48 protein-coding genes (1 of these 48 running past the window's edge) are annotated in these 57671 nt (G+C 41.7%); 24 read left to right on the plus strand and 24 right to left on the minus strand.

The genetic code is table 11. The features are described from left to right. The first annotated feature begins 145 nt into the window (after window positions 1-145). Entirely contained in the window at window positions 146-2035 is a 1890-nt protein-coding gene (locus HWQ44_RS02965; RefSeq protein WP_292714561.1) for a tetratricopeptide repeat protein, read from the plus strand. 189 nt (window positions 2036-2224) lie between these two features. On the opposite strand, the gene HWQ44_RS02970 is transcribed toward HWQ44_RS02965, so the two are convergent. Next, complete coding sequence (locus HWQ44_RS02970; RefSeq protein ID WP_292714564.1) at window positions 2225-2722, minus strand: pentapeptide repeat-containing protein; 498 nt, start codon at window positions 2720-2722, stop codon at window positions 2225-2227. A 166-nt stretch (window positions 2723-2888) separates the two neighbouring features. Between HWQ44_RS02970 and gcvT the strand changes: the two genes are divergently transcribed. From gcvT to gcvP, 3 genes are all read left to right on the plus strand, one after another. Continuing rightward, complete coding sequence (gene gcvT, locus HWQ44_RS02975; RefSeq protein ID WP_292714567.1) at window positions 2889-4025, plus strand: glycine cleavage system aminomethyltransferase GcvT; 1137 nt, start codon at window positions 2889-2891, stop codon at window positions 4023-4025. A gap of 125 nt (window positions 4026-4150) precedes the next feature. Then, window positions 4151-4540, plus strand: coding sequence for a glycine cleavage system protein GcvH (gene gcvH, locus HWQ44_RS02980; RefSeq protein ID WP_069072677.1), 390 nt, complete (start codon window positions 4151-4153; stop codon window positions 4538-4540). 175 nt (window positions 4541-4715) lie between these two features. Beyond that, the gene (gene gcvP, locus HWQ44_RS02985; protein WP_292714570.1) at window positions 4716-7628 is read left to right on the plus strand and encodes an aminomethyl-transferring glycine dehydrogenase; all 2913 of its coding nucleotides are present in this window, start codon (window positions 4716-4718) and stop codon (window positions 7626-7628) included. A gap of 120 nt (window positions 7629-7748) precedes the next feature. Here gcvP and HWQ44_RS02990 read toward each other — a convergent pair whose 3' ends face one another. From HWQ44_RS02990 to HWQ44_RS03020, 7 genes are all read right to left on the minus strand, one after another. After that, window positions 7749-9338 (minus strand): alkaline phosphatase, encoded by a 1590-nt coding sequence (locus HWQ44_RS02990; RefSeq protein WP_292714572.1) that lies wholly within the window; start codon window positions 9336-9338, stop codon window positions 7749-7751. A gap of 224 nt (window positions 9339-9562) precedes the next feature. Then, complete coding sequence (locus tag HWQ44_RS02995; protein WP_292714575.1) at window positions 9563-10114, minus strand: PEP-CTERM sorting domain-containing protein; 552 nt, start codon at window positions 10112-10114, stop codon at window positions 9563-9565. A 499-nt stretch (window positions 10115-10613) separates the two neighbouring features. After that, complete coding sequence (locus tag HWQ44_RS03000; RefSeq protein WP_292714578.1) at window positions 10614-11486, minus strand: NAD(P)-dependent oxidoreductase; 873 nt, start codon at window positions 11484-11486, stop codon at window positions 10614-10616. Window positions 11487-11563: 77 nt separating this feature from the next. Then, window positions 11564-12307: a tetratricopeptide repeat protein gene (locus HWQ44_RS03005; protein ID WP_292714580.1), complete on the minus strand. Its 744-nt coding sequence runs from the start codon at window positions 12305-12307 to the stop codon at window positions 11564-11566. 508 nt (window positions 12308-12815) lie between these two features. Continuing rightward, entirely contained in the window at window positions 12816-14510 is a 1695-nt protein-coding gene (gene crtO, locus HWQ44_RS03010; RefSeq protein WP_292714583.1) for a beta-carotene ketolase CrtO, read from the minus strand. 104 nt (window positions 14511-14614) lie between these two features. Next, window positions 14615-15373, minus strand: coding sequence for a DUF2993 domain-containing protein (locus HWQ44_RS03015; protein ID WP_292714586.1), 759 nt, complete (start codon window positions 15371-15373; stop codon window positions 14615-14617). Between the two features lie 376 nt (window positions 15374-15749). After that, window positions 15750-17132 (minus strand): cytochrome P450, encoded by a 1383-nt coding sequence (locus HWQ44_RS03020; RefSeq protein WP_292714589.1) that lies wholly within the window; start codon window positions 17130-17132, stop codon window positions 15750-15752. A gap of 343 nt (window positions 17133-17475) precedes the next feature. On the opposite strand from HWQ44_RS03020, the gene HWQ44_RS03025 reads away from it, so the two are divergent. From HWQ44_RS03025 to HWQ44_RS03080, 12 genes are all read left to right on the plus strand, one after another. After that, a complete protein-coding gene (locus tag HWQ44_RS03025) occupies window positions 17476-19689 on the plus strand; it encodes a phosphoketolase (RefSeq protein WP_292714593.1) in 2214 nt (737 codons plus the stop codon). Window positions 19690-19866: 177 nt separating this feature from the next. Beyond that, window positions 19867-20577, plus strand: a complete 711-nt coding sequence (locus tag HWQ44_RS03030; protein ID WP_292714597.1) for a hypothetical protein — start codon at window positions 19867-19869, stop codon at window positions 20575-20577. A 3-nt stretch (window positions 20578-20580) separates the two neighbouring features. Continuing rightward, window positions 20581-21213, plus strand: coding sequence for a hypothetical protein (locus HWQ44_RS03035; protein ID WP_292714600.1), 633 nt, complete (start codon window positions 20581-20583; stop codon window positions 21211-21213). Beyond that, a complete protein-coding gene (locus HWQ44_RS03040) occupies window positions 21210-21434 on the plus strand; it encodes an ABC-three component system middle component 6 (protein ID WP_174711759.1) in 225 nt (74 codons plus the stop codon). The genes HWQ44_RS03035 and HWQ44_RS03040 overlap by 4 nt, the downstream gene beginning before the upstream one ends. Continuing rightward, on the plus strand, window positions 21434-23191 hold the full coding sequence (locus HWQ44_RS03045; protein WP_292714606.1) for an ABC-three component system protein: 1758 nt from the start codon (window positions 21434-21436) through the stop codon (window positions 23189-23191). Before HWQ44_RS03040 ends, HWQ44_RS03045 begins: the two co-directional genes overlap by 1 nt. Before the next feature lie 117 nt (window positions 23192-23308). Next, the gene (locus HWQ44_RS03050; protein ID WP_292714609.1) at window positions 23309-23902 is read left to right on the plus strand and encodes a Uma2 family endonuclease; all 594 of its coding nucleotides are present in this window, start codon (window positions 23309-23311) and stop codon (window positions 23900-23902) included. Window positions 23903-23929: 27 nt separating this feature from the next. Next, entirely contained in the window at window positions 23930-24181 is a 252-nt protein-coding gene (locus HWQ44_RS03055) for a hypothetical protein (RefSeq protein WP_292714612.1), read from the plus strand. Window positions 24182-24515: 334 nt separating this feature from the next. After that, on the plus strand, window positions 24516-25103 hold the full coding sequence (locus HWQ44_RS03060; protein ID WP_292714615.1) for a LemA family protein: 588 nt from the start codon (window positions 24516-24518) through the stop codon (window positions 25101-25103). Window positions 25104-25109: 6 nt separating this feature from the next. Then, entirely contained in the window at window positions 25110-26129 is a 1020-nt protein-coding gene (locus HWQ44_RS03065) for a M48 family metallopeptidase (RefSeq protein ID WP_292714618.1), read from the plus strand. A gap of 469 nt (window positions 26130-26598) precedes the next feature. Beyond that, a complete protein-coding gene (locus HWQ44_RS03070; RefSeq protein ID WP_292714621.1) occupies window positions 26599-27318 on the plus strand; it encodes a hypothetical protein in 720 nt (239 codons plus the stop codon). 231 nt (window positions 27319-27549) lie between these two features. Further along, window positions 27550-28317: a DUF1350 family protein gene (locus HWQ44_RS03075; protein WP_292714624.1), complete on the plus strand. Its 768-nt coding sequence runs from the start codon at window positions 27550-27552 to the stop codon at window positions 28315-28317. Window positions 28318-28464: 147 nt separating this feature from the next. Then, the gene (locus HWQ44_RS03080) at window positions 28465-29601 is read left to right on the plus strand and encodes a SpoIIE family protein phosphatase (protein ID WP_292714627.1); all 1137 of its coding nucleotides are present in this window, start codon (window positions 28465-28467) and stop codon (window positions 29599-29601) included. Here HWQ44_RS03080 and HWQ44_RS03085 read toward each other — a convergent pair whose 3' ends face one another. The 4 genes from HWQ44_RS03085 to HWQ44_RS03100 all read right to left on the minus strand — a co-directional run bounded on the left by HWQ44_RS03085 (window position 29602) and on the right by HWQ44_RS03100 (window position 32540). Further along, complete coding sequence (locus tag HWQ44_RS03085) at window positions 29602-29928, minus strand: STAS domain-containing protein (protein ID WP_292714630.1); 327 nt, start codon at window positions 29926-29928, stop codon at window positions 29602-29604. Window positions 29929-30903: 975 nt separating this feature from the next. Beyond that, a complete protein-coding gene (gene grpE, locus HWQ44_RS03090) occupies window positions 30904-31557 on the minus strand; it encodes a nucleotide exchange factor GrpE (protein ID WP_292714633.1) in 654 nt (217 codons plus the stop codon). Window positions 31558-31653: 96 nt separating this feature from the next. After that, window positions 31654-32145 (minus strand): Dps family protein, encoded by a 492-nt coding sequence (locus HWQ44_RS03095; protein ID WP_292714635.1) that lies wholly within the window; start codon window positions 32143-32145, stop codon window positions 31654-31656. Between the two features lie 131 nt (window positions 32146-32276). Next, the gene (locus HWQ44_RS03100) at window positions 32277-32540 is read right to left on the minus strand and encodes a sulfiredoxin (RefSeq protein ID WP_292714638.1); all 264 of its coding nucleotides are present in this window, start codon (window positions 32538-32540) and stop codon (window positions 32277-32279) included. Window positions 32541-32810: 270 nt separating this feature from the next. Here HWQ44_RS03100 and HWQ44_RS03105 point away from each other — a divergent pair, with 270 nt between their 5' ends. Next, entirely contained in the window at window positions 32811-34400 is a 1590-nt protein-coding gene (locus HWQ44_RS03105) for a SpoIID/LytB domain-containing protein (protein ID WP_292714749.1), read from the plus strand. Between the two features lie 305 nt (window positions 34401-34705). On the opposite strand, the gene HWQ44_RS03110 is transcribed toward HWQ44_RS03105, so the two are convergent. Beyond that, window positions 34706-35005, minus strand: a complete 300-nt coding sequence (locus HWQ44_RS03110) for a ferredoxin (RefSeq protein WP_069073385.1) — start codon at window positions 35003-35005, stop codon at window positions 34706-34708. A 763-nt stretch (window positions 35006-35768) separates the two neighbouring features. Between HWQ44_RS03110 and HWQ44_RS03115 the strand changes: the two genes are divergently transcribed. The 3 genes from HWQ44_RS03115 (at window position 35769) to HWQ44_RS03125 (ending at window position 38336) form a co-directional block, all read left to right on the plus strand. Then, complete coding sequence (locus tag HWQ44_RS03115; protein WP_292714643.1) at window positions 35769-36779, plus strand: Gfo/Idh/MocA family oxidoreductase; 1011 nt, start codon at window positions 35769-35771, stop codon at window positions 36777-36779. 10 nt (window positions 36780-36789) lie between these two features. Next, window positions 36790-37575 (plus strand): type I methionyl aminopeptidase, encoded by a 786-nt coding sequence (map, locus tag HWQ44_RS03120; RefSeq protein WP_292714646.1) that lies wholly within the window; start codon window positions 36790-36792, stop codon window positions 37573-37575. A gap of 146 nt (window positions 37576-37721) precedes the next feature. Further along, entirely contained in the window at window positions 37722-38336 is a 615-nt protein-coding gene (locus HWQ44_RS03125; protein WP_292714649.1) for a Uma2 family endonuclease, read from the plus strand. A gap of 20 nt (window positions 38337-38356) precedes the next feature. Here HWQ44_RS03125 and HWQ44_RS03130 read toward each other — a convergent pair whose 3' ends face one another. The 3 genes from HWQ44_RS03130 to chlP form a co-directional block, all read right to left on the minus strand. Next, window positions 38357-39709, minus strand: coding sequence for a pentapeptide repeat-containing protein (locus HWQ44_RS03130; protein ID WP_292714652.1), 1353 nt, complete (start codon window positions 39707-39709; stop codon window positions 38357-38359). A 191-nt stretch (window positions 39710-39900) separates the two neighbouring features. Continuing rightward, a complete protein-coding gene (locus HWQ44_RS03135; protein ID WP_292714655.1) occupies window positions 39901-40731 on the minus strand; it encodes a GNAT family N-acetyltransferase in 831 nt (276 codons plus the stop codon). A gap of 154 nt (window positions 40732-40885) precedes the next feature. Then, on the minus strand, window positions 40886-42106 hold the full coding sequence (gene chlP / locus HWQ44_RS03140; RefSeq protein WP_292714657.1) for a geranylgeranyl reductase: 1221 nt from the start codon (window positions 42104-42106) through the stop codon (window positions 40886-40888). 207 nt (window positions 42107-42313) lie between these two features. Here chlP and yidD point away from each other — a divergent pair, with 207 nt between their 5' ends. Next, on the plus strand, window positions 42314-42823 hold the full coding sequence (yidD, locus tag HWQ44_RS03145; RefSeq protein ID WP_292714752.1) for a membrane protein insertion efficiency factor YidD: 510 nt from the start codon (window positions 42314-42316) through the stop codon (window positions 42821-42823). Window positions 42824-42917: 94 nt separating this feature from the next. After that, a complete protein-coding gene (locus HWQ44_RS03150) occupies window positions 42918-43934 on the plus strand; it encodes a sulfate/molybdate ABC transporter ATP-binding protein (protein WP_292714659.1) in 1017 nt (338 codons plus the stop codon). Between the two features lie 116 nt (window positions 43935-44050). Here HWQ44_RS03150 and HWQ44_RS03155 read toward each other — a convergent pair whose 3' ends face one another. Beyond that, window positions 44051-46870 (minus strand): pitrilysin family protein, encoded by a 2820-nt coding sequence (locus HWQ44_RS03155; protein ID WP_292714661.1) that lies wholly within the window; start codon window positions 46868-46870, stop codon window positions 44051-44053. A gap of 395 nt (window positions 46871-47265) precedes the next feature. On the opposite strand from HWQ44_RS03155, the gene HWQ44_RS03160 reads away from it, so the two are divergent. Next, on the plus strand, window positions 47266-47733 hold the full coding sequence (locus HWQ44_RS03160; protein WP_292714664.1) for a hypothetical protein: 468 nt from the start codon (window positions 47266-47268) through the stop codon (window positions 47731-47733). Window positions 47734-48319: 586 nt separating this feature from the next. On the opposite strand, the gene HWQ44_RS03170 is transcribed toward HWQ44_RS03160, so the two are convergent. The 6 genes from HWQ44_RS03170 to HWQ44_RS03195 all read right to left on the minus strand — a co-directional run bounded on the left by HWQ44_RS03170 (window position 48320) and on the right by HWQ44_RS03195 (window position 57106). Beyond that, a complete protein-coding gene (locus HWQ44_RS03170; RefSeq protein ID WP_292714667.1) occupies window positions 48320-48604 on the minus strand; it encodes a hypothetical protein in 285 nt (94 codons plus the stop codon). Between the two features lie 79 nt (window positions 48605-48683). Beyond that, window positions 48684-50777: a prolyl oligopeptidase family serine peptidase gene (locus tag HWQ44_RS03175; RefSeq protein ID WP_292714669.1), complete on the minus strand. Its 2094-nt coding sequence runs from the start codon at window positions 50775-50777 to the stop codon at window positions 48684-48686. A 169-nt stretch (window positions 50778-50946) separates the two neighbouring features. Next, a complete protein-coding gene (locus tag HWQ44_RS03180; RefSeq protein WP_292714671.1) occupies window positions 50947-51831 on the minus strand; it encodes a hypothetical protein in 885 nt (294 codons plus the stop codon). A 14-nt stretch (window positions 51832-51845) separates the two neighbouring features. Next, entirely contained in the window at window positions 51846-56024 is a 4179-nt protein-coding gene (locus tag HWQ44_RS03185; RefSeq protein ID WP_292714674.1) for a DUF4157 domain-containing protein, read from the minus strand. 239 nt (window positions 56025-56263) lie between these two features. Next, window positions 56264-56536: a DUF3143 domain-containing protein gene (locus HWQ44_RS03190; protein WP_292714677.1), complete on the minus strand. Its 273-nt coding sequence runs from the start codon at window positions 56534-56536 to the stop codon at window positions 56264-56266. Between the two features lie 45 nt (window positions 56537-56581). Then, window positions 56582-57106 (minus strand): J domain-containing protein, encoded by a 525-nt coding sequence (locus tag HWQ44_RS03195; protein ID WP_292714758.1) that lies wholly within the window; start codon window positions 57104-57106, stop codon window positions 56582-56584. A 140-nt stretch (window positions 57107-57246) separates the two neighbouring features. Here HWQ44_RS03195 and HWQ44_RS03200 point away from each other — a divergent pair, with 140 nt between their 5' ends. Next, on the plus strand, window positions 57247-57606 hold the full coding sequence (locus HWQ44_RS03200) for a type II toxin-antitoxin system Phd/YefM family antitoxin (protein ID WP_292714680.1): 360 nt from the start codon (window positions 57247-57249) through the stop codon (window positions 57604-57606). A gap of 27 nt (window positions 57607-57633) precedes the next feature. Here the strand turns inward: HWQ44_RS03200 and HWQ44_RS03205 are convergent, their stop codons facing one another. Beyond that, window positions 57634-57671 carry the end of a J domain-containing protein gene (locus HWQ44_RS03205; protein ID WP_292714683.1) on the minus strand. The gene runs 958 nt beyond the window's last position, so only the last 38 of its 996 coding nucleotides appear in the window; its start codon lies off the right edge, out of view; its stop codon occupies window positions 57634-57636.

Raw genomic sequence — 57671 nt, forward strand, 5'->3', positions numbered from 1 at the left:
ATAGTACAAAAATACTATATAGAGCGATCGCACTGTGCCAGTTGCGTAAGTCCTGGTTTCTATGCAAATGGTATTTTTACCCCAAAGAGAGAAGATTTCCAAATGGAGACAAAGTAGAATCGAAAATAAATATCACAAGCTGTTTATGCAATGGGCTAATTTTCTAGCCAAAGAAGCTGCTACTAATGGCTTATATCTAGAGCAAACAGCAGCTTTTATAAAGTATTTTAAGACTGAAAATTTAGGAAAAAGTGAAGCTATACTTGCCAGCGAATTAAACGTTGAGATTGCTGCTTTCAGAAAGTGGATGGGTGAGGTATATGACAAGTTCGCCCAGAATTATCCTGAATTAGCTATTTCCAACAGTCTGGGCAAACTAGACAAGTTACAAGCTTACCTGAGCGCGAAATACAATAGCGAATTGGATGTCCTCAAACCATTGGCGGCGATGAAATTATTAAAATCGCTGGTGGTTCGCGAACGACTGCAACAAGAACCGTGGGTTGCGAGAAGAATTTGTAAATTTTTAGGATATTTACCTTTAGCGTTAGAGTTAGTGGGGCGATATCTGGATAAAATGCCAGATTTATCTCTGGAAAGACTGCTGAAGCGGCTAAAGAAAAAACGAGTTGAACATGAACTAGTGGTCAACAACTCATTGATGCATTATGAATCCGGTGTAGCTGAAGCTTTTGAATTGAATTGGGAACAGTTGGATGAGAATGCACAAAGCTTTGCCTATTTGCTAAGTTTGTGTGCCTTAACTGACATTCCCTTATCTGTTGAGACGATAGAAGATGACAGAAAACAACAACTCCATGAGAAAGCCATAGCCGATTTACTGGAATTGCATTTGCTACAACGGCAAAGTCAAGGAATTTATCGTCTAAATCCACTAATTCGGCAACTTATCCAAATGAAGCTGGATAAGTCAAGTGAGGCGGATGAAGCAAAAACCAAATTTGCAGCGATGATGTTAGAGGTAGCAAAGCTAATTCCCCAACAGCCTAACCCTGAAGATATTCTCAACCTCACTCCACATATCCCGCACATTATAGAGGTTGCAACCCACCTGTTCGAGTATTTGGGCGATGAAAATCTAATTACTCTGTTTACCAAATTAGCCTGGTTTTATCAAGGTCAAGGACTTTATCAGCAAGCAGAACGTTGGTTGCAAAAGTGTGTAGAACTGACTCAAAATCGTCTTGGTTTAGAACATTCCGATGTTGCTGCTAGTTTTAACAATTTAGCAGAACTCTACAAATCTATAGGACGCTACAGCGAAGCCCAAGCCCTATATCAGCAAGCTTTAGAACTGAGAAAACGCCTGCTAGGAGAAGAACATACTGATGTCGCCACTAGCCTAAACAATTTAGCATTACTCTACGAATCTACAGGACGCTACAGCGAAGCCCAACCTTTGCTTGAGCAAGCTTTAGAATTGAGAAAACGTCTGCTGGGAGAAGAGCATACCGATGTTGCCACTAGCCTGAGCTATTTAGCATTAGTCTACGAATCTACAGGACGCTATAGCGAAGCCGAACCTTTGTATCAGCAAGCTTTAGAACTGTGGAAACGCCTAGTGGGAGAAGAACATCCCCATATCGCCACTAGCCTGAACAATTTAGCTGCATTGTACTGTTATACAGGACGGTACAGCAAAGCTGAACCCTTGCTGAAGCAAGCTTTAGAACTGAGAAAACGCCTGCTAGGAGAAGAACATATTGATGTTGCCACTAGCCTGAACAATTTAGCACAACTCTACGAATCTACAGAACGCCACAGCAAAGCCGAACCCTTGTATCAGAAAGCTTTAGAACTGAGTAAACGCCTGCTGGGAGAAAACCATCCCGATGTTGCCATTAGTCTGAACAATCTAGCAGCACTCTACCGTTATACAAGACGCTACAAGAAAGCCAAACCCTTATTTGAGAAAGCTTTGAGAATTTGTGAACGAACTTTAGGTGTAAGTCATCCTACGACTATGACGGTTCGGGCAAATTATGCAAGCTTTTTAAGAGAAGCATATCACTAGCGATCGCACCCTCTATAATTACACCAAATGTGGAAATCTTTGCCCAACTGCAACCATTTGAGTCCCAAACTCGAAACTTGAGGTTCAGAAGCTCAAGTTCACCCTCAAAAGCTGACTCTCTGTGTTCTCTGTGTCCTCAGCGGTTCAAAAAAATATCCCCCTCTCCACCAATGAAGAAGGGGTGAGAGTCTACTTACATCCTAAAGATTTGCGAGTATCCACACCAGTTTTAGAATTCACACCACTTGCCTTAACACAAAGCTTTTTCACTTGTATCCCATCTAATATTGCATTGGTAAAATCGGTACCGGTGACATCCACGCCATCAAAAGTAGAACGTAGCATCATCGCATCAGTCAACACAGCATCACTAAAATCAGCATCCTTAAACCTTGTTAAATAGGCTATGCCTTCACTAAAATCAGCACCATGCAGATTTACTCCCTCCAATACGCTACCGTTAAAGACGCCACCACGTAAGTCAGCATTGCTAAAATTAGCATTCTCTAATTTGAGATTGGTAAACTCAGTACCAATTAAACTTTGACCAGAGTAATCCTTGCCTTTAAGTTCATCATTCCCCACAGAACGGGTAATACTGGAAGAACTTGCAGCTTGCGCTGATAGGGGAAACAAAAAAAGAACCATAGCTAAGACAAAGCTAGCTAACAGTTGCCAATATTTCATAATGTCTTCTTAATAAATCTCAACACTTGCACCATTAACTATTAAACCTTACAGAAGGGGACAAGGGGGACAAGGGGGACAATGCTCCAATTCGATACATAAGACTGTAAAACCGGAAAGCATCTCGTAGGATGATAGATGTTGAGGTGCGATCGCAAAATTACCTGTGGCTAATCAAGAAGACAACGCCCAATCTCTGGCGCGAACCCCCTTATATCAACTGGGTGTAGAACTCAAAGCACGCCTTACCAGCTTTGGCGGCTGGGAAATGCCTGTGCAATTTAGTGGAATTAGCCGCGAACACGAGGCTGTAAGAAATACAGCCGGAATGTTCGATATTTCCCACATGGGCAAATTTACCCTCCAAGGTAAAAATCTGATTTCCCAACTCCAGCCACTAGTGCCTTCCGACTTGAGTCGTTTGCAAGCTGGTCAAGCACAATACACCGTATTGTTAAATCCCCAAGCGGGAATTATTGACGACATCATTGTTTATTATCAAGGTGAAGACACCACTGGGATACAGAGGGCATTCATCATAGTCAATGCGGCAACTTCCAGTAAAGATAAAGCATGGCTATTGCAACACCTTGATTTGGATAAAGTGCAATTCCAAGACATTTCGCCAGAAAAAGCCTTAATCGCGGTGCAAGGGCCAAAAGCGATTAAATATCTCCAGTCATTAGTACAAGAAGACTTACAACCAATCAAAGCCTTCGGACATTTAGAAGCAACGCTACTAGGTAAACCTGCCTTCCTGGCCCGCACAGGTTACACCGGAGAAGATGGCTTTGAGGTGATGGTAGATCCGGATGTGGGAGTAGAATTGTGGCGAAGTCTTCATAAAGCTGGTGTTATTCCCTGTGGACTCGGTGCGAGAGACACTCTGCGGCTAGAAGCGGCTATGGCACTTTACGGACAAGATATCGATGACACCACCACACCCTTAGAAGCAGGATTGGGGTGGCTAGTTCACTTAGATACAAAAGGCGATTTTATTGGTCGGGAAGTTTTAGCACAACAAAAAGCCGCTGGAGTGCAGCGCCGATTGGTCGGTTTGCAAACCCAAGGACGTAACATTGCCCGTCACGGCTATCAAGTGTTATCCGCAGGTAAAGTTGTAGGAGAAGTTACTAGTGGCACCCTGTCACCTACACTTGGTTATCCTGTTGCTTTAGCCTACGTTCCCACCCAGCTAGCAACTGTCGGTCAGCAGCTAGAAGTCGAAATTCGTGGCAAAGCTTATCCAGCAGTTGTGGTGAAACGTCCCTTTTATCGGTCAAAAAATCGTGTTGCCAACTGATAAGCGCCGAGGTTTTTGAGGAATAATGTGTTGTGAGTTATTCAATCTACACTAAGGTTCATTACCAGATATGACTTGGATGACTGTTAGGGAAATAATTTTTTTGATAAGGGAGAGGAAGTGATATGTCTTTTGAATATCCTCAAGATTTCAGATACCTGGATTCTCATGAATACGTGCGAATCGATGGTGAAATTGCCACTATTGGCATTACTGAGTTTGCCGTACATGAATTGGGTGATATCGTCTTTTTGGAACTGCCAGAAATTGGCGACGCCCTTACCAGGGGAGAAAACTTTGGCACAATTGAATCAGTGAAAGCCGTTGAAGAATTGAATTCACCAGTGACAGGCACTGTTATAGAACGCAATGAAGCCTTAATTAATTCTCCCGAAGAAGTGTCAGAAGACCCCTACGGAGAAGGGTGGTTTTTGAAAGTGCGCGTCAATGATCCTGGCGAAGTTGAGGATGCCTTAACAGCGGATGAGTATCGCGCCCAAGTAGAAGGCGAGTAGGAGTACTAAGTGCTGAGTGGGGAAGTGGAAGAGTAAGGGAGTAGGTGAGTGGGCGAGGTAATTAACAATTACTCTTATTCACCTATCCAATATCTTCCCAATCCGCAGTCTCTAGCCCCCAGTTTAAGAGTATTTATTGCAAAATATGATAATAGTACCATCTGGAGAGTAATTTGTGGTATTGAACGCCCCTATTCTCAAGTCTAATGAGCAGCAAGTGCTGGACGAAAAAAGTCAAAAGTTAAGTAGTTTTGTGCCAAGACACATTGGCCCTAACTCCGATGATATCGAGCAAATGCTTAAGGTTTTGGGGTTTCCCAGCCTGGATGCCCTAATCGACCAAACAGTTCCACAGACAATTCGGTTGAAGCAACCGCTAAAGTTACCAGCAGCAGAAAGTGAGTACGCAGCACTGGCATCGTTAAAAAAAGTTGCGGGCAAAAATCAGGTTTTCCGTTCATATATTGGTATGGGATATTACGACAGTATTACCCCACCTGTGATTGGGCGTAACATCCTAGAAAATCCCGGTTGGTATACTGCCTATACTCCTTATCAGCCAGAAATTGCCCAAGGGCGACTGGAAGCATTGCTGAATTTTCAAACCCTGATTATTGACCTCACAGGTTTGGAAATTGCCAATGCTTCGTTACTTGATGAAGCCACAGCAGCAGCAGAAGCGATGAGCCTAAGCTATGGTGTCTCCAAAAATCAGGCAGATGCCTATTTTGTCTCTCGTGATTGCCATCCCCAAACTATTGATGTGTTACAAACACGGGCGAAACCATTGGGGATTAAGATCATTGTCGGCGATCATCAAACATTTGATTTTGATCGACCAATTTTTGGGGCCGTTCTGCAATACCCTGCAAGTGATGGCACTATTTACGACTACCGCGCTTTTATAGAAAAAGCCCATGCTAAGGGTGCATTGGTGACGGTAGCAGCAGATCCTTTAAGTTTAACTTTGCTGACCCCTCCTGGGGAATTTGGCGCTGATATTGCTGTCGGAAGCACTCAGCGCTTCGGTATTCCGTTGGGGTTTGGGGGCCCTCACGCGGCCTACTTTGCTACAAAGGAAGAGTATAAACGGTTGATTCCAGGGCGAATTGTGGGTGTATCAAAAGATTCCCAAGGGAAGCCTGCATTGCGTCTCGCCTTGCAAACCCGCGAACAGCACATCCGCCGCGAAAAAGCTACTAGTAATATTTGTACTGCACAGGTGCTACTGGCGGTGATGGCGAGTATGTACGCGGTCTATCATGGGCCTACTGGACTGAAGCAAATTGCCGAAAATATCCATTCTTTGACGGTCTTGTTGGCAGAAGGACTGAAGCGTTTGGGTTACAGCATCAGTTCCAAAGATTTCTTTGATACGCTGCCAGTAGAACTGGGAAGACACAATTTAAAAGATATTTTGACAGCTAGCGAACAGCTTCAAATTAATCTGCGGGTTTTTGATGCCACAACTGTTGGTATTTCGCTGGATGAAACAACTACGCCAGAAGATTTAATCGACCTTTGGCAGATTTTCGCTGGTACAGATGATTTACCTTTCACTTTAGAAGAATTAACTTCTTCCTCATCCTCACATCTTTTTCTCTCCCGTACAAGTACATATCTCACTCACCCAGTTTTTAACCGCTATCACTCAGAAACTGAGTTGTTGCGTTATCTGCACAAGCTAGAAAGCAAGGACTTGTCGCTAACGACATCGATGATTCCCTTGGGTTCTTGCACAATGAAGTTGAATGCGACAGCTGAGATGATTCCGGTAAGTTGGGAGGAATTTGGCAAGATTCATCCATTTGCGCCTGCATCCCAAACACAGGGTTATCAAATCCTATTCCAGCAACTTGAGGCATGGTTAGCTGAAATTACTGGTTTTGCCGGAATTTCTCTACAACCAAATGCTGGTTCTCAGGGCGAATACGCGGGACTTTTAGTAATTCGTCAATATCACAAAAATCGGGGTGAGGCACACCGCAATGTCTGTTTGATTCCCACTTCGGCACATGGGACAAACCCTGCAAGTGCGGTGATGTGTGGGATGAAGGTGGTGGCTGTTGCCTGTGACTCACAAGGTAATATTGACGTTGCTGATTTGAAGGCTAAGGCTGAAAAACACAGTAATGAACTTGCCGCCTTAATGGTGACATACCCCTCAACTCACGGTGTTTTTGAGGAGCCAATTCAGGAAATCTGCGCTGTTGTCCATAGTCACGGTGGACAAGTTTACATGGATGGGGCAAATATGAACGCCCAAGTGGGAATTTGCCGTCCTGGGGATATTGGCGCGGATGTCTGTCATTTAAATTTGCACAAAACTTTCTGTATTCCTCATGGTGGCGGTGGCCCTGGTATGGGGCCGATTGGTGTTGCATCTCATCTTGTGCCGTTTTTGCCCGGACATCCTGTTGTCACTATCGACACCTCAACTCAGGACTCTAATATTGGTGCTGTTGCTGCTGCGCCTTGGGGTAGTGCGAGTATCTTGGTGATTTCTTGGATGTACATCGCCATGATGGGTGCAGATGGTTTAACCCATGCAACTAAGGTGGCGATTCTCAACGCTAATTACATTGCCAAGAAACTGGAATCGTACTATCCGGTTTTATATCAGGGGAAAAATGGTCTAGTTGCCCATGAATGTATTTTAGATTTGCGATCGCTCAAAAAATCAGCTGCGATCGAAATCGATGATGTTGCCAAGCGTCTCATAGATTATGGTTTCCATGCGCCGACTGTCTCCTGGCCTGTAGGGGGTACAATCATGGTGGAACCTACAGAAAGTGAATCTAAGCAAGAATTGGATCGTTTCTGTGATGCGTTGATTTCTATTCGCCAAGAAATTGCCGAAATAGAAGTTGGCAAGGTGGATGCCCAAGATAATGTTTTGAAGAATGCACCCCACACTGCTGAAAGCCTGATCGCTGGAGAATGGCAGCATCCCTATTCTCGCGAACAAGCTGCCTATCCTGCACCTTGGACTCGTGAATATAAATTCTGGCCTGCTGTCGGTCGCATTGACTCAGCCTTTGGCGATAGGAATTTTGTTTGTTCTTGTCTGCCAATGGATGCTTATTAAACTGAAGTGAAGAGTTAGGAGTTAGGAATTAAAACTCCTAACTCCTGCCTTCGATAAACACTGATGATTTACCTGTTTCTATCTGTAATTGTCTGGTTCTGATACCTAGGAATTAGATGATTAGGCTTGTTGTATTTCTGGACGACCATCTTCAACTACAAATGAAGCCCGCTTACCAAGCGTGCCATTCGGGGTTGTGACGTTTGATAAAACTAGATAGTCTGTCTGGTAGGTTGTGGGAGTCAGCGCACAGCGAACATATCCCCGTTGACCGTTGAAGAACTTAATGTGTGGGTTATCGGGTAAGTAAGCTTCAACATTTGGGGTGGTATCTGCCCCATCTCCACCGGAGGTTATTGAGGTACAGACAAATTCACTTCCGACCGTAGCAGATTTTGGGTTATTAAAGTCAGCCTTTAAATTTATTGCCCAATTGGAATGGATATCGCCTGATAAGACTACTGGATTAGATGGTTTGCGCTGTTCTAAAAAACGCATGAGGCGATCGCGGGAAGCCACATAACCATCCCACTTATCCATGCTGTAAGTTTCGCCTTCCCCTGCTTTTGTGTCTATCTGAGCAACTATAACTTGCTGGGCTAAAACGTTCCACTTAGCCTGTGAGTTATTTAAACCATTGTATAGCCAATCTTCCTGACGCTTGCCGGTAATCGTTGCATTCGGATCTAAGTTTTCTGGGCAACGTTCTTTAGTACCATCACCACAGGGCTGATCGGTGCGATATTGGCGGGTATCTAGGACATGGAAGGTGGCTAAGTTACCAAAGGAGAGCCGACGGTAAAGTTGCATATCGGGGCCAACGGGACGCGAGAAGGGGCGCAGTGGCATGTGTTCGTAGTAAGCCTGATAGGCAGCAGCCCTTCGTTGTAGGAAGATTGCCCGATTTTGATCTGGTTCAGTATCGACTTCCGAGATGTCGTTGGCGTAGTTGTTTTCTACCTCGTGGTCATCCCAGGTGACAATCCAGGGAAAGGCTGCATGAGCTGCTTGCAGATTGGTATCGGTTTTATAGAGGGCGTGACGGTTACGGTAATCTTCTAAGGTTAGAATTTCGGCACTGTTGTGCTTTCTGGGGCGATTGTTTGAGATTCCTCCTTCATAGATGTAGTCTCCAACATGCACTACCAAGCTGAGGTCATCCTGGGCTAGATATTTGTAAGCAGTAAAGTACCCCTGCTCATAGTGCTGACAGGAAACAAGGGCAAAGTTTAATTTATTTAAGTAGCCACCTGCTAAAGGCGCTGTACGAGTGCGACCAATGGGGCTAGCGTCTTGACCGACGAGAAACCGATACCAGTACCAAGTATCAGATTGCAGTCCTTCTACGACAACTCGAACGGAATGAGCTAATTGTGGAGTTGCAAGTACCGTACCTCTGGAGACAATACGCCTCATGTCGGGATCGGTTGCTATTTCCCAGCGAATTGGCACATTCACAGGTGGCATTCCACCTCCGTTTAAGGGTTCAGGAGCGAGACGAGTCCAGATAACTACGCTGCTAGGATAGGGTTCACCCGACGCCACACCCAAAGTAAAAGGATAATTAGAAAATCTGCTTTTAGCAATCGCTCTTTGAGGAGAAAATTGGTTAGCGATCGCCAAACCAGACAATGCTCCTGCTCCAATAATTAAGTTGCGTCGTTTGATTCGACTGTCCAGAAACTGCTCAAAATTTCGGTAATCTACCATTCTCTACTCCTAACTAACACGTAAGTTAAAGTACAGCAACAGCTAACACGAAGAAGGCAGGGTAATAGTAGACAAACTTCGTAACTAATTCCCTTACCAAAATCAGGTTTTAATTCCCAATTTTCTCTTAGCATCATTGTGTTAGATGTTGTTTTGCCACATTAAAGCCTACGAATAAGAGATTAATCTTTGGCAAAGAAATTGTTAATATCAACTTAACCAAGTCAGACTTTAACCTTTTTTCTTGATGCTACCTTTCTCTTCATCATCCAGCCAAGGCTACAAACAAAAAGAGTACCAACTAAAGGTGTAGGTTCAGGTACTTGTCTATAAGAAACTGTACCTGATATAAGTTCAGCATCTGGAGAAGTTTTAGAGAAAATTGTAAAATCCTTACCAATAATTTCATAACTGATAGAACTCGAAGGATTAGCTTTATCATCGAACTGATAATCTAATGCAAAATATGTTTGTCCTGTTAAGGATATGCTGGGGAAAACAAGAGGAAAATCTGGGTAGTTGGCATCATCTTGTTGGGTGTAAACCGTAGAGTCACCATCAAACTTGAAAGAGAGTGACTTAATGGCAGCTTCGGGATTATAGTCATTGCTGAAAGTTGAGTCATCAAAGCTAAAAAAGCCATTTCCCTTAGTTCCTGGGCTATCAACGGTGAAAACGTAATTAAGAATTGCAGCAGATGCAGATTTTGCATCTACTGTAGCAAAACCTAAAGTAAGAGTAGCAGCAGCAACCAATAATTTTGGAATCAATTTCATCTCAGTTTTCCTCACCATAAACTTTTTTAAGCAATGCAAATACAAACTATAAAAATAGCTTGTTTATAACTTACTTATTTTCCAAATGGATATTCATAACTGTTTGCAACAGTTATGAAATCAATGATTTTTCCTTTTTTCTGAAAAATAAATAAGTCTCCAATTATTTTGAGACACCCTATTTTAGAATTATGAGTTTAAGCAGACTTTAATCAAAGGTAAAAATAAAATTTAATTTAAGTTTGCCGATAACCACAGGGCAAACGCATCTAAGTCAGGACTTACGCAAATTTTGGATGAAGATGCATAGAAAGAACTCCACCGCTTGCGGCACTTTCCCTTATTAAAGGGAGGTTGGGAGGGTTTAAATTATCAATTACATTACTAAATTATCAATAAAGCCAAGTTTTCAGTTGGCGGGCTACGCCTACGCATAGCGTACCGGAGGTAATCGCATCCCAAAATAGCCTATTTCCACTTTTAGTTTTAACACTTAGCCTTAACTGAATTGTATTGCCTCTAATTCTTCCTTTAGAGATAAAGGCTGATACCCCAATGCAAAAGCTTGAGAACTATCCAAAGAAACATCTGCTGGTCTAGGTGCTGCCATTTTCACATCTTGTTGTCGGCAGGATTTTAGACCAGTGCTAGGAAGTTGAAATACTTCCACTAATATCTGTCCAAAATCATAACGCGAAATCCGCTCTTTGCCACCTAAGTGAATGATGCCGTTCACTTTTTCTAATGCTAATAAAAGTCCTTTGGCAGCAGTTGTTCCACTTACTGGTGTGCGAAATTCATCTATAAATAAACTTAGTTCTTCTTCGGCTTGTAAAGTCTGAATAAATGGCTGAATAAAGCTTTTAGCTGTCGGTGTTGCTGCACCAAACATCAACGGCATCCGACACACTGCGGTCATGGGATACCTTTCTAGCATATCTGCTTCTGCGATCGCTTTTTGCTCACCGTAAAGATTGACAGGGCACACGGCATCTGTTTCTTGATAGGGTGCATTTAAACCATCAAAAACTAAATCAGTTGAAGTAAAAACACAAGGAATAGAATTATCCGCGCAAAGTCCAGCAATATTACAGGATGCTATAACATTAATTGCGTGCGATTCTTTGGGATTGGTTTGACAAAAATTTGGTTGCGAATGTGCCGCAGTATGAATAACTGCTGCTGGTTTGACATCATTAAAGATCCGTTTCAATTCCTGAAAATTTGTTAAGTTCGCTTTTAAAATTTTTATCTCAGGAATCTCCAAAGGATGGGATAAATAAGTGCCATAAATCTCCCATTCTTGTTTGGCAAGTTGGCAAAGATGCCACCCCAAAAAACCACTTGCTCCGGTGATTAACAATTTTTTCATGTCTAATCGTAAACCGCTAGCATCACGAAAAATCCTTGTTAAGCTTATATTCTACAATGAGTGTTGGTGATAAAATGCTATTGCAGTAATTTCTGAAACTGCTTTTCACTACGCACTTTGCTAAAGTCTGGGTCAGTTTTTGCTAATTTTTTGTATTTATCAGGCACAAGCTCGATTGCTTTGTCTAAGTTCTCAATTGCTAAGTCCAGATTGCTTTGTAAAGCATAAGAGCAAGCTTTGTTGTAATATGCTTGGTGCAAATCTTGCTTGATGGCGATCGCTCTATTGTAAGATGCGATCGCATCTTGGTAGCGGTGTAGCTTTGTCAGAGCTATACCTCGGTTAATTAAAGCTTCATATTTGTCGGGTTTGATGGCGATCGCTTTGTCGTAAGATGCGATAGCGTCTTTGTAGCGGTGCAACGATGTTAGGGCTATGCCACGATTATACCAAGCTTCATATTTGTCGGGTTTGATGGCGATCGCTGTATCGTAGGATTTAAGAGCATCTTTGTAGTGTTGCAACGATGTTAAGGCTATGCCACGGTTAATCCAAGCTTCAGGACTCTCAACTTTGATCGCGATCGCTTTGTCGTATACTTTTATCGCATCTTCGTAACGTTGTCCATCTAATAAATGATTACCTTGATGAAAAAAATCTTCTGCTTTTTGCGTAGCCTTCGCTTCTATAAAAAGTTGGGTTACATTACTTTCTTGGACGACTTGTGTAGTATTTTCTGTCGATGAGTTTGCTCCACCACTACAGCCAAATGCGAAGAAAGCTATCAAGCCAGATGCAACGAAGCAGTGCCGAAAAACCATGCTGTACCTACAAAATCTATTAGATGATGTTAAAATTTGTTAGTTTTTTGAGTATTATCAAAATACACTAGTTTGTTACCCATTAATTTACTTATATTTTAACAAAGAGTTTTCTTGACGATGCATAGATGTTTATTAAAATCAAGCGTATGTTACATTATCATATTAAATATACATAAAGCAATTGCTTAAAACCTATTTCAGTCAAAAAATGATTATTTGTGTTGCTATATACGTTGCGATCGCACGCATTTGGTAATTTCCCTTTTAATCAACAAGGGTGCGATCATACTAGCTTTTACCTATAATATGCTGTTAATTGCTTCATCATATCAAGCAGTTATCTAACCTAATCATCAATTCCAATTGCGTCTTTCTCACAATTGGAACTATGCAACTTATAGACGCGATAGCTTGCCTTCATGTCTTTGTAATACCAAAATCATATTTTCAGTACCAAGACACAAAGGCAAAAAATAGATGATAACAGGTTCTATTTTTGCACCGCTTAATTAATGCCAAACACCGACTCGACAGTTGACTTAATCGAATCCCGCGCATCCTTCAAAGTTTGGCTAATAGGATGTTTTGCTTGCAAAAATACACGCGCACAGTTGCGTCCCGGCATTCCCGAAATCGAACCACCCGGATGAGTCCCTGCACCAGTCAAAAATAAATTTTCAATTGGCGTTTTGTAGTTCGCTATTTCTGGTAGTGGACGGAAAAATATCATCTGATCTAGGGTCATGTCAACATGGTAATAATTTCCCTTGTACGCACCTAATCTTTCTCCTAGTTCTGCTGGACTTTCTACTCGACGGGCAATAGTTGCATTTTTGACATTGGGTGCATAGTCTGCCAACTTATCAATCACCCGATCTGCAACTTTGTTTTTCAATTCATCTGTCCAACCAGTACCTTTTAAACCAGTACCTTCTGCACCGGCAATTTGATATGGGGCAAAAAACTCAATCCATAGGGTGTGCTTACCTGCTGGTGCTAATGTGGGATCTAAATAACTAGGCATCACCAAATACATTGATGGATCAGCATCAGGAATCTCTCCCAAAGTACATTTACTGTGAGCCTGTTCTACATGAGCCACGGAATCTGCAATTAAGATAGAACCGACGAGATATTCATCTTTGTGGGCGTGGTATGGAAAGCGCAGTGGTTCGTCTAAAGCCAAATCTATTTTGAGAATAGTTTCGTTGTTGTTAACGATGCGGCGTTCTAATCTTTCCCATAAATTTGGATCGGCTCCATCAACATCGCTTTTATCAGTCATTTGTAAGAACAACCGCTTGGCATCAATATTAGAAATAACCCCGTATTTAGCGCGATATTCTTTTCCACCAGCAACGCGCACACCTACAGCTTTTCCATCATCAATTAAAACTTTTTCAACATGCTGATCTGTGAGAATAACGCCACCTTTACTTGTGACTAAATTCACCAAAGCTTGCACAAGTGCGCCAGTTCCACCGCGAGGTCTGGCCATACCCGGATTATGACGCATTGCCATCATTATTGCACCAATGGCAAGGGTTTTTTGTGATGGCGGCGCACCCAATTCTGATGCTAGTCTTGCTAATGGCGCTTTCAGAAATTCCTCATCAAACCACTCGTTAAGTAAATCTTCAGCACTGGTTAACATTGTGCGAATGAAGTCCAGCGTTTTGTTTGGGGAACCAATAACTGAAACTAAATCTTTCAGTTTTGTGATGTCGTAGTTACCAAGGATGTCTATAATTGACTTTGGCGGTGCGTTAAACATAGGAATCATTGCACCTAGCGCTCGCTGCCAAAAGTCTACAAATTCTGCGTATTTTTTGGCATCACGTTCATTGTAACGAGCGATTTCTGCACAAGTCTTTTCTACCGACTTATGTCCTAAGAAATACTTCCCATCAGGATGAGGACAGAAAACAACTGGATCGCACTCCAAATAATGCAAGCCGTATTTTTCTAGTTCTAATTCTTCAACAACTGGCCCTAAGTGAATAAATTCATGGTCAATAGCACACAAATTGAATTTAAATCCAGGTGCTTCTTGCGGTAAGCACTCTTCCGTTGTTGCTGCGCCTCCTGGTACAGAACGCTTTTCTAGTAACAGAACACTATAACCAGCTTTTAGCAAATAAGCTGCACAAACTAGTCCATTATGTCCAGCACCGATCAGGACAACATCATACTCTTGCATAGTTGGAATTTAGAAATAAGTAGGTTTCTAAATATTAGAAAAATTTTAGGATATTTACATCATCCCTCAGTAACAAAAATTATCTTTAACTACTGTCAATCCTACTAAGGAGATATTACAGTTAACGATGAGGGTATCTGCTTTACCTGAGCTTCTAACATAAGTATTAAAGTTCCTTTTTGTACTTCTATATCTTTGATAGAAAATGCTATATCTTCCCATTGAAAAGATGGTGTATTCATCAGTTCTTTCGCTTTCTGCATGAATGCTGTAATTAATTCTATTGAAATCCCTTCTCCCTCAGTGCAGTTAAAACCCTCTAGCATAGCGGGTTGGGAATGAGTTCGTGGGCGAGCGATCGCAGTGTAAGCTAAAGGACGAGTATTTCCCCTTTCCTTTAACAGCACCTTTCCCTTAAATTCTATTTTGCCATCACCAGGTAAAAATACTTGAATTTCTTCCGGCTCAAAACTGACAATTTCACCATCTACATTCAACTCTAAATTTCGCATCTGGCTACGAATAAATTCTGAGGTCAAGGCACGGTTAATATCTACTTCTGTGAGTATAATCCGAGCAATGGTATTTACTGGCTCATTGAGTTCTATTTGACCAAAAAGAGCGCTGAAGGGATTGATAGTTATACTATCTGTTTTGAGTTTTATTTCCTGGACGCGAATGTCTTCTTTAATGATTAATCCTTGACCTGCAACCGAAACTCCATCCGCTTGTCCCTGAAGTATTTTTAACAGATCGGTTTGTACATCTATTTGTATTTCTTCTACTTCATCTAGCTGATTGGATATTCTTTTTTCAGCTTCTTGGGATAGAAATTGTTCCTCCAACCGATGCTCATCAGGCATGAATTACTAATCTCCTAAATCTCCTATTACTAGTTACTGTAAAGGCTAATTCTGAAGAGTGAATCTATATTGGGGCATAGGTAATTTTTGATTTGTGAACAGGACTACTATCGTTAAGCACCGATTACAAATCATTTTAATTAATTAGGAATTCGCTTAAAAATCTATCTAAATATATATAGCACTTCTTATTTGTATGTAATAGGCTTTGACCTCAATCCAAACCTCTCTCCTTTTAGAAGAGAGGCTTTGAATCTTACTCCCATTCTCTTATAGGCAAAGGCTTGGGGGTTTGGGTTTCTATTCAACTGAATCAAGAAATTCTATAGATAGAAGTTGAAAATTTGCTGAACGCAACCATCAACCCCCCCCAGCATCAAACAGTGGTTGTCTGTAAAATAGGAGACTTCATCTGACGTTGACTCGTAACAACCATCTCAATGGGACGATCTGGGCCTGTCACTAAACCACGGCGTTTAAGTCGCACTTCACCATTGTCAACTAGCTCTAATTCGAGGCTAGAAAGGATTTTGGCGAGTGCTAGCTTCATTTCCAACTGGGCAAATGCTAGACCAATACAGCGTCTTGCACCACCCCCAAAAGGCAAATATTCATAAGGGGAAAATTGCCGTTCTAAAAAGCGTTCTGGCTTAAACTGCTTAGGTTCTGGATAAATATCTTCCCGATGGTGGGTCAAATAAATAGAACCAATTAGGACTGTACCCGGTTCTAGTTCGTAACCGCCCAAGGATAGGGGTGTTCTTACTACTCTAGGAAAAGTGAGTATAGCTACTGGGTAAATCCGCAATGTCTCGGAACAAACAGCATTGAGATAAGGTAATTTGAAAACGGTGCTAGGCTCTGGATTATCGCCCAAGCTATCTAATTCTTGCAGTAGCTTTTGGCGCACTGATGGTATTTTGTGAATCCAGTATAATGCCCATGCTAAGGCTGTCGCTGTGGTTTCGTGACCGGCGACTAACAGAGTCATCAATTCATCGCGCAACTCTTCATCAGTCATGGGTTGACCTGCTTCATCCCTAGCAGCCATGAGTAAGCTCAGAATATCCGTGCGTGATGAATCTCCTTGTTCTCGACGTTCCCGAATTTCCTCGTAGATGAGTTCGTCAGCTTCTTGCTGAAGGCGCATCTGTTTTCCCCAGAAGTTAATCGGGCCAAAATCCCTTTGCAAAGCTGGAAAATAAAGCAAGGCCACATTTAACCGAGAACTGGCCTTTTCTAAAAGAGCGCCCAAAAATTGTTGTAGTTTTTCGGCGCGAGGCCCTTCATGTAGTCCAAATACAGCTTGCATAATCACCCGCATGGTAATAGCTTGGGTTGCAGACCGAATATTAAAGGGTTTACCTATCTGGTATTGGCTAATGACTTGCTTGGTGACATCGGTAATTACCTGGCTATAGTTTCGCATTCTTTCGCCGTGAAAGGGAGGCATTAACAACTGGCGTTGACGCTGGTGTTCTGCGCCACTGATGGTAATCACAGAATGCTTGCCCAGCAAAGGTTCAAACAACTGATTTAGATCACCAGGGGCTTCTAATTCCTTGGTATCATTTGTCAAAATTTGTTGTTGCGCTAGGGGGTTGCTGATAATCACCATAGGAGGAAGATTTTTGTCTAATCTGAGAGTAAAAATCTCGCCATAGCTTTTGGCACAAGCCTCCATAAATGACATCGGATTAGCAATCCAGCGCAGCATCTGTAAAACTGCTGGAGTTTGCGGGCCATTTGGGAATTTCATAATTTTTTTTCCTACTTAATATTTTTTTGCTACTTCAACTAACTAAAATTTTGGTTACGTGACCATTTAAAGTACTTATTCTAACGTTGCAAAAAAGCAATAAACTGTTACAACCTCGAAGATGTAAAATTTTTGTTAAATTCAACGAGCATCTACAGTTTCATCTGAATTTTCATGTCATCTGGAAAAGCCTACGAAAAACCTAACCCCCTAACCCCCTTCCCGACGCGGGAAGGGGGAAAATTCAAAATCTCTCTCCTTTTAGGAGAGAGATTTTGAGAGAGGTTCCCCAGATACCGTGAAAAGTCAGACAGTTTCACCTCATCGTCAAAAGGTACTCAGCATGACTGCAATCTCCCCAAAGGCATCTTCAGCGCTTCCCAATTTTTCTGAAGGGATTCAATATTTTGGTGAAGCGTTACCAGATTTTGAAACTTATGGTGCAACACCTGCTATAGAGTCAGGAAAAATCGCGATCGCATCGACCACAGACAAAGCAGCTGTATATCAAACTTTACTGGCTGCCGATGCCTTACGCTACCTGACTTTACAAGTTACTGGTAGTAAGGCTTCTGGCCATCCCGGCGGATTTGCCAGCCAAGCAGAAGCTTATGCATCTCTTGTCATGCTGGGATACAAGAACATTATTACCGAAGTCGGACACCACGCTCCCGGATTTTATAGTGCCATGTTCTTGGATCGTTCGCTAGAAGACATGGGAATTTTTACAGTCCAACAATTGCGCGATCGCTTCCGAGAAAAGCACGGATTATTAGGACATCTTTCTGGTTTCATTCCCGGTATTCTCGCACCTGCGGGGCCTTTGGGACAAGGGCAACACTTTGCAATGGCGGCTGCACTATTACACAAAGATAAGTTATTCCCCTTTACAGTTGGGGATGGGGGATTGGGTGAGCCTTATATTGTAAGTGCGATCGCACATTTTCATACAGCTTATCCTGCTGTCACCAACTTTTTACCGATACTGGTGTGGAACGGTTACAGCCAAGAACATCACAGCATGGTTTCTTTAAAAACCAACGAACAGATGCAAGCATATTGGCAAGGTAACGGTTTTGATGAAGTAGTGTTAGTGGATGCTAAAGATTTCGACGATAAAAACCAGCCAGGAGATTACGTTGATAGTACCGCCTTTTCCTTTGAGAAGCGCCTAGAATTTACTCAAGCAGTACTTTCGGGTGTAGATAAAGCAGCGCGATCGGCACTCGGCGGCAAACTTACCGTCTTCATTATTAAACAACTCAAAGGTGCAGGAGTCCACGCGCGGGGTGCGAAATCTCACAACCTGTATCCTAAAGATACGCTGGATGCGCCGCATATTATTAGTGCATTGCAAACCCGTGCTTTGTCAGCAGAAGCTTGGCAATTAGTCAGAACAAATGCCGAACGTGCCGGTGGTGGCCCAGCAGCAAAAACTGTGGTGACAGAATTTGAATTTCCATTACCAGAATTAGGCGAATTACCTTTAGAAGAATATGCAGTTGGTGGTGAACCAAAAGTTTCCACAACCGCAATGGGACGATTGGTAGGAATAGTTGGAAATAAAGATAAAAATTTCCTTGTCACCAATGCCGATGGTAATGAAGCATCAGGAATTGCCAACATCAACCAAGCATTAAAGATTATCCACCCCACAACCGACGACTTATATTTCCAAGCACCAAACGGACAAGTTTATGAACCATTGAGTGAAGATGCTTGTGCCGGTTTAGCTGCGGGTTTAGCGTTAATGGGTGCGAGAACTTTGTGGTGTTCTTACGAATCTTTTGCCATCAACGGATTACCAATTTGGCAAACTGTAACTCAAGCAATGGCAGAATTGCGCCGTCAAACTCCCTCGACTATTACTTTATTCACAGCTGGCGCATTAGAGCAAGGACGCAACGGTTGGACTCACCAACGTCCAGAAATTGAAGCTTACTTTGCTTCGTTGATGCGAAATGGAAATGTTTTCCCATTATTTCCGCCTGATGCTAATAGTATTCAAGCCTGTTATGACTGGGCGTTGAAAACTAAGAATAAAGGAGTTGTGATTACAGCAAGTAAATCGCCATTGCCAATTCGCACAACTTTAGAACAAACTCGTCAAGGGTTGCGAGATGGTGCGGTGCTATTACATGAAGTCGCTGGTGATAGACAAGTTGTATTTGCTGTAATTGGCGATTTAACATTAATACCAGTATTTGAAGCTGCGGCTTTCTTAGAAACTGAAGGTATTGGTGTCAAGATTGTTTCTGTGATCAATCCTCGGCAATTGTACCGTAGCCATGATACTGCGTGGGATACCTGTTCTGAACCCGAAGGCGGCTTCTTGGATGATGCGAAATTTGCCGAATTATTTGATGGTGATGCGTTAATTGCGGTGACAGGTGGTGCTGCGGGGATGCTGGAACCAATTCTGTTACGGAGTACGGCGAAACGTGATACTTTTGCGTGGAAACGTGGCGAAACTACAGCCAGTGCTGGTGAGTTGATGGCGTTTAATGGATTAACTGCTGAAGCGTTAACGAAACGTGCGATCGCGTTAGTTCATTAATATTCTATGTAGTCTGGATGTAATATTCCTATCTAGTCTAAAGCTGGGTAGGAATTTTTACCTTTAAAAAACTGGGATTATTACTTAAGTTAACTATTACAATCAACTGTTTTTAAGTCTAAAATGCTACAGTGTTTTTTATGCCTAACTTCATCAAGTTATAACTCTTAGACAGTGATGCCTTCAAACTTCGACTTGAGACTCCAACATTTAGAAGACAACATTAAACAAGACCAGGATTTACTCAAAGAGTATGAAGATGCCTTGCGGTATGAAGATGATCCACGTCGTAAGGCTAAGTACACAAGAGAAATTAAGCAATTGCGCGAATCGGCTAATGGTTATCAGAAGGAATACGATGAACTGCAAATGCAAATAACTGGTGAGCCAACTGCACAGATGAAGAATGTAGCCATTCAATTGCAACAGATAAACACCAGAATAGATAGATTATCTGCTGGTCAAAAGGCAATTTATGAAAATATTAATCACTTACGTAAAGGACTACTAGATCGTTATAACGCTGGTGAACAGAACATAATTGCAGCTATCACTGAACAATTAGATCAATCTCAAATGTTTATGATTTCTACTGTTTTAGATGCCATAGAAACTGACCAAGTAACAGAGAGAGAAATGCAGCTTATTTTCCAAGGAATACAGCAAAGCATAACTAAACTACAACAAAATGGTAATGCTTTACCTGCCAGTCAAGCAGCCTTAGCGGAAATTATTAATGCCCCTGGATTAGATTTCAAGCATAGATTGAAAGTTGGTATACCTCTTATTCCTTTTATTTTGGACTATGAAGGTGAATTAGAACTGGGAACAGGAATAAACCTAAAAGCAGCTTTGCAAGCGTTGATGATGAGATTTAAAGGAAAGTAAATAGTGGATTTACATCAGCAACGAAAACAAGATTTGAAAGAACATATAGATAAAGACTATATACTACAAAAGGAACTAGAAGATGAATTACGTCTTACTCAAGAAGTACAACCAAAAGCAAAATTAAAAAAGCAAATTAATGAGGTAAAATGTAGAATAAAGGAATATAAAACTGAGTTTAAATCTTTATCAAATTCTCAACAAGAGCAGGATTTACTTGTCAATGCAATGGCAAATATTACATTCAGAGAGTTGGATATGGTTACTGACGGAATCCTTAGTATGCCTGTAGAATTTGATGAAAGCTATACTGTTGTTCCAGTAGTTATAAAAATGTCTAAAAATGAACTGACTGGATCTGCTCAATCGAGACTAACGAGCGGTGTGATCCAAGCAAGAATGGTTGGCAAATTTGTTGAGAATATGGTTAATGTAATTCCTGATTTTCCTGAAAAGCTAAAGGCAGGATTCGTTGGGGAGTACCACAATCTTAGAGCATCAGGATTAAGGGGAAATGCTCTATTGGATGCTTTGCATGAGTTTTCTTGCAATCGTAGTCTAGATTATGACCTACGAGCAGCTGGTTTAGCAGTGCTGTACTATCTCTTTGAGAAGTGCGAGGTGTTTGAGCGATGATTCTTCCTACAAAACATATCTCTACCAGTCACTCTCTATTGGGGGTAGGTGCTACAATACTAGAACAATTGTACCAGCCAAGAACAGTTTCATCACTTTGGAGTGCTGTTGCTACCATGCCAGAAGTTGCCACATTTGAACGTTTTGTTTTAACTCTTGATCTCCTATACGCTATAGGAGCAATTGAGATGAATGCAGGATTACTTCATAGGTGTCACTGATGATTCATGCTGTTCGTTGTAATCATTCATCATTTAAAACAGTTGAGTTTAGACCTGGCTTTAACGTAGTTTTAGCAGATCGCACAGAAGACTCTGGCAGAAGAGATTCTCGTAATGGATTGGGTAAATCTACTCTCATTGAAATTATTCACTTTTGTCTTGGAGGTACAATTCCAACAGCCAAAGGACTTGGTTCTAGAAATATTCGCGGTTGGGCTTTTAGTTTAGAGATTACACTTGCAAATCAAATTATCACTGTTACAAGAAATACTGAAGATAAGTATAAGTCTCAGGTGGTAATTGATGGAGATACTGCTAACTGGCCTATTCAACCAAAAGAACAAGAGGGTAAAAAAGTTCTAAGTTTGGAAGACTGGAAGGCTGTTTTAGGAAATCTAACATTTGGATTAACCATTGATAATGAAGCTAAGAAATATAAGCCTACTTTTAGAGGACTGATTTCTTACTTTATCCGTCGGGGAAGAGATGCATTTTCTACACCATTCGAGCATCATCCAAAGCAACCTGGATGGGATAAGCAAGTTAATAATGCTTTTTTATTAGGTCTTGCTTGGGAAGAGGCAAGAGATTTACAACTTTTAAAGGATAAACAGAAATTAATCGCAGATATTAAAAAACTTAAAAAAGATACAGAACCTGGAGTTGCAATTGCAATTTTTGGTTCTTTAGGTGAGCTTGAAGCTTTAAAGGTTCAAGTAGAAGCACAATTACGTGAAAGAAAAGAAACTCTTAACAATTTTAGGGTAGCGTCCCAATACCATGAATTAGAGGCAACTGCTAACCGTTTAACCTCACAAATTCACGAAGCAACAAATAAAAAGATTATTGAAAATAAATTACTGGAGTTTTATCAATCTAGTCTTGACTCGGAGGATGAACCAAGACCAGATCAGGTTGTTCGTATATATGAGAATGCAGGTGTTGAGTTACCAGGTTTAGTAATTAGAAGACTAGAAGAAGTAGAAATATTTCATCGCAGACTAATAGAGAATCGTAGGGAGTTTTTAGGAAGTGAAATTCAACGTATTAGAAGGCAAATATCCTCTAGAGAAAGTTTTATTAGAGAGAAAACTAATGAGCGTGCCGAACTTTTGGAAGTGCTAAAGACGCATGGAGCTTTAGAAGAATACACAATGCTACAAGAAATTTATCTTGATGATGTAGCTAATCTCAATGAAATTAATAAACGCATCGAAGAACTAAAACAATTTGAGGAACAAAAAAGTACCTTAAAAATTGAAAAAGAACAGTTACTACAACGCGCACGTCGTGACTATGGAGAACGGAATGAGCAAGCCGAACGTGCTATTAATTTATTCAGCATTAACTCTCGATTCCTTTACGACGTTCCAGGAATACTTGTTATTGATGTAGGAAGCAATGGCTTTACTTTCCGAGTAGAAATTAGACGTGATGGTAGTGAAGGGATCGATAAGATGAAGATATTCTGTTATGACTTAATGTTGGCGCAACTTTGGTCAGAGCGTGACCCTTCACCGCGTATATTAATTCATGACAGCACAATTTTTGATGGTGTAGATGAGAGACAGGTATCCCTTGCTCTACAATTAGCTGATAGAGAGTCAAGAAGGCTTGGCTTTCAGTATATCTGTACATTGAATTCAGATATGGTTCCACGTTCAGAGTTCCCACTTGATTTTAATTTTGATTCTTTTGTGAGACTTAGACTTACAGATGAAAGTGAGGAAGGAGGACTACTAGGCATTAGTTTTTAGGCAAGAATGTAAACAGAAATATTCAGTTAATATAATTATTGCGTAAATATATTCAAGTCGGACTGAAGCGATCGCAATTATAGCTTGTGAACTATTTTACTCGACACTGATACCTATATGACTCCACAAACCCTAGATAAAATCACCAGCCTCCAAGAACAGAGATTTCTCTTACCTGGCCATTACACTTGGGAAGAATTTGAGAAACTTGAAGCCTTAACAGCAGATGCGCCAGGTTTGCGGATAACTTATCTTGATGGGTGTGTGGAATTTATGACTCTTGGTGAACAACACGAAGCTATTAAAAGTGTGATTGCTATATTTTTAGCGCTTTACTTCTTTGAAAAAGGTATAAATTTTATCCCTGTAGGTAGCGCTACCCGTCGCGCTAAAGAAAAGGGAGCTTCTTTTGAACCTGATGAATCTTATTATATAGGGGAAAAGAAAGAAAATCCTGATTTAGCAATTGAAGTAAATATTACTAGTGGCAGTATAGATAAGCTAGAAAAATATAAGCGTTTTAACATTACTGAAGTCTGGTTTTGGGAAAATAATCATTTCTCTTTATATCATCTTACTAATGATAAGTACGAGCAAATTCCTCAAAGTCAATTACTACCAGAGCTAGATATAAATTTGTTAGTAAGTTGTGTTTTAATGCCTTCAATAATTGAAGCAAGGACAGAGCTTCTTAAAGGAATTCGGCAGTAATATTTTAATTATTGATGTCTAAACAGCATGACAGATAGAACAGATTTATCAAAAATAATTGCCAGTGAAGGCGACAATCCACTAATTCTGACACCTGAAAATTTGCAGTCACAAGAAGACGTAGAACTTGAGCGAAACCTGAGAGAACTTAAGTTTAAACAAGAACTAAGAAAAGATTGGATTTTATTTATTGTCAGGGATGTAGTAATTTTTCCTGCCGCTATCCTTTTTATTTTTGCTGCGAGTGGTTATTCCCTATTTCTTCATATTCATGGGTAACTTACTCTGACGACAATTTATAATCAACCACAGAGGCACAGAGTACACAGAGAAAAGCAAGATGATGGAGTTCACAAAAGTTTGGAATTGTTAAAAATTATTTATCTTGTCTTTGTGTTTCTTTCTCTCTGCGTTCTTTGTACCTCTGTGGTTATTTAAAATATCTTACACTATCTACATCAGTGCAATTGCGTAACTAATTTTACAGACGACGAAGCCAACTTGCTGAAAGTAGACTCATCTTTATATCCACATAAATTTTGCCGGATATAAGGATTACCGTGATTGGTAAATCTGCAAGAAAGTAAGTACCTGATGAAAATAATCTAAAAATATGGGGCTTTTAATATTTTCTGTTGTTTTAGTTGCCATTGTTGCTGTAATTATCATTAATGGCTACAACGATTTAGTCAAGTATCGCAACCGTTACAAAAATGCTTACTCTCAAATCGATGTTCAATTACAACGCCGCTATGATTTAATTCCCAACTTGGTGGAAACTGCCAAAGGGTACATGAAACATGAGCGAGAAACCTTAGAAGCAGTTATTGCGGCTCGGAATTCTGCAATTAATGCTAGCAGTCGTGCCGCACAAAATCCCGGCGATCCCCAAGCGATGCAACAGTTAGGTAATGCTGAAGGGGCGCTGACGGGTGCGTTAAGTCGGTTGATGGTACTTTCAGAATCTTATCCAGAATTGAAAGCTGATCGCGCCATGACTCAGGTAATGGAAGAATTATCTTCCACTGAAAACCGGATTGCTTTTGCCCGTCAGGCTTTTAATGACGCCGTGACACTTTACAACACCAAAAGCGAATCTTTTCCCAGCAACCTTGTGGCAAATACTTTTAACTTTACTGTTGCAGAATTACTCGCCGAAGCTACTCCAGAAATGAGAAATGCCCCACGCGTGTCTTTTTAAATATCTATGAATTTCTTTGAACATCAGGATCGGGCACGCCAAAATACGCAACAATTAATCGGGTTATTTTCCCTGTCGATCGCAGTCATGATTATGGCGATTTATATTGCCACTTTATTTTTGTTCCGCATGGCTCCCCGTGTTTGGTGGCATCCAGGGTTATTTCTCTACGTGGCTGGGATTACAATAATTGCGATCGCAGTCGGAAGCTTATATAAAATTGCCTGTCTCCGTCAAGGAGGAAGCGTAATTGCTCAGGAGTTGGGGGGAAGACTCTTACTCCCAGATATGGCCGATGAACAAGGGCGACAACTATTAAATATTGTCGAGGAAATGGCGATCGCTTCTGGTATTTCCGTCCCAGAAGTTTATCTCCTTGACAGAGAAACCAGCATTAATGCCTTTGCTGCCGGATTTACGCCCAATGATGCTGTAATTGGAGTTACCCGTGGAACTTTACAACACCTGAACCGGGATGAACTACAAGGAGTCATCGGCCACGAATTCAGTCATATTCTCAATGGAGATATGCGGCTAAATTTGCGTTTGGTGGGACTGTTACATGGGATTTTGTTCATTTATTTAACTGGAGAATTGCTCTGGCGTATTCGTGGGACTTCCCGCGAAGATAAGGGTTTACCCCTGTGGACGTTTGGCTTGGCACTGATGGCAATTGGCGGTATCGGATTACTTTGCGGACGCCTGATTAAAGCCGCAGTCTCTCGCCAACGCGAATTTCTTGCTGATGCCTCAGCCGTACAGTTCACTCGCAACCCCAACGGACTTACCGGAGTCTTCCAAAAACTCCAACAGATGGATTCACGCTTGATTTCGCCCGCAGCAGAAGCCGCCAGCCACATGTTTTTTGGCAATGCCCTTAACCCCTCTTTCTGGGAAGATTTGTTTTCTACCCACCCACCTTTAGGAGAACGTATCCGCCGCGTTGGGGGTTTGAGCGCCTCCGCCTTGCCACTCCTAAACTCAAGCAGGCTATTGTTGATGCTTGCGCCCACACAGTACTATTAGATAATAAAGTTACTCCTTCAGAAGCAGATTTACTTAGAGCGATCGCTCTGACGCTAGACTGTCCCATCCCGCCATTTTTAAATCCTCAGCGTGGCGTTTCAAAACAGAAACAATCTTCTCCAAAGCGAAGTTAATGTAACGAGAGAGATGCAATTATTGATAACTAGACAAATAAAGTCCGTTTTTGCGGACTTTTACATTATTATTTATTGTAGTTCCAAATGGCTGTTTACTAGGACAATAACCTGTTGCATTTTCATTGCATTTACAGGCAATTAATTTATCTTCGTTATCCTTACTCTTATAGTATAAATAGTTATCTTGATAAAAGAGTATCATATTGTACAATTTTTTTACCATTGCCTATAAGTATTAACTTGTCTGAAAAAGTTTAGACAAAATGCCAGCATTCTATAAATTTGATTGCTATATTAGATTAAATAACTATTCTGGCAAGGGTTGAAAAGCTGTGCGGGATGATTTACAGGGCTTGGAAATTAGTCAGGATGCTCTGCAAAAGCTGACTAATTTGCCTGTCAATGAGGAACTTCTAATCATTACAAATCCTCTGAAGATATTAGTAAATATATATATCCAAAAACTTAAAAGCTCTGAAGGGGCAACTGTAGTTTTTATTGGATTTTCTACATTTGTTTTTGTCTATATTCTATTTGATATAATTATTAAGCTCTTTGTTACGTGGATAACAATTCCATCTTGGATATTATTAATTATATTAAGTCTTTGGGTTGGTGGTCTGACGCAAACTATCTTATATTTAATATGGAAAAGTAGAAGTAAAATTGTTAAAAATAATATGACAAAATCTCTGCAAATTCTGTTGAATGAGGTTAATAGATACAATACTGTTATTAGAGTCATTGATATTAACGATCAAATAGAAGAAGCTGGTAATCCAGAAGTGCTTATAAAGGAACGAGAGGGTGTTATCGAAGCGCTTCAACTCACAAAAACTGATTTAGTTCGGGCTTTAAAAACAGAAAGAATTTTGAGGGAAAATAAGAGCTTTATCCTTGGTAATACAGAGCTATTTGTCAACAATTTAGCTACTTTAACAGCCATGCAAGTAACTGAACAGGCTACTGAACATGGAAGGTTACTCAATGAAGCATTACAAATTGCCTTAGATGTGCAACACGAAATGAAAAGATTACAGACTCAGCGTTAAGATAATTCGTAATTCGTAATTCGTAATTAAGTTTTGTAATGGGGATTTAGAAAGCACCCCTAAATTCACTCAGCACTCAGTAAGAGTTGGAGAAAGTGTAGATGCTGCTGCTAATTGGTTGATTTTCAACCTACTCACCAGATATTCTCAATGGCTTTTTCCCTAATCCTTCCCACGGTTGCAATCCCCGGTCTAACATAAAGAATATTCGTAAAGCGATCGCTTATCCACATGGACTGGAAAGAAATTAGAGGAAACTGGGTAATCATTCCCCGAAATCCCATAGGTATCGTTCATTTTTTAGGAGGTGCATTTGTCGCCACTGCACCGCACATCACTTATCGCTGGTTACTAGAACAACTGGCAAGTAAAGGTTATGTTGTAATTGCAACCCCTTTCGTCAATACATTGGATCATACTGCGATCGCAAAATCTGTGCTGTTAAACTTTGACCGCACTCTCGAACGCTTACACGACTCTGGGGCATTACGCAAGCTTTACTTCCCCATCTACGGCGTTGGACACAGTATGGGCTGTAAACTTCACTTGCTGATTGGTAGCCTCTTTAAAGTAGAACGCGCGGGCAATATTTTAATCTCCTTCAACAACTACGCCGCGAAAGAAGCTATCCCTCTAGTAGAACAGTTCAATTCTACTTTGAAAATCGAGTTTACCCCCTCACCTTTGGAAACTAACAAGCTTGTCCAAGATCGTTACAATATCCGGCGCAATTTATTAATAAAATTTAGTAATGACACCATTGATCAATCGGCAGCTTTAACCAAAATCTTACAAGAACGTTTTGATGAGATGGTGACAGCACAAACGTTACCAGGAAATCATACAACACCTCTAGGTCAAGATATTAAATGGCAAACTGGAACATCTTTTACCCCCTTTGATGCCTTAGGGCAATGGTTTAAACAAGAAGCATACCGTGACTTAAACCAGCTAAAAGCCACCATCCTCTTGTGGTTAAATCCTCTGGTAGCACCATAAGAAGTTATGACTTTTAAACAGTCATAACTTCGACATAAAAATAAAAATCAGTTAGTAGTATATCTCGATAATATTACTAACTAATTATCCACTATCGTATTTTTATTTATACCGCTAATTATTAATGAGTCTTTTCTACAACTTTATATGTTTCAAATACTAATAATTGATGACGACTATTCAATAAAAATACTCCTGAAAAGGATGTTGGAAAAACAGGGTTATGAGGTAGTTACTGCTAGTAGCGGCGAGGAAGGAATAGAAAAAGCACTGGCTTACCGTCCTGCACTAATTATTTGTGATTGGATCATGCCAGGTTTGACTGGACTGGAAGTTTGCCACCACATTAAGACAGACCCCAAATTTTCCACCACATTCTTTATTTTATTAACATCCTTAGATTCAGTTGCCGATTGCGTCAAAGGTCTAGATGCTGGTGCTGATGATTTTATCTCCAAACCTATCGAACACAATGAATTACAAGCACGGGTAAGAGCAGGATTACGCCTGCATCAGTTAAGTAGAGATTTGCAGGCTCAAAAATTGCTTTTAGAATCAGAAATGTCAGAAGCAGCAGAATATGTGCGATCGCTGCTGCCTTTTTCCATGACTGAACCTTTCAATATAAATTTCCGATTCATTCCCTCACGACAACTCGGCGGTGACTGTTTCGATTACTATTGGCTCGATGATGATTATCTAGCAATTTACTTACTCGATACTGCTGGACATGGCCTCAAAGCTACCCTTCCCTCTGTTTCAGTGCTGAATCTGCTGCGTTCCCGTGCGCTCAAAGGTCTGAATTACTATCAACCTAGTGATGTATTGAAGGCTTTGAATGATACCTTCCAGATGAATTATCAAAATGACAAATACTTTACGATTTGGTACGGAGTTTATAACCGAATTAACCGCCAGTTAATTTATGCTAGTGCAGGTCATCCACCAGCAATTTTAGTAACCGGCACATCTCCAAGGAAGTCTGAAGTTAAACTCTTGAAAACCCCCGGTATGCCAGTTGGTATGTTTCCAGAAGCAAAATATGTTGATGGGTTTTATAATATTGAAAAATTCAGTACCCTTTATATTTTTAGTGATGGTGCTTATGAAATCACTAAATCAGATGGTACACTTTGGAGTTTAGATGCTTTTATTCAGCTACTAGTTAGCTTACAAAATCCTGTTGATAGCCAACTCGATCACGTACTGAGTTATTTAATCGCCCTGAACTCCAAAGATGGTTTTGATGATGATTTATCTATTTTGCAAATTAAGTTTGATTAATTACGTCTTGGATACTAAAACCTGATTAAATGCGTCTTGACTGGGGAATATTTCAAATACTTTATCCATATTAGTCAGTTCAAATAATATCCTGACTTGCTCATTGATTGAGCAGAGAACAAGCTTAGTATCCGCTGCTCGCAAGGTTTTGAAAGCTAAGACTAAAGCTCCCAAACCTGAACTATCCATAAACGTTACATCTTTAAAATCAACTAACACAATTTTCGCACCATTTTCTATAATATCAGTGATGTTTTGTCGAAATTCTTGTGAAGTTGTGGCGTTTAAATTCCCACTGAGCTTAATAACTTTTACTTGTTCTTTCATAATTATGTCACGCTAATTTTTGTAAATGATGCTCTGATTTCGCTATTATAGAACATTTAAAAATGCTTGTAAAATAAAACTTAAGATTACAGATCGAATAATAATTGATAATTAATCAGAATATATAAAGATTAGTTATAAATATTTTAATCTGATTTCTTTGTAATCACAAAGAAATCAGATTAACTTAATTAAGTATAGCTTTCATACTAAAAACAGACCAATTATCAATAAATAAGGCAAGTAAGTCGGCACGGTAAAACTCATGTATGTTTAGTTCCGTAAAAAAGGTGTAATGACCAAATTTTAAGCTATTCGCTGATTTGATGTTTCGTCACATAGGTTGATTTTTTAGCGCCGACTTACATTTCATTGTTCTATGTGTATACTGAACTACAAGCTGAAGTTATTGCTTTTCAGATTATTTCTCAAATATTTTTGCAAAACTGAGATTCTCCAATAAATCTCATGATCATAGCCGTGATTAAACAATTTAAAATTCAATACGTCGCAACGATCGCGCAGCTAAACCGAGTCTAGTAGCGGTGTTACTGTGCCTGAGTACTAAGTGGTGGATCATCTGCCAGCACCCAGTAAATTTTCCCTGTCTCCAGCCCTAACTCAGCACTACAAGCAAAAATACTATGAAAATTACTCAACTATCGGAGTTTCACATCAGAATCATTAGTGGACATAATCTTTGATTGACTACTGAGTACTTATGATAGTAACTAGCATCTACGTTTATTTATGTCCAATTTCTTACATAATTAAAATAATTTACCTCTGGACTGCCGCTCTAGAGTCAAAAATTTCGGTTTCAACAGCGCCAAGCAAGCTCGAACCTATACTAATGCTCTAACAGAAGTTATCTGAGGTGATCGCCTCTGCTATTTTCAGTATTCCCAATATCTGTCATTTATCAACATACAATACAAAAAATAAAGAGTTATGAATTTGCAACTCCTAACTCCCTCAAACAGGACTCACTTTCGCTCTGTAAAGCAGTTTCTCACCTTGAAGGTAGCCAGTGTAGCGTACTTTAACTGTTTCTCCAAGTTTTGCAGTTCCCTCCAGCAATTGGTGTAGTTGGGGATTATAGGGTAATTCTGCTCCCACGGGTGCGATCGCTTCCACTCCCCACGCTTGTAAAAGCTTTTCCAGGGGTTTTTGCACCAACGGTACTATTTTGACTGCTGCTAGCTGTGGATTCTCCTGCGCTTTCTGTGCTGCTGTTGGCCATTGCAATAATAAAGACTCCAGCAGTTGCAAACTCGACTGCTGGAGTTCTTGTAGCAATACCTCTCGCTGTTGTTCTAATTGAAGTTGCGAGCGATCGTACTCTCTTCTTAAATCTGTAATTTCTTGTAACAATTCCTGAGTAGGCGCTGTTTTATCTTGTAATAACTCTACGGTTGAAAAAGTTGTGATTAATTCATTCAATGGCATCTGTAGCACTGGCGACAGCTTGAGCAGCACATCTACCCGCATCTGCTCTAGCTTTCCTTGGCGTAACCGCAAAAGTTGACGCTCTGAGACACCAGCAGCGCGACTCAGCCCTTTAAAACTAGAAATACCTACCTGTTGCATTAAATTTTGCAACTTTTGGGTGAAGTCAATATTGAGCATTGGGTATTGGATACTGGATATTAGGTATTGGGTACTGGGTATTGGCAAGAAAATTAAGTCTTTAGTTCTTAGTCTCTAGTCCCCAGTCCCCAGTCCCTATTCTTCCAGCAAACTTCTCAACATCCAAGCTGTCTTTTCGTGTACTTGCATCCGCTGAGTCAATAAATCGGCGGTAGGTTCGTCGTTAACTTCCTCTACCACGGCGAAAATAGACCGTGCAGTTCTGACTACGGCTTCTTGTCCTTCCACTAGCAAGCGGATCATCTCCACAGCTTTAGGAACTCCGGGAGTTTCTGGAATCGAACTCAGTTTGGCATATTCGCTGTAGGTTCCTGGTGCGGGATAGCCAAGGGCTCTAATTCTCTCGGCTATTAAATCAACTGCTAACGCTAATTCTGTATACTGGGTTTCAAACATCAAATGCAATGTTTGAAACATCGGCCCCGTTACATTCCAATGAAAGTTATGAGTTTTCAGATACAGTGTATAAGTGTCAGCCAACAGGTGAGATAAACCGTCGGCAATTTTAGCCCTACTCGCCTCGTCAATGCCGATATTTACATTTTTGACTGTTACTTTCGATGACATAATTTTCTCCTAATTAGGTTATATGTAATTGGGGATTGGGCATTGAGCATTGGGCATTGGCAAGAAAATTAAGTCTTTAGTTCTTAGTCCCCATTCTCCATGCCTCATTCCCCATGCCCAATCCCCATTATCTATGCCAAGTGCATCTTCAAAACGCTGCGGGGTGCTTTACGGACTCTGGCTAAAACGGTTTCTTTGCCTAAACGCTGGCAAGCTTCATACCGATGGCAACCAGAGAAGCCATAATATTGTCCATCTACTTCTAGGACATCAATAGGTTCTTGCTGCCCAATCTCCGCAATCGATTCCATTAAAGCTTGCACTTTCTTTGGATCGTTTGCACGGGGCAATGGCCGTTTTATCTGATTTAATGGAATTTCTTGGACTCTAACCATAAAGAGTTTATCCAACTAGTTCTGTTTTGTGCCTCTAAATAAATCATAGTCATTATGACTTCGTTTTGCAACTTTTTGGGGGGCAAAACTGTTAATGGTATCATTGGAGCGCTCATGCGACAAAAAAACCGCGTTACAAAGCAATTAGAAAATCAGCTCCAACGACGCATTAAGGGGCAGAAGACGCTCTCTACGAGACGCTGCGCGATCGCTAGTACTTGTTCGCGATCGCAACTCTACCAGACGCTACGCGAACGCTATCAGGTAGCCATGAAATTTTCGTTTTGGCGTTTTTCCCACACTGTGATGACAACATTTTGTCTATTGGGACTGACTGCTGCATCAGGGCCTGAGAGCAACATCCAGGATATAGAACTGAAAATTGGGATTGTGCAGCGATTTGGCGCCGAAGCCACAGCCAAGCTGCAACTGGAACCCATAAAAGGCGATCGCTTAAAGCTAAAATTTCAAGCGGGCAATAAGCAGCAAATCCTGTTTACTAAGAACCCTGTAAAGCTGGAAACAGTCATGCAAGCTTTACCCCAGTCAGCAGTCGAAGAAGTGGTAGTTTTGGGCACATACCGCACTTTTGAAACTGCGGAAGATAGTGCTAATAAATGGCGTTCTCAGGGAATGGAAGTGGAAATAGCCCAGCCAGAACGTTGGCAGGTTTGGGCTAAACGAGATGTTTACAGCACTCCTTTACTGCGACGCTTGTTATTACAAAACATCCAAGCTTCTACTCAAGAAAAAGTATATCTTGATACTAAAATTTTGAAACAAGTGCCACGAGTCAGTTGGGTGGTGGATGGTAATCGCTATAGCCCGAATGATTTGGAAATTAGCACTGAGAAAAACTTGATTCGGGTGAATAAAAGCGAAAAACCAGAAAATGCTCGTCTTTATGCCGGCCGACTGAATTTGCAGCCAAATGCATACGGCACATACACTCTAGTTAACCAAGTCCCCTTAGAAATTTATTTGCGTGGGGTTGTGCCTTATGAAATAGGCACAGATGCACCAACAGCAGCCCTAGAAGCCCAGGCAATTCTCGCCCGGACTTATGCCTTGAGAAATTTACGTAGGTTTGCCGCAGATAACTATCAGTTGTGTGCGGATACTCACTGCCAAGTTTATTATGGGCTGAAGGGAGCAGCTGCCAAAACAGACCAAGCGATCGCCTCAACCAGGGGTAAAGTACTAACTTATAAAAATGAACTAGTAGACGCCCTATATTCTTCCACCACTGGTGGCGTCACCGCCTCCTTCAGCGATGTCTGGAATGGCGACGATCGTCCTTATCTCCGCCCTGTACTGGATGCTCCGACTAATTTTTGGGACTTGTCTAAGCAGAGTTTAGCAGATGAAAAGAACTTCCAAAAATTTATTAATACGCAACAAGGATTTAATGAAAGCAAGTGGGATATGTTTCGTTGGCACAAAGAAACCCCTTTAAAGGATATTATCAAAGACTTGCAGAAATTTTTGCAGGTGAAAAACAGTCCTCATGCCAAATTTAAGACAATTCAGGCGATGGCAGTAGTGAAGCGAAGCCAGAGTGGACGTATCCTGGAACTGGCGGTTAAAACTGATCACAGCACATTTATTCTGCACAAAGACGAAGTTCGCAGTGCTTTTGCCGCTCCCACAAGTACGCTTTTTTACATAGAACCCTTGAACAAAGGCAAAGTGGAACTCTGGGGATACGCTTTTATTGGTGGTGGATTAGGACATGGAGTTGGCTTGAGTCAAACTGGCGCTCAAAATTTAGCAAAACTAGGTTGGTCAAGTCCAAAAATTCTCCAATTTTACTATCCTGGTACTAAGATTCAAATTCTCAGTAAAGAGATTAAGCTGTGAATTACTCACACTAACTTGGAGTATCAAGTACAACGAAACTCCACACTGAGAGGGCTTTTCAAGTAATTTAACTAAAGTACTCCCCATCTTAGTCGTGGTCTAATATACCTGAAATTTGCTGCCAAAAATTAAGCAGGAACACAACATTTACTGTGTTCCTGCTCAAAACGAAAGTTAGGCTTTTTGTCAAAGTCGTTTCAAGAGGTATACACGGCACTGGGAGGATGTTGACCCTAAACGCCATGCTTCTATTTTTTCAACATTAGTAACTCTTGCAAGAGGTTTATGTTTGAGTCGCTTAACTCTTAGTAAAGATCTTCTTCTTTGTGAGTTTCGATTGTTACGTCAGAGGTTGGGTAGGCCACACAAGTCAGTACATATCCCTTTTCGATTTGTTCATCATCTAAAAATGATTGGTCACCCTGATCGACACTACCTGATACGATTTTACCTGCACAGGTCGAGCAAGCACCAGCGCGGCAAGAGTAAGGCAAGTCAAGACCAGCTTCTTCAGCCGCGTCTAGAATATAGGTATCGTCATCAACGTCAAGTGTTTTATTTAGTCCTTCGGCCTCGTTGATTAGTGTCACTTTATAAGTTGGCATTGAGTAATCCTCTCTTTTGCAAACGGCAGTATAAGTTATCTTAAGGCAAAGGTCGCGGCTGTTCTGTGGAATTAGCCGCTGGTTTAAATTTGCTTCAATTCTGATACTACGAGAAAAATTAAACGATGTAACTGGAAATTGAACCCGATTAGTAATGAAATTTAGTTGCTTAATCCCGATAAGTTTTATTTATATTATTTCCCCCCCTAGTGAGGTTGTGATTAGAAAAACTTATGTCATGGGGAATAAAACATGAGTGAGATTAATGTTGCCTGTATTTTGTAGGACTTACGCAGAAGAAATATCCCAACTCCCTCAAAAAGCAGGGCTGTTTCATCTCCTAAAAGGCGCTGATTTACAAGCGTGATTAGCAAAAAAATCATTAAAAAATCTGATTAAACAACCATTATAGCGATCGCATACCCCTACTCTGAAAGCAAACTGACGCGGAGTGTCTCGTAGACAAGCGCTGCTGCGATCGCACTGAAATTTTCTGTTTCCCAATTTCCCAATTTTTTTTGCTGATCATTTTGACAAAGTTCTTACCTGATGAAATCAAACAGCTTGCTCTCAAAAAGGGGGCTTTTGTTTTGAAGTCTCCCCTTTTGAGCATACGTACTTCTGCCTAGCTTCAAATAAAGTGTCATTAGTCCTTGAGGGGGTAGGACGAATGTTGTAGAGTCTAGACTGGTGAAACCCATGAAGAGAGAATCTCACCACTAGAAGCGTAGGAAGATCATCAAAAACAGAACTAGTGAGGATCATGTATAATTCAGAGGCAGCTTTGGAAAAAGCAAGAGTGCGTGTAGGTTTGGTAGGTACTGGGTATGCGGCAAAGTTTCGCGCTGAGGCATTGCTCCATGATGAGCAAGTGCGATCGCATTTAGTCGCAGTTGTTGGTCATACGCCAGATAAAACAGAAATCTTTGCCAAAGAGTACCAGATTGAAGCGTTGAGTACTTGGCAAGAGCTAGTAGAGCGTGAAGATATAGACCTAGTGATGATCTCCACTATTAATCGAGATCATGGTGCGATCGCTCGTGCAGCCCTTACTAACGGTAAACACGTAATTGTCGAGTATCCTCTCTCTTTGGATGTAGTCGAAGCCGAGGAACTGATTGCCTTAGCCAAAGCACAACAAAAACTCCTGCATGTAGAACACCTAGAACTTTTGGGTGGTTTGCATCAAGCTTTAAAGCAAAACTTAGCCAAAATTGGTGAAGTGTTTTATGTTCGCTACAGCACCATAAATTCCCAGAATCCTGCACCCCGCAAATGGACTTATAACCACGAGTTGTTCGGTTTTCCCTTAATGGGGGCGTTGTCTCGCCTACATCGTCTCACAGATTTATTTGGTAAAGTATTTACAGTTAACTGTCACCAGCGATATTGGGAAATAGAACCGGAATATTACCAAACCTGTTTCTGCACTAGTGAACTGTGCTTTGACAGTGGACTTTTAGCCCAAGTAGTCTATGGCAAGGGTGAAAGTATTTGGCAATCAGAACGCAAGTTTGAAGTTCACGGGGAAAAAGGTGGTTTAATTTTTGATGGCGACACCGGAATTTTCATCCAGCCAGGGGAAACAACACCTATAGAGGTTGGCCCTCGCCGGGGTTTATTCGCCAAAGACACGAGTATGGTGTTAGACCATCTTTTTGAAGGCACTCCTTTGTATGTTACCCCAGAGGAGAGCTTGTATACCCTAAAGGTTGCTGATGCTGCACAAAGAGCCGCACAGACAGGGTTAACTATGTTTATGAAAAATATCTAGATAAAAGTTAATGAAAACCGAACTAATTGTTATTTTATCCCAACGAGAATTAGACAAGATGCGTCAAGCTGGGCGTTTAGCAGCCAAACTTCTCCAGCATTTGGAACCCTTTGTGAAGCCAGGGGTTAGCACTCTTGAACTCAATGATGAAGCCGAACGTTGGACGCAAGCGCATGGAGCAAAAAGCGCACCCCTTGGCTATAAGGGTTATCCGAAGTCGATTTGCACTAGTGTAAATGAGGTAATTTGTCACGGCATTCCCAATGCCAAGCAAATTCTCAAGGAAGGTGACATCATTAATATTGATGTCACGCCGATTGTTGAGGGTTATCACGGCGATACATCGAAGACATTTTTTGTCGGTACTCCTTCGCCAAAAACGAGAAAGCTGGTAGAAGTGACAGAAAAGTGTTTGCGCTTAGGTATTGCTGAAGTTAAACCTGGGGGACGCATTGGCGACATTGGTGCAGCCATTCAAGAGTATGCTGAAGCAGAAGGCTTTTCTGTAGTGCGAGATTTCGTTGGACACGGCATCAGTAACATTTTCCATACTGCGCCGGATGTTCCCCACTATGGTACACGTGGTAAGGGCAAGCGCCTGAGACCGGGGATGGTTTTTACTATTGAGCCAATGATTAATGAAGGTACTTACGAAGTTGAAGTTCTCAGCGACAAGTGGACTGCGGTAACGCGCGATCGCAAACTTTCTGCTCAATGTGAGCATACCTTAGCTGTAACTGAAGATGGCGTTGAAATCCTCACCCTACCTGAAGGCGAGAATTACTGGGCTGTATGACAACATTATGATGAAAAATTCCTTTCATTTGGAAGGAGCCAAAGTCACTAGTTCCAATTCCTGAAAAACTTATATTTTGTTCGCTCAAGAATGTCATAAAATCTCTTGTTTTTTTTCTCAGCGCTCTCTGTTATGGAGGTAAGATTATGACCCAAGCGTTGCCCAAATTACTAACCTTCAATGAATTTATCGAATGGTATCCCAACGATGGAAAACGCTATGAGTTGCACAAAGGAGTAATTATTGAAATGCCGCCTCCAACCGGAACACATGAAAAAGTTATTGCATTTTTGTCGCGAAAATTAACTGTGGAGTTCGATCGTCTTAATTTCCCCTACGGAATTCCCAAAACCGCATTGGTCAAAACTCCTTCTGCCGAATCCGCTTATTCGCCTGATGTGTTGCTGTTAAATCTTGATAATCTCGACAATGAACCACTTTTTCAAAAACAGTCAACAGTAAGCCTTGCAGCATCGGTTCCAATAGTTATTGAAGTTGTTTCAAGCAACTGGCGAGATGATTACTACAATAAATTTAGAGATTATGAAGAAATGGGAATTCCCGAATATTGGATTGCTGATTATGCTGCATTGGGTGCAAGAAAGTTTATCGGCAATCCCAAACAACCCACTATTTTTATATGCGAATTAGTTGATGGCGAATATCAAATGACACCTTTTGAAGGCAATACAGCGATTTTATCACCTAATTTTCCCCAATTAAATTTAACTGCACAACAGATTTTTAATGCGGCTAACTAATTTTTTATCTAGTCTTATAACTATCTTCCCAACTTATTAGGAATACCTTCACAACCACCAGGAATAGTACCTCTAGTTTTTTCGCCACCCCAAGTGCAACAGTAGTTACGTGTAGACTCAGAAATCCGTTGCACATTGCTGAAATCGGCATTTTCTACCACAGCGCCAGTTTGTTCGCCGGTTTCATAATCTGGTGCTTGAGTGCGACTGCGGGGTGATGCTTTATCTACTACACCATAGAATAAGCGAATCCCGTTGATGTCAGCACCGTTGAGATTAGCACCGTATAAAATTGTGCGGGAGAGGTTGGCTTTTACTAAGTCACAACCGGACAGGTTCGCACGGACAAGATTAGCTTCGCTGAGGTCAGTCCAACGTAAATCAGTACCAGATAGGTCTGCTGCGGCTAGCATTACCCCTAAATCGATGACGCGCACACCTTCGAGGCGGTCTTCTGCATATCCGCCAGTTCCATCAAGAATGGCTCGACCTAATAAGCGATCGCGTTTGAGAGGTGACAGTAACTTGGAACGTGAGAGAAAACGGAGAATTTTCGCTTTCCCACTACCATCAACACTACTTAAAATTGCCGCAGTGCGTCCTTCAGCGATCGCTCTTTCTTGGGGCCAATCTTCTAATAATCCTTCTTCATCTAATACCAAGTCTGAAACGCCTTGGAAATAGGAATCAATCGTCTGCTGCTGGGTGATAATGTTTTGCTGAACTGTTAGCAGGTTTTGCTGAATTGTCAAGTCTTTGGAAATCACATATTGTCGCCATGCTACGTAAACGGCAATGATGGCGATGAGAATTTGCCCCAAAGCGCCAAACCAATCTGCGAGGGTTCCAGCAATGTCCCAGTTAATTTGGCGTCCTAAAAGTAGTAAGCGATCGCCCACACCCGTGAACCTGATCAAGCCGATGATCGCGACTAGTAGTCCCAAAAAGGCCACAAACAGGGTGCGTTCTTGGGGTGAAAACCATTCGTCTAAAACTTCTTGCAACCAAGGCAATAATATCGCCAGGGATAACAGCAAAGTTATCAGTGTTCCGATGATACCAACAATCCAGTTATTGAGGATAATTCCAATAAAGGTGATGGCGATCGCGATTAGAGTAATCAGCAATGCCCTCGGCTTAACTGTAAATTGCTTGGTAATGGGTTGCTTGAAGTCAGAACGGGCTTGTTGTAAAGCAATTGTCTGTTGCGGAGATTTTAAAGATGCGATCGCTGCTAGTGCTTGTTGTGTCGCTAGTACTTCTGAGCTGAGGTTTTTCTCAGTTGCACTCCCGTCAAAGTCATCTGGTTGCAAATCGTTTTCGGGGGCTGGTTTTGGGGTTGGTAGATTAGAGGAATCGGATTCAATTGTCATGTTTTCTATTTTGCCCCCTCAATCCACGTTATGCAGCGTTCCTACCGCAGTAAATTCTTAAAAAACAGGCTGAAGATTATTTTTGCTTGTCCTTTTGGCAACTACGACTATTGCGCTGAGAGTCATCGCCAGACCTGTTAATTACCTGAATTTAACACCCTGGAGCGATCGCTTTATTATGCTTACTCCTTCTAGGTGAATGAGTATTCGTGCCAATCGCAAATGGGGCGATAGCCAATCGCTTGATAAATATGATTGGCTGTGGGATTGGCTAAATCTGCTATGAGGAAACAATTGTGGCATCCCTGGTCTAGCAGTTTTTGGCTTAACGCTGCGACACAGGCAGTGGCATATCCTTGGCGACGATACTCTGGTGGTGTATAAGCTAAATTGATCCGACCAATTGTAGGTAACACTTGTTTACTAGATGCAACTGAAACTGGAGTGCTATCAACCCAAAAATAAGTATTCTGCTGTTTCAACCGATTATCTACTTGGTGTTCGACATCTTCGCTCACCGCCTGATCTATCTCAGATAAAAATGCAGAAAGCCACTCGATCAATAGAGAGCGATCGCCTTCAGTTGCCAGTCTAAGATATCCTCTGGCCGTTGAGACTCTTTGCACTGCCATTAATTGGTAAATTTTCATTACCACCGACCGTTGATAAAATTGTTCTGTCAGGGCTTGCCAAATCTGCGAGAATATTTCTACCTCTTTAGCCAGTCCCATGCTTCCTGGCAGTTGCTCTTGACGCAAATCTTGAGCAATCAACTGCAAAGCATCCATATTCTGGGCTGTGGATAGGATCAATTTTTGGGGTGGGGTGCGGATGGCAACAGCCCCAATCTCGCCACTTGTTTGGACAATTACTAAATAAGGCTTACCCAGATAAAGTTCTGGGTTATACAACAAGGTATGCAAAATACTGAGTAAAACATTATTTTCTACCTGATGCTGGAGTAAGTAAGCCTGAGTGCAGTGCCAGAATTCCTGAATGTTGTCGAATCGATTTAGTTGCATGATTAGCCTTCCTCACTAACCATTACCATCAAATAATAAAAATATATATTGTGGGGTGGGCATCTTGCCTGCCCTGATTCATGAGCGTGCAAGGATGTCCACCCCACAAAATTGAGTAATGTATTTGTTGGAATTCCCAATCCTTTGCACTCAATTAAGGTGCAAGGGCATTACCCCGAATTAGACTACCAATGGTTTTGGCAGTAATCTTCAATTGGGTGATGGGATTAGCAGGGACAACCGTCTTATACAGATAGCTATCGAATGTTAGCCGTTGCACATCGAGGTCATCACACATTTCCACAAACGCCTCACGGGTAGCGTTGGAACGATAGAACACGGTTTGCAGAATGTCCAACACCTTGTAAGTGAGTCCATATCTTTTATCCCAACGCTTCAGATAAATCTTGAGGTCGCCTTCTGTAGGAATACGGCTACCACTGTTAGATGTTTCTACAATGGTTTCGGCACACATCCGCCCAGATTTAGCGGCAAAATAAATACCTTCACCAGAAGACTTGGTAACGTAACCAGCAGCATCTCCCACCAAGGCGATGCGACCGACAACACGACGGGGACGGGGATGTTCCGGAATGGGGTGGGCTTCGACTTTGATGATTTTACCGCCTGCTAGCTTCTCGGAAGCACGAGCGCGGATACCAGCTTGTAACTGTTTGATGCTGGCTTTATTGATGTGCATTGTACCAGTACCGACAGCTACGTGGTCATATTTGGGGAAAACCCAAGCGTAGAAGTCAGTAGAAACGTCATCACCAACATACATTTCGGCGAGGTCGTTATAGTAGGCCATTTTGTCTTCGGGTAAGCGAATTCGCTCTTGGAAGGCGATCGCATAATTGTAATCCCCAGCGTCCATTTCCTTGGCAACGCGGGAATTAGCCCCATCTGCCCCAATAATTAGATCCACCTTCAGGGTTTTAGCAATCCCCTGTGATATCCCATCTGTATGGTCAATGTAATGGATGGTATAGGGATCAGTATTGTTTCCTGGTATATCGAGTTTATGAACAGTGGCATTAATTAAATTTGCGCCTACTTTTGCCGCGCGATCGCGCAAAAAGCCATCCAGCACTTCCCGGCGGCACATTCCTATATATTCATCTTCATTTATCAGATTGATATCAACCTCGCGATTGGAAGGCGAAATCATTTTCATCTTCCGTACCCGGCGATCGATAATCTCTGGTGATAAGTCAAATTCACTCACCATACATAGGGGAATTGCACCCCCACAAGGCTTTGCATTGTCTAACTTCCGCTCAAACAGGTAGGTTTCAATCCCAGAGGCTGCCAGTGTTTCAGCGGCAGATGAACCAGCAGGGCCTGACCCAATAACAGCAACCCGTAGTGTCAAAGGTCTTTCTCCCAATCTTCACATTTACCGAGAGCATACTACCACGGTCTTTCTGGTGATTTGGCGCTTTTCCTCCAGGTTTCTGCACAAATGCAATATTCCTTAATGTTTCGATACGAATGGGGACTGGGGATTGGGGATTGGGGATTGGGAAGAATGAAGAATATTACCTACCCAGTCCCTAGTTCCCAGTCCCTAATCCCCAATATGCAGATTTCCTTATTCGATTCTTTTACTAGACAAGTTAGTACTGCCGCAATTACTGGATATCAAAAGCACATTTCCCCACATAAAGGTTTTGCTTGTGCCCACAGAATACTATATGGCGGCGAATCTTGTTCTCAATACATCAAGCGGGTAGTTGCCAAGGAAGGGTTAAAAGCAGCTTTTGTCAATTCCCGTGAACGATTTCAAGCTTGCAAGCAAGCTAACCAAATTTTGCGATCGCAAACCGAGAACTCAGAAGAATCCACAGACGGCGAAGCAGACACGCAGCAAGGACAACAAGCCTCTGGTAAAGTTGCTCAAAAATCCTCATTTATTAGCAGCGACAATACTAACTGTTTTGATTGTGCCGATTTGGGCTGCAATTGTGCCCAGATGGTTAGCATGACTCCTGATTGTGGTTCCCTAGATTGCGGTGCTGCTGATTGCGGTTCCCTAGATTGCAGTGGTGCTGACTGTAGCTTTCTTGATTGCGGCAGTTGCGGTAGCTAAATCTTGTTCATCCATAAATAACGATGTATGGTATATGTAAGACACAGTAATCCTACCAAGGATCTGTAGATTTAGTTGCAGAGGTACAGCAGCAGTGGGCATAGTAGTTGAGAACGTATCCAAACAATTCGGGAGTTTCAAGGCAGTTGATCAGGTCAGCCTGGAAATTAAGAGTGGTTCGCTGGTTGCATTGCTCGGGCCATCGGGATCAGGTAAATCTACGCTACTACGGTTAATCTCAGGTCTAGAAATGCCTGATAGCGGCAAAATCCTGCTTACCGGTAAGGACGCTACATACCAAAGTGTGCAACAGCGGAATATTGGGTTTGTGTTTCAGCACTATGCCCTATTCAAGCATCTAACTGTCAAGCAAAATATTGCCTTTGGCTTAGAAATTCGCAAGGCCCAGCCAAAGAAAATTAAGGGAAAGGTAGAACAATTACTAGAATTGGTGCAGTTGACTGGATTAGGCGATCGCTATCCATCACAACTTTCTGGTGGTCAAAGACAACGGGTAGCATTAGCCAGGGCATTGGCAGTAGAACCGGAAGTTTTGTTGCTAGATGAACCCTTCGGCGCACTTGATGCTAAAGTCCGCAAAGACTTACGGGCATGGTTACGCCGCCTCCATGATGAGGTTCATGTTACTACCGTTTTCGTCACCCACGACCAAGAGGAAGCAATGGAAGTCTCCGATGAGGTTGTGGTGATGAATAAAGGGCGTGTGGAACAGGTGGGGACACCAGCAGAAATTTACGATGACCCTGCCACTGCATTTGTGATGAGCTTCATCGGCCCAGTGAACGTATTACCTAGTACCTCAAAGATTTTTCAAAGTAGTGGATTTGATGCGCCACACCCACAAGTGTTTTTGCGCCCGCAAGATGTGATTTTGGAAAAGGTTGCTAACGGTACTACTACGGTTGCTACAGTGAGCCGATTGATACATTTGGGTTGGGAAATTCAGGTGGAATTAACTTTTGATGACGGGCAAGTGGTGATGGCGCATTTAACACGCGATCGCTTTAATGACTTAGAGTTAGAACCGAAACAGCGAGTGTATGTGAAGCCAAAGGATGCAAAGTCCTTCCCAGTGTCTTATTCAATTTAAAATTGCAATTCTAAATCATTCGTGAACAATGAGATCCCCGATTTATTTAAGAAGTCGGGGATCTTAATTATTGCGATTTTTACAACTCCAATCGCATTGCTATTTATCTGAGGTAATTAGTTGCCTTTGGTTACAGTATCTCCAGGGCCAGTGGTGACAATCACTAGATTTTCTGGCTTAATTAAATCTTCAATTGCCTGTTTTATGTTAGCCATAGTAACTGCTTGAATTTGCTGGGGAAACTCTCGGATTTCTGACCGTGAAAGCCCCAAGACTGCATTATCCAAAATGATGCTGGATACATCACTGGGATTCGCTAAATCCACAGGGTAGCTATTGGTAATTGAGCGTTTTGCTGTGTTGAATTCAGCTTCAGTTACTCCTTGTTCGCGCAACTGTTTGAGTAAAGCGAGAGTGCTGGCGATCGCTTTTTGGGCATCTCCAGGAGCAGTCTGCATTTGAATCAAGAATGGCCCAGGATTTATACCGGCGGCAAAACCACTATATATACCGTAGGTTAGACCTTGGCGATCGCGCACTTCTGTACCCAGGCGGCTGGCTAAGGTGTCACCACCCAAAATTTGATTTAGCACCAGCGCCGCATAATAACGTGGGTCTTTGCGAGAGATGCCGCTGTAGCCGATGTAGGTAACAGCCTCAGATTTACCGGGAATTACTTTGTTTAGACGTGTCAAAGTTTGCGGTAATGGCACAGTCTGTATTTTGAGAACAGGTGGCTTACCTGTGGCTTGCCATTTCCCAAACACCTGATTCAGTAAAGCTTTTACCTTAACTGGATCAAAGTCTCCCACTAGAGCGATCGTTGTGGTATCCGGTCGGTAGTGTGTCTGGTAGAAGCCAAGCAAATCATCACGAGTAATGCTCTTTAAACTCTCGGCTGTAGGAAAGCTGTGGAACGGATGGTTTTCAGGGTAAATTGCCTGCTGGAATACTTGTCGTCCCAGTCCTCTAGGGTCATCTAGCTGGACTTTCAGACTTGTCATTGCCCGCTGGCGACTTAGTTCTAACTGATCGGCTGGGAAAGTGGCGTTTTCTAAGACATCTGCCAGAGTTTGAATCAATATTGGCAGATTCGCTGAAAGTCCCTGACCGCTAACGTTAGTTCCCTCGCGGCTAGCACTGAAGCTCAAATCGGCTCCCCGATCTTCTAAGGTTTTTGCTAGGGTCAGAGCATTTTTAGTCTGCGTCCCATTCATTAAGTTATTTGCAGTTAGATTCGCTAATCCAGCTTTTTGATTGCCGTCAAATTCACTACCAGCGTCAATTTGTCCACTCAGGTTAATAGTGGGAAGGTTGCGATCGCTTAACAGCAGAACCTTCAAACCATTCTTTAAGGTAAACTCTTCTGGTAGTGATTGTTTGGCTGAATCTGTCGCTGATGTGGCAGGTGGTAGATATTTCGCCAGTTCTGCTGGATCTACAGGCTTACCGGGGCTGAAATTTTCCACTGTGCGTCCAGAACCAGCGTTAGAAGTCCCTGGTTTACCATCTGGTTGAGTCGGCTCAAAGAAGCCGATGGTTTGTTTAGCTGGATTTAGGTAAGTTTTTGCTGCTTTCTGGACTTGAGCAGGGGTGACTTTAGCGATCGCAGCTAGATACTTTTCAATAAAACGATAATCTCCTGCGATCGTTTGGTTATACCCCAGTTGATTAGCCTGACTAGTAATATCTTGATTTCCCAAAATATACGAGGCTTGCAATTGCGTCTTCGCCCGGTTCAACTCTTCTGAACTGACAGGCTGCTGTTGCAATTTTACTAAAGATTCTTGGAGTACCTGGGCAATTTTCCCCAACTCTTGACCGGGAGCCGCCGTAGCATCAATTTCATACCAACCTGGTTCGATGAGTTCGGCAGCACCACCACTCACTGAACTAGCGAGTCCAGATTCTACCAGAGCTTGATAAAGCCTAGAGCTACGTCCACCTGTGAGAATGGCATCCATCAAATCAATTGCCGGAACATCAGGATGTTTGATATCTGGCAGAGGATATACGGCTTGCAATAGTGCTGCACTTCCAGGTTGCTTGAGAATAATCGGTGCTTTTTTAGCAGCAACAGGGGTAGATGGGGAAGCATCGACGGGGGAAGAAGATGCCGAGGAAGTAGCAATTGCTCTCCTTGTATCATGGACTGCCGCGTCTTTTTTTGCTCGTTGCGATAATTTACCAAAAGTTTCTTTGACAACTTTGAGTGCAGGTTCTGTGGCAAAATCCCCAGTAATCACCAACGTAGCATTTTCTGGGCTGTAGTAGGTTTGGTAATAATTCCGCACCTGCTCCACCGTGAATTTCTCTACATCGGCTTTTGTTCCTCCCACCGATAAGCCATAGGCTCGATTGGGGAAAGCCGCTCGCATCACTGCCCGACCTAGACGATAGCCTGGTGAATTTTCGTACCCTTGTAACTCGGAGATTACCACCCGCTTTTCACTTGTGAGTTGCTCAGGCCCAACTAAGGAGTTTTCCATGCGATCGGCTTCCAGTGTCAGCAGTGCTTCCAATTTGTCTCGCTGTACTGTGCCAAAGTAAGCTGTTTCGTCATAACTAGTAAAGGCATTGAACTGACTACCCAAGGCACTAAACAACCGTCCAAACTGCACTGGACGGTCAGTTGTACCTTTGAACATCAAATGTTCTAGCTGGTGAGAAATACCATTCTCTCCCTTCACCTCGTTGCGTGAACCAACTTTATACCAAACTTGTACACTCACCACTGGAGCAGTATGGACTTCCTTAGTTAATACTGTTAAGCCGTTGTCCAATACCGTTTTTTGTACCCCTTGAGTGAATGAGAGAGCAGATACAGGTGTGACTGCTGTTGGTGTTGCAGCATTGGTAAAATTGCCTGACAAAGGCACGATAGTTAGGAGAAGGCTGAGGAAAAATCCTATAAGCATGTATGAGCGCCGTTTCATAAGCAATGCAAAATTTCCAATTTTTAAATAAAACCCCAAAGGGTATTTCAAAATCTAAATCTAACTCAAGTTGCTAGTTATGGAGGGATAAGACAAAAATGCAATCAAATCTCCTCAAAAGAAATATGGCAGGAGATGATATATAAACTTATTGCTGCACTACTTTTTGCCTGTACCATATCTGGGTACATTTGTTAAAACTACCCAAGGTTTATTAGGTTCACAGACAAAATTTTTACAGAATATTAGAAATTATTGCAAATAGATTAACAAGCATTGCAATGTGTTCCATTTTACACGATTGTAATAATATCTACTTTTAAAATTGATTTGATACCTGTTGTCATCCCATTCGGGTAAGTATCTCGGTCAAACTAGCAAAAACTTTTTTAGATATGCAAACAAGAAACTTAATTGGATCGTTTACATTAGGTATGCTGTTAACAGCAATACCTGTATTATCAGCTAATGCCTCAGAAGTAGTACCAAATTTATACCAGTTTCAAGGTAAAAATGTCAGCATTAGTTACTCAACAACAAGCTTTATTGGCAAGCCCCTTTTTACCTATAAAGATAAGCAACAGACATTAAACTTTCAAGGTACTGAGCAGATCCGTAGTGTAGAAACAGAAATTGGTACACTAGTAACTGTAACTATCCGTAAGACAGTAGATACTGGCAATACCGTGTTTACTTTGATCTTACCCCGTGTAAACCTTGGAAACAGTAACTCAGCCGCAGTAGAAACTAAGGGAATCACAACAACAAATCTCTTTTCTGTGATTCCTAAATTCAACCAGGGGCAAAGACAAACTTATACAACAATCCATTTGGCTGGTACAGCCCAAGCTGTCGCGTTTTAACTACACAAGAAGGATAAAGATATTAAACTTCTTGCTCGCATCGGGAAAAGTGGTAATACTGTTCGGTTAAGGCAAGACGCCATGAATCGCTGTCTCTACAATAATCATTCCTTCGTAGAGAGGGTGATTTATCGCATCTTTAATAATCTAGAATTTTCATCAAAAAACCTTAAACGAACCGTATTAAGGGTGAAGGTAAATAATTGTTTGTCTTCACCATTATCGCTTAACCCTTTGTCAAGATTGATATCGCAGTATTTATGAAATAGATGTTAATTTGAATAAAAATAAAGTTTATTTTTATTCAATCTTTAATTAAAGATTATCAATACTTTTAAGATGCATTTTAAAAATAAGTAATTTAGGCGATCGCTCTCTCCCTTATTCTCTACAATTACCGTTTAATTTGCTTAGTAAAGTTAGGAACTAACAAAGATTGCTCTAACTCCCCTTGCTCATTATAGAATCTTATTTGACCTTGTTCATTGCATAACCACACCTCCAAAGGTTGAGCTTCTAAATATAAATTTCTTTTAAATTCCATTTCTTCCAAAGTGTTACCACTAGATTTGACTTCTACACAAATTTATGGTGCAATAGATGCTGATACTTCATCTTCAATTTGAGAAAATCTTTCTTCTGAACACCAGACAACATCAGCAACTTTCACACCGTCTGATGTGTTGATAGCACATTCTGGCATTACTTCTCCTGTATTCAATAAAGATTCTAATAAACGTTGGATTCTTCCTTGATAAAAAGAATGTTTAATTTTGACTGGACTCATTACAATTTGACCCCATTTATTTAATTCAATTTTGAAGGGTAAATCTTGTAATTGTTTGTGTTCGCAAACTTCTTCCCATCTCATAGTTAATATTTGCCTAAATTGATTATTGATTCAGTTAGTTTAGCCTCCTAGATTGGGCAATGCCCACCCTACAAAGTTGCTAAACTTCAACATTCAAAGCACGTACCAAAAAAGCCCATTTGTCTGCGGCTTCTTCGATAATTTTAGCCGTGGGTTTACCCGCACCATGTCCGGCTTTAGTCTCAATTCTAATTAGTGTTGGCGCATCACCAGCGTGAGCCTCTTGCAAAGCAGCGGCAAATTTGAAACTATGAGCAGGGACAACGCGATCGTCATGATCGGCTGTGGTAATTAAGGTTGCTGGGTAAGCTGTATTTGGTTTGATGTTATGTAATGGCGAATAAGCATACAGCACCGGAAACTCTTCTGGATTATCCGCAGAACCATATTCAGAAGTCCAAGCCCAACCGATGGTAAATTTGTGGAATCGCAACATATCCATAACGCCGACGGCGGGTATTGCTGCACCAAACAAATCTGGACGTTGAGTCATGCAAGCACCCACTAATAAGCCGCCGTTACTACCACCTGCGATCGCTAGCTTTCCAGTCTTAGTATACTTGTTAGCAATCAACCACTCAGCAGCCCCAATAAAGTCATCAAAGACATTCTGCTTTTTATCCTTCATTCCTGCTTGATGCCATTCTTCGCCGTATTCTCCACCGCCGCGGATATTAGGCATAGCATAGATACCACCCATCTCCATCCACACCAACAGACTCACAGAAAAGCCAGGTGTCATTGAAGCATTAAAACCACCATAAGCATAGAGATAAGTAGGGTTGTTTCCATCTAATTTAATGCCCTTTTTGTGCGTAATAAACATTGGTACTTTAGTACCATCTTGGCTGTGATAAAAGACTTGTTTTGTCTCGTAATCATCAGGATTAAAATCTACCTGTGGTTGACGGAAAATCTCACTTTTTCCTGTCACCATATCGTAGCGATAAATAGTGCCGGGTATGGTAAAGCTGGTAAAGCTATAAAAAGTTTCAGTATCATAACGCTTACCCCCAAAGCCACCTGCTGAACCGAGTCCGGGTAATTCTACCTCTCTAATAAACGCACCTTTGAGGTCAAAAATTTTGATTTGACTGTGAGCATCTTTGAGGTAATCGGCAACGAACTGATTATTAAGTATACCGACACTTTCCAAAGTTTCCGCAGATTGGGGGATGATTTCTCGCCAATTTTCTGGCGCAGGGTTTTTCGTGTCAATCGCAATAACTTTTCCCCTTGGTGCATTTAAATCTGTGCGAAAATAAAAGACGCTATCATCATTGTCGATAAAGCTGTAATCTGCCTCAAATTGATTAATTAGTTCTATGACTTCCGCATTAGGGTTAGTTAAATCTTTGGAGAAAACCAAATTTTTAGAGTCAGTCCCTAGCCAAATTGAAATTATTAGATAACGTCCATCTTCGGTAACGCCACCACTAAAACCCCATTCTTTTTGATCGGGACGATGGTAAATTAAAACGTCTTCTGATTGAGGTTTACCTAATTGATGATAGTAAAGCTTTTGATAATAGTTAACATCTTCTAATTGAGTTTTTTCATTTGGCTCATCGTAGCGACTGTAGAAAAAACCTTGATTATCATGTGTCCAAGATGCACCAGAGAATTTAATCCACTTCAAGTGGTCTTGAAGGTCTTCACCAGTTTCAACATCGCGGACTTTCCACTCTTGCCAATCAGAACCGGAGGAAGATAGAGCATAAGCTAAAAGTTTACCATCCTCGCTAATCGATAATCCCGAAAGAGCAACAGTGCCATCTTCTGAGAGTTTATTGGGATCGAGTAAAACTTTGGGTTGGTCGTCGAGGGTTTTCAAGGTGTAAAGGACACTTTGATTTTGCAGTCCGTCATTTTTGAAATAAAAATAGCGTTCGGTGGAACCGTCTCGCAGAGATTCGCCTTCTTTAAAAGGAATACCGTATTTTTCATAATCCCAAAGTTTGGTTAGGCGCTGTTTAATTTTTTCTCTAGCAGGAATTTCACTCAGGTAGCTAAAAGTAACTTGATTTTGTGCCTCAATCCAAGTTCTTGTTTCTTCGGAGTCAGGATCTTCTAACCAACGGTAAGGATCTGCGACTAAAGTACCGTGGTAGTCATCGACTTGATTGCTCTTGTAGCTGGATGGGTAGGTGAGAGGTTTTTTAGAAGAAGGCATAGTCTTAGGTCAAAAGTGCTTCTTTACATACTACAAAATCTGCGATCGCAGCGCAGCCATTCCTAACCCGCGATTCATTCTACCCAAAAACACATTTCACACCAATTAAAAAAAAGAATGTGAAAGATACAAGCCTAGAAACCCAGATAAAATTTAGAAAGTTAAATTTTTAATTTTTACTACTATCCAATTCATAAACCAAGAATTGATTGTAGTGTGGGTCGCTCAATGAATTACAAACCAACACTAAAGCAGCAGGTTTATTATCTTGTGCAGGAATCGTATCTAAACCAGAATAGTGGAATCCTTCTGGAACACGATAAACAGTTTCTATTTGTCCCTGCTCATTCAATGCATGAACTTCGTATTCATGTAAAATAAACATGTGTTTCCCATCAAAGGCAAGCCTTGACACTTCTTCGGGTGCTGGCGCTGACCAACTTATTTCATTCTGCCAACTAACGACACCAACTTGCCCGGATTTTTCTGAGAAATCGTGGTAAAGCATTTGGGATTTATCTGCTTCTACGCGCAAAACGTTACAGTTGCTCACTGGAAGCTTATCTAATGCCCTTCGCCAACTTCTATGTGCAATTCGAGCTTGTATCCCACTCCTTTCTACAAAAATAGGAATATCACCCTGCCATTCCAGGTGAAAGAAAGTGTAAGATTTACCGCCAGTAATCCAAAATAGATTCCTCTCCCAGATGTAGCGTAAATCTATCACTCGTTGAACAGCAGGACACAGCAAGCTGTACGAGGGCAGATTGATTTCTAGGGATAACAAGCTAGCAGTTCGATGCTCCTCATTGAGAATCAAAACAGCTTGACCATCAGCACGGAAACACCACTCATTAATAATTCCAGAGTTGCTGTAACCTTCAGTAAAATCGACTTGAAGCAAATCATTGCCATTCCAAGGGTCTACCACTCTAATTCCCTGGTAGTTATTGTTGATGACAATATGACTGTGCATAGGACGCCGCTGCACTTTATAAATATCACCTGCTATTACAAATTTCGTATCTGGATTGACAATTGATTGATGAGTCATGCTTGTTTCAAAGACTATCTAAGATTATCTGGCAGAGTTCGCCCTTTGACTGGGCCATCCTTAGCCCCCCCCTCTGGCTTGAGAGTTCCAAGGTGCTTGCCCTGGGCATCATAGAATTCAACTTCACTACCTCGACCTTCATGGAAATTATCAACATGATAATAGCGACCATCACCATCCTTGTAGATTTCCCTTCCCTGGAATTTTCTGCCTGTTCTAGTGTAAGTTCCAGAGTCAGCTAAGAAAGTTTCTTCATCAAGTGGTGGTCTATTTTCTTTTACATATGGAGGATCTTCGATGCCTTTGGGAAGTTTCTTTTGAATATCAGACTCAAGCTCTTTTGCCTTTTTATTGATACTCTCAAACTCTTCCAGCGCTAAACCTTCTATGTCAGGATCACCCTTAGCGCCATCGGCTGATTCACTTGTGTCATCCCAATTTTTCTCAATTTGTCGTTGCCGTTCACCAAAAATTCCCTTGTCTTCTCCAGAAAGTTTTCCTGTATTTTCCTTGTCATTCAGTAGTTTCTTAACTGCCTCAATTGTTCCACGCGAGTCTGTTTTAGCTTTTGCTAAGTTTGCTCTGCGAACAGCAGCTAATTCTGCATCAATGTTTTTGACCTCTTCGGCGACTGCTTCAGGATCAGTTGCTTCTTTTTGTTTAGCTGTATTAAGTCTCTCTTGAAGGTCTGCTCTCTGTTTTAGCTCGTTTGGGTAAGCATTTTGTATGTCTCCACAGTTTGGGCTGCAACGAATAGTTCCCCTTTCAGTTACTTTGATTTCGTGGTGACCATCAGCCGTTGTTCGCCTAGCTCGGACTCCCGGCTCTATAGGTTTGACTTCATCTGGTTTGACTTCACCTGGTTTGACTTCACCGGGTTTAACTTCCCCAGGTTCAACTTCAACAGGCTTAACTTCCCCAGGTTTACCACCCTTCAATACTCTGCCAAGGATGAACATGAGGGCGATGGTTAGCACCCCTTCAGTGATTTTCTCTGCTCGCTGTTCTGGAGTCAGATTCAAATCATTCCCAGTGAGAATACTTATATTAAGCGCTCCCTCAAGGATTGGTGAGATGCCAACAGCATCTAAAAGGGACACAAACGGTATCGCAATACCAGCAGCAAGATAAATGTACCAGGATGGATCGTCCACACCAGCAGCATGTAATGCTTTTGCAAATTCTTCACAGCGGCTGATAAAGGAGGTGACAAAGCCATAGATTAGGAAGCCCAGACCAACGATCGCAGCAATTCCTACTATCCCTATTGCTGCTACTATTTCTTCTGGAAGCAGAAGAATAACCACAACTACAACAGCGACAAAAATTGCCAATCCCACTAAAACTTTTAAGATTCCTTCCCCAATTCCCTTAAGAACCTGAAGCCATCCAGGATCAGCAGCTTTGTCAGCAGCTGACTGAGCCACTTGGGCAAAGTCACTTGGAGCTTTACTTTCTACATCTTTATTCGATTTGATGCCTTCATCAATTTTGCTACGAATATCGTTATGAACTTTCTGCTGCTGTTGAACCCATCCCTGCTTGGATTCATCAATTTTCTGCTGAATTCCTTCACCAAATTGACTAATCAACTGTTCGTTAGCGTTCTTATTAGTTGTGATTGATTGTTGTACTTGTTGTGCTGCCTGCTCTGGAACTTGAGCTAAACCGGTATTCAAAGAGCTTGTAGCCTTATTTGCTTCACCTGTAACTTTCTGCTGTAATCCATCCAAGTGACCAGAGACAGCACCGCCTAGCTGATTCAAACTGTTATGAGCGGTACTAACCTGGGAAGAAAGTGCTGTTGACAACTGCAATCGCGTTTGTTGGAATGGTTCCTTTGTCTCTTGAACAAATTTATCAACCGCTTTATGATCAATTTTTTTCTTCTTAGGAACTTGATTCAGTTTTTCAACAACTTGATGCGCTCCTTTGTCAAGCTGGTTGAGGCTAGCAATTTTGAATTGGCTCACTTGAGTTGCAGCATTCTTCCCAGATTTTTTGGCTGCCGCTGCTGCTGAATTACCAGCTTGCTTAATTCCTGAGATAGAACTTGACTTTAAATTTTCTAAAGATGCAAGCGCTTTTGTTTGCAACGTATCTATCTTCTGTAATTGCTGAGTAATGTGGGTAATGATTTGCGAAGTTGTAGTATTGGCATTATTTCGGATAGCTTTTTCAACTTGCGCGGTATGACTCCCCACACCAGTCGCTAATTGCTGCCCAGCCGCTCGAAATTCTTGGGCGGCTTTTTGTGCAGCTTCTCTGGCATCTTTAGCTAAAGATTGCCCGCGTGAGGTTAGCTTGCCTACTACTTCAGCAGAAGCTTGTCCAGTACCCTGCCGTGCAGCAGTTTTTTCCTCTGGTTTAGTACCGTAGCGATCGCCCTGTTGCTTCGCAATCGCATTCACTGCCGTAGCCGATTCTGCTGTTGAAGTGGTAGCACGGGTAGCTTCAGTTTGTCCTGTCTGCTCCACCTGTTTAGCTTCATTCTCAGCTGTAGTGTTAGCCCCTTTGCGCTTAGTTTCTACTTCCTGCTGTAATGAATTCAACCCACGAGTAGTTTCAGTTTGGATATTTGTCTTGTGGTTCTCAATTTGACCTTTCAGGGTAGCTTTAGTTGTACTGAAGGTTTGTTGAACCTCAGCTTTTTTCGCGGCAATTTCTGCTGTAATCCCTTGAATTTTCCCTTGAGTTGCTGCCTCAATTGCTTCGACCTGTATTTCTGTTTCTTGTTGCAAAAAATTCTGTTGAGCTTCGATTGTTTGAGTCAGGACAGCTTTCTCTATCTCCTTTGTTTGGATAATTTGTTGAGCAGCCTGAGCAAGCTCTGGCGATTCCGGTATAGTTGGCTGGGGAATCTCAAGCAATTGCTGTGGTTGTTCAACCTCAGCAACAAGTATAGCTGAGGGGTCAATTGCCTTATCTAATTGGGGTGACTGTCCAGCAGAGTTGGGAAGAGATTGTTGTGATTCAGCCGCTTCTGTTTGTGGTGCATGGGTCTGAAGAGATACCACTTCATTGGCTATTCCTCCAGGCTGAGGGACGCTGGAAAGTTCAGTTGTCGCTGATTTGTCAAGAACTGCGTTACCGCTTTTCTCTGGTATGGAGTTGCTAGCGTGAGCTGCTTCTAAATTAGCCTGAGCCGGGACTGCGCTATCAGCTATTGTCGGTATTGGCTGAGTGGATAAGGCTTGTTGTTTGGTATCTACTGGAGGGATTGCTTCACTTCCACCACTCTCTGTTGAGTGAGTATTAGCCTGTGCTGAATTTGCTTCATCAGGCGCTATTCCAAATTGATCCGTTTTTGGAGAAGTTACAGGTTGACCAAATTTCTGAGTTTGTGAATCATCATCAAGTTTGTGTTGCACCATCCCCGTTTGCTGCACCACATGGGTCAATTCATGAGCAGTTAAAACATCTTTGCTAGGAGTCTTCCCAGCCCCAAAGTAAATGTCTTGTTTGTGTGTGAAGGCTTGAGCATTTAACTCTCGGTTCATCTGCACCGCGTTGCTGTCCGTATGCACCCGCACCTGCCTGAAGTCAGTACCAAAGCGCGGCTCCATAAACGATCGCACTTCATCTGGTAAAGCACTTCCCCCACCCTGACTTGCATTTAGCCGATTTTCCCAATCGGGCTGAACTTGTGAAACACCATCAGCAGCGCGTTGAATCGGTTCTTCTTGCTCACAAGTTTCACATTTTGCCTGAATCCGTTCCTCTTCTGGCAACATTTCCTGACGCTGCACCAGTGGCTTCGTCTGGATATCTTCAACTTTTTCCTCATCCACCTGGGGCTGAAGGTTGAGAGTTGCAGGAGAGGCCATCCGCATCACCTGATTTGCCATCCGATCAGCTTCTTGCTCGTACTTGTCGTTTGGTTCTCCCACCGTCAGCTTTGCCTGGGGACGACGCAACGCTATACGACTAATATCATGACCAAAAGACCGCTGTGAAATGGTTTCTGATAACAAGGATTGCTCGTCAGCAGACTGCGTTTCCTGAAGGTTGGTTGACTCCTCAGTTGCTGTTTGGATTATATTATTTTTTGGTAAACCAAAACCGCGTGTTGGTTCCGCCAGCGTCGGACTAGTTGGTGAGACAAGGGACGGATTTGAAAAAGTTGATGTACCTGCTTTCTTGCCCCCAAACGTGTTTAGATGCAAAGCAGCTTGTCTTTGGACATCGCTCATCTCACCCTTCCTTCATTGATGGGTAAAGCCTTGATTCCTGATGTTAGGCATTTTATACCAAGTAAATTTTACAATTTATCGAAATGCGATCGCTATCGACTTTTGTCTAAATTTACGGAGAATTGTACTAGTACAACACGGCGCAAATAAACCACTCATTCCAAATCAATGAAATGCTTACGCTGTATTCATTTTTAATTTTTAATTTTTAATTCCGCCTTGCGGTACTAGTACTTTACTTATGGCCCTGAAAACACAGCTTGTTCTATATCATCCCGACTCAGAGAATACTTAAATGAGCGTTGGATATCTTGTCCATTTTCCTTAGATTGGACATATCGCACTACGATTTGCTCAACATCTAACCATAATTCAGCTTGCCAACTGGGCCGCTGCACACGCCAGCAATGCCTCTGTGTTTCGTCTTGTTGACAGCCTTGGTCTTTTAGCCACTGCTCAATTTGTGGCAGGGAATGATTATATAGGGGGGTATCAGAGGGAAGAAGAGCCATAGGAATTTTAGATTTTTGATTTGGGATTTTGGATTAGGGAATTTTTTAATTTTTAATGATCATATGGGTAATTAGTTGCGACATCTGGGTAATCTGCTGTTGTACAAATGCAGTTGGTTGCAGCAAATGAGAATGGATTGCAGCCTCACCACGAGTTAAGCCAATGGCAACTGCTAATAACAGACAACCTACAAATGTTAACACCAGCATAAATAAAGCAAAGATTTCGCCAGATGATAAAGGGCGATCGCTCGCATCGAGGTAAGCTGATTTTGACCAGTCATGAGAACGCGAGACGGGATGATTCAAATCAGGGGGTGGTTGAATCACTCCAAAGCGGGAATAGCCAATTTTTAAATCGTAGCCGAAGCGCCGTTCTGGATGGCTAAGGGTAGCGTAAGCTTCGTTGATTTGCTGAAATTTGAGAGTGGCGATCGCAGTTGGCAAGTCTGTAGTATCTGGATGATAGAGTTTGCTCAGTTGCCGATAAGCGCGACGAATGTCAATTACCGATGCCCAGGGATGCAGTCCTAGCAGGGAGTAATAAGTTGGTTCACTGCTTTGTGGCATTGCCCTGTTTTGATTCACGGCTGTTTGAGTCACTTTGCTCAAAGATATTTTTTATATTTTAAATCCTTTATGAATTGGAGAAGACATCGCAGGTCTAGCATCTGATTAAGATATCTTAATAAAGCATTTAATTAGATGCGATGCAGATCAAAATTAATCTCGAAAATATTCAAACTCTTACTGACTTCAAGCGCAATGCCAAAGATTACGTAGAGCAGATCAAGGCAACAAAGTCCCCGCTTGTACTAACGGTGAATGGGAAAGCTGAAATTGTGGTGCATGAAGCACAAGCGTTTCAACAGATGATAGATGAACTCCAGCGCCTTGAGGAAGAACTGCAAAAACTCAAGTTAGAGGCGTTACGCAGTCAAATTGACATTGGTATTAAGCAACTCGATAGCGGACAGTGTACTGAATATAACGACGAGTCACTTCCAGCTTTTTTTGCAAATATTAAAGCACGAGGACAGCAAAATTTGACTAACAGCGATTCTCTATGAGTCGATATTAAGATTGATAGTTTATCCCTAACGGATTAAATCAGCACGAGGTTTAAAGGTTTCAA

It is taken from the genome of Nostoc sp. JL34, assembly GCF_017114945.1.
GTDB lineage: Bacteria > Cyanobacteriota > Cyanobacteriia > Cyanobacteriales > Nostocaceae > Nostoc.

Bases quoted from the DNA above. Each gene is read 5' to 3' on its own strand.
- HWQ44_RS03130 (WP_292714652.1), bottom strand. From the start codon at position 39,709: ATGACAATTGAATCCGATTCCTCTAATCTACCAACCCCAAAACCAGCC.
- HWQ44_RS03155 (WP_292714661.1), bottom strand. From the start codon at position 46,870: ATGAAACGGCGCTCATACATGCTTATAGGATTTTTCCTCAGCCTTCTC.
- HWQ44_RS03180 (WP_292714671.1), bottom strand. From the start codon at position 51,831: ATGACTCATCAATCAATTGTCAATCCAGATACGAAATTTGTAATAGCA.
- HWQ44_RS03025 (WP_292714593.1), top strand. From the start codon at position 17,476: ATGACTGCAATCTCCCCAAAGGCATCTTCAGCGCTTCCCAATTTTTCT.
- HWQ44_RS02990 (WP_292714572.1), bottom strand. From the start codon at position 9,338: ATGGTAGATTACCGAAATTTTGAGCAGTTTCTGGACAGTCGAATCAAA.
- HWQ44_RS03115 (WP_292714643.1), top strand. From the start codon at position 35,769: ATGTATAATTCAGAGGCAGCTTTGGAAAAAGCAAGAGTGCGTGTAGGT.
- HWQ44_RS03050 (WP_292714609.1), top strand. From the start codon at position 23,309: ATGACTCCACAAACCCTAGATAAAATCACCAGCCTCCAAGAACAGAGA.
- HWQ44_RS03190 (WP_292714677.1), bottom strand. From the start codon at position 56,536: ATGGCTCTTCTTCCCTCTGATACCCCCCTATATAATCATTCCCTGCCA.
- HWQ44_RS03200 (WP_292714680.1), top strand. From the start codon at position 57,247: ATGCAGATCAAAATTAATCTCGAAAATATTCAAACTCTTACTGACTTC.
- crtO (WP_292714583.1), bottom strand. From the start codon at position 14,510: ATGCAAGAGTATGATGTTGTCCTGATCGGTGCTGGACATAATGGACTA.
- HWQ44_RS03135 (WP_292714655.1), bottom strand. From the start codon at position 40,731: ATGCAACTAAATCGATTCGACAACATTCAGGAATTCTGGCACTGCACT.
- gcvH (WP_069072677.1), top strand. From the start codon at position 4,151: ATGTCTTTTGAATATCCTCAAGATTTCAGATACCTGGATTCTCATGAA.
- HWQ44_RS03030 (WP_292714597.1), top strand. From the start codon at position 19,867: ATGCCTTCAAACTTCGACTTGAGACTCCAACATTTAGAAGACAACATT.
- HWQ44_RS03015 (WP_292714586.1), bottom strand. From the start codon at position 15,373: ATGCCTGATGAGCATCGGTTGGAGGAACAATTTCTATCCCAAGAAGCT.
- HWQ44_RS03045 (WP_292714606.1), top strand. From the start codon at position 21,434: ATGATTCATGCTGTTCGTTGTAATCATTCATCATTTAAAACAGTTGAG.
- map (WP_292714646.1), top strand. From the start codon at position 36,790: ATGAAAACCGAACTAATTGTTATTTTATCCCAACGAGAATTAGACAAG.
- HWQ44_RS03055 (WP_292714612.1), top strand. From the start codon at position 23,930: ATGACAGATAGAACAGATTTATCAAAAATAATTGCCAGTGAAGGCGAC.
- HWQ44_RS03105 (WP_292714749.1), top strand. From the start codon at position 32,811: ATGAAATTTTCGTTTTGGCGTTTTTCCCACACTGTGATGACAACATTT.
- HWQ44_RS03005 (WP_292714580.1), bottom strand. From the start codon at position 12,307: ATGGTTTTTCGGCACTGCTTCGTTGCATCTGGCTTGATAGCTTTCTTC.
- HWQ44_RS02995 (WP_292714575.1), bottom strand. From the start codon at position 10,114: ATGAAATTGATTCCAAAATTATTGGTTGCTGCTGCTACTCTTACTTTA.
- HWQ44_RS03065 (WP_292714618.1), top strand. From the start codon at position 25,110: ATGAATTTCTTTGAACATCAGGATCGGGCACGCCAAAATACGCAACAA.
- yidD (WP_292714752.1), top strand. From the start codon at position 42,314: ATGCAGATTTCCTTATTCGATTCTTTTACTAGACAAGTTAGTACTGCC.
- HWQ44_RS03075 (WP_292714624.1), top strand. From the start codon at position 27,550: ATGGACTGGAAAGAAATTAGAGGAAACTGGGTAATCATTCCCCGAAAT.
- HWQ44_RS03185 (WP_292714674.1), bottom strand. From the start codon at position 56,024: ATGAGCGATGTCCAAAGACAAGCTGCTTTGCATCTAAACACGTTTGGG.
- HWQ44_RS02970 (WP_292714564.1), bottom strand. From the start codon at position 2,722: ATGAAATATTGGCAACTGTTAGCTAGCTTTGTCTTAGCTATGGTTCTT.
- HWQ44_RS03175 (WP_292714669.1), bottom strand. From the start codon at position 50,777: ATGCCTTCTTCTAAAAAACCTCTCACCTACCCATCCAGCTACAAGAGC.
- HWQ44_RS03060 (WP_292714615.1), top strand. From the start codon at position 24,516: ATGGGGCTTTTAATATTTTCTGTTGTTTTAGTTGCCATTGTTGCTGTA.
- HWQ44_RS03040 (WP_174711759.1), top strand. From the start codon at position 21,210: ATGATTCTTCCTACAAAACATATCTCTACCAGTCACTCTCTATTGGGG.
- HWQ44_RS03100 (WP_292714638.1), bottom strand. From the start codon at position 32,540: ATGGTTAGAGTCCAAGAAATTCCATTAAATCAGATAAAACGGCCATTG.
- HWQ44_RS03080 (WP_292714627.1), top strand. From the start codon at position 28,465: ATGTTTCAAATACTAATAATTGATGACGACTATTCAATAAAAATACTC.
- HWQ44_RS02965 (WP_292714561.1), top strand. From the start codon at position 146: ATGCAATGGGCTAATTTTCTAGCCAAAGAAGCTGCTACTAATGGCTTA.
- HWQ44_RS03110 (WP_069073385.1), bottom strand. From the start codon at position 35,005: ATGCCAACTTATAAAGTGACACTAATCAACGAGGCCGAAGGACTAAAT.
- HWQ44_RS03020 (WP_292714589.1), bottom strand. From the start codon at position 17,132: ATGAAATTCCCAAATGGCCCGCAAACTCCAGCAGTTTTACAGATGCTG.
- HWQ44_RS03000 (WP_292714578.1), bottom strand. From the start codon at position 11,486: ATGAAAAAATTGTTAATCACCGGAGCAAGTGGTTTTTTGGGGTGGCAT.
- HWQ44_RS03170 (WP_292714667.1), bottom strand. From the start codon at position 48,604: ATGAGATGGGAAGAAGTTTGCGAACACAAACAATTACAAGATTTACCC.
- HWQ44_RS03160 (WP_292714664.1), top strand. From the start codon at position 47,266: ATGCAAACAAGAAACTTAATTGGATCGTTTACATTAGGTATGCTGTTA.
- HWQ44_RS03095 (WP_292714635.1), bottom strand. From the start codon at position 32,145: ATGTCATCGAAAGTAACAGTCAAAAATGTAAATATCGGCATTGACGAG.
- HWQ44_RS03125 (WP_292714649.1), top strand. From the start codon at position 37,722: ATGACCCAAGCGTTGCCCAAATTACTAACCTTCAATGAATTTATCGAA.
- HWQ44_RS03085 (WP_292714630.1), bottom strand. From the start codon at position 29,928: ATGAAAGAACAAGTAAAAGTTATTAAGCTCAGTGGGAATTTAAACGCC.
- grpE (WP_292714633.1), bottom strand. From the start codon at position 31,557: ATGCTCAATATTGACTTCACCCAAAAGTTGCAAAATTTAATGCAACAG.
- HWQ44_RS03195 (WP_292714758.1), bottom strand. From the start codon at position 57,106: ATGCCACAAAGCAGTGAACCAACTTATTACTCCCTGCTAGGACTGCAT.